General features: G+C 52.1%; 56 protein-coding genes and 4 pseudogenes (1 of these 60 cut by a window edge). 31 read left to right on the forward strand and 29 right to left on the reverse strand.

Translation table 11 applies throughout. From position 1 onward, the window contains the following. The first annotated feature begins 159 nt into the window (after positions 1–159). A complete protein-coding gene (pnp, locus tag HT085_RS02090; RefSeq protein ID WP_003690787.1) occupies positions 160–2,283 on the forward strand; it encodes a polyribonucleotide nucleotidyltransferase in 2,124 nt (707 codons plus the stop codon). Positions 2,284–2,355: 72 nt separating this feature from the next. Here the strand turns inward: pnp and HT085_RS02095 are convergent, their stop codons facing one another. Both HT085_RS02095 and HT085_RS02100 read right to left on the reverse strand, forming a co-directional pair. After that, positions 2,356–3,024, reverse strand: a complete 669-nt coding sequence (locus tag HT085_RS02095) for a sulfite exporter TauE/SafE family protein (protein ID WP_003687733.1) — start codon at positions 3,022–3,024, stop codon at positions 2,356–2,358. After that, a complete protein-coding gene (locus HT085_RS02100) occupies positions 3,021–3,335 on the reverse strand; it encodes a hypothetical protein (RefSeq protein WP_003687735.1) in 315 nt (104 codons plus the stop codon). Before HT085_RS02100 ends, HT085_RS02095 begins: the two co-directional genes overlap by 4 nt. Positions 3,336–3,471: 136 nt before the next feature. Between HT085_RS02100 and dapF the strand changes: the two genes are divergently transcribed. The 6 genes and pseudogenes from dapF to HT085_RS02130 form a co-directional block, all read left to right on the forward strand. Further along, positions 3,472–4,323: a diaminopimelate epimerase gene (dapF, locus tag HT085_RS02105; protein WP_003687738.1), complete on the forward strand. Its 852-nt coding sequence runs from the start codon at positions 3,472–3,474 to the stop codon at positions 4,321–4,323. After that, positions 4,320–4,925: a hypothetical protein gene (locus tag HT085_RS02110; protein ID WP_003687740.1), complete on the forward strand. Its 606-nt coding sequence runs from the start codon at positions 4,320–4,322 to the stop codon at positions 4,923–4,925. The genes dapF and HT085_RS02110 overlap by 4 nt, the downstream gene beginning before the upstream one ends. Before the next feature lie 195 nt (positions 4,926–5,120). After that, the gene (cysK, locus tag HT085_RS02115) at positions 5,121–6,053 is read left to right on the forward strand and encodes a cysteine synthase A (RefSeq protein ID WP_003687742.1); all 933 of its coding nucleotides are present in this window, start codon (positions 5,121–5,123) and stop codon (positions 6,051–6,053) included. Between the two features lie 308 nt (positions 6,054–6,361). Next, a pseudogene (locus tag HT085_RS02120) lies at positions 6,362–7,269 on the forward strand (DMT family transporter). Between the two features lie 45 nt (positions 7,270–7,314). Next, positions 7,315–7,464, forward strand: coding sequence for a hypothetical protein (locus tag HT085_RS02125; protein WP_003687747.1), 150 nt, complete (start codon positions 7,315–7,317; stop codon positions 7,462–7,464). A 223-nt stretch (positions 7,465–7,687) separates the two neighbouring features. Then, positions 7,688–7,795, forward strand: a pseudogene (locus HT085_RS02130) (IS5/IS1182 family transposase); the annotation flags it as partial. Between the two features lie 104 nt (positions 7,796–7,899). Here HT085_RS02130 and lepB read toward each other — a convergent pair. The 3 genes from lepB to HT085_RS02145 form a co-directional block, all read right to left on the reverse strand. After that, entirely contained in the window at positions 7,900–8,919 is a 1,020-nt protein-coding gene (gene lepB, locus HT085_RS02135; RefSeq protein ID WP_003687750.1) for a signal peptidase I, read from the reverse strand. A 145-nt stretch (positions 8,920–9,064) separates the two neighbouring features. Next, the gene (gene lepA / locus HT085_RS02140) at positions 9,065–10,858 is read right to left on the reverse strand and encodes a translation elongation factor 4 (RefSeq protein ID WP_003687751.1); all 1,794 of its coding nucleotides are present in this window, start codon (positions 10,856–10,858) and stop codon (positions 9,065–9,067) included. A gap of 141 nt (positions 10,859–10,999) precedes the next feature. After that, positions 11,000–11,701, reverse strand: coding sequence for a 5'-methylthioadenosine/adenosylhomocysteine nucleosidase (locus tag HT085_RS02145; protein WP_003687752.1), 702 nt, complete (start codon positions 11,699–11,701; stop codon positions 11,000–11,002). 167 nt (positions 11,702–11,868) lie between these two features. On the opposite strand from HT085_RS02145, the gene HT085_RS02150 reads away from it, so the two are divergent. From HT085_RS02150 to hemE, 16 genes and pseudogenes are all read left to right on the forward strand, one after another. Continuing rightward, a complete protein-coding gene (locus HT085_RS02150) occupies positions 11,869–12,999 on the forward strand; it encodes a PilT/PilU family type 4a pilus ATPase (RefSeq protein ID WP_003704392.1) in 1,131 nt (376 codons plus the stop codon). A gap of 33 nt (positions 13,000–13,032) precedes the next feature. Further along, on the forward strand, positions 13,033–14,010 hold the full coding sequence (locus HT085_RS02155) for a DNA polymerase III subunit delta' (protein WP_003690793.1): 978 nt from the start codon (positions 13,033–13,035) through the stop codon (positions 14,008–14,010). Positions 14,011–14,013: 3 nt separating this feature from the next. Further along, on the forward strand, positions 14,014–14,364 hold the full coding sequence (locus HT085_RS02160; protein WP_003687757.1) for a PilZ domain-containing protein: 351 nt from the start codon (positions 14,014–14,016) through the stop codon (positions 14,362–14,364). A 4-nt stretch (positions 14,365–14,368) separates the two neighbouring features. After that, entirely contained in the window at positions 14,369–15,148 is a 780-nt protein-coding gene (locus tag HT085_RS02165) for a TatD family hydrolase (RefSeq protein WP_003690796.1), read from the forward strand. 25 nt (positions 15,149–15,173) lie between these two features. Continuing rightward, positions 15,174–15,389 carry a putative hemolysin gene (locus HT085_RS02170; RefSeq protein WP_003690799.1) on the forward strand — a complete coding sequence of 72 codons (216 nt, stop codon included), beginning with the start codon at positions 15,174–15,176 and terminating at the stop codon, positions 15,387–15,389. A gap of 100 nt (positions 15,390–15,489) precedes the next feature. Further along, on the forward strand, positions 15,490–15,801 hold the full coding sequence (grxD, locus tag HT085_RS02175) for a Grx4 family monothiol glutaredoxin (RefSeq protein ID WP_003687762.1): 312 nt from the start codon (positions 15,490–15,492) through the stop codon (positions 15,799–15,801). 105 nt (positions 15,802–15,906) lie between these two features. After that, on the forward strand, positions 15,907–16,533 hold the full coding sequence (gene upp / locus HT085_RS02180; protein WP_003690802.1) for a uracil phosphoribosyltransferase: 627 nt from the start codon (positions 15,907–15,909) through the stop codon (positions 16,531–16,533). 22 nt (positions 16,534–16,555) lie between these two features. Beyond that, positions 16,556–16,876 carry a DUF2322 family protein gene (locus HT085_RS02185; protein ID WP_003690805.1) on the forward strand — a complete coding sequence of 107 codons (321 nt, stop codon included), beginning with the start codon at positions 16,556–16,558 and terminating at the stop codon, positions 16,874–16,876. A 168-nt stretch (positions 16,877–17,044) separates the two neighbouring features. Further along, positions 17,045–17,686: pseudogene (locus HT085_RS02190) on the forward strand (IS1595 family transposase); the annotation flags it as partial. 29 nt (positions 17,687–17,715) lie between these two features. Beyond that, positions 17,716–18,540 carry an N-6 DNA methylase gene (locus HT085_RS02195; protein WP_003690807.1) on the forward strand — a complete coding sequence of 275 codons (825 nt, stop codon included), beginning with the start codon at positions 17,716–17,718 and terminating at the stop codon, positions 18,538–18,540. After that, the gene (locus HT085_RS02200; protein WP_003690809.1) at positions 18,540–19,508 is read left to right on the forward strand and encodes a restriction endonuclease subunit S; all 969 of its coding nucleotides are present in this window, start codon (positions 18,540–18,542) and stop codon (positions 19,506–19,508) included. The genes HT085_RS02195 and HT085_RS02200 overlap by 1 nt, the downstream gene beginning before the upstream one ends. 281 nt (positions 19,509–19,789) lie before the next feature. Continuing rightward, on the forward strand, positions 19,790–20,212 hold the full coding sequence (locus HT085_RS02205; protein WP_003687769.1) for a protein Gly1ORF1: 423 nt from the start codon (positions 19,790–19,792) through the stop codon (positions 20,210–20,212). 17 nt (positions 20,213–20,229) lie between these two features. Beyond that, positions 20,230–20,994, forward strand: a complete 765-nt coding sequence (locus HT085_RS02210; RefSeq protein ID WP_003687770.1) for a uroporphyrinogen-III synthase — start codon at positions 20,230–20,232, stop codon at positions 20,992–20,994. Between the two features lie 11 nt (positions 20,995–21,005). Beyond that, positions 21,006–22,340: a uroporphyrinogen-III C-methyltransferase gene (locus tag HT085_RS02215; protein WP_003687772.1), complete on the forward strand. Its 1,335-nt coding sequence runs from the start codon at positions 21,006–21,008 to the stop codon at positions 22,338–22,340. Then, complete coding sequence (locus HT085_RS02220) at positions 22,337–23,554, forward strand: heme biosynthesis protein HemY (RefSeq protein WP_003690816.1); 1,218 nt, start codon at positions 22,337–22,339, stop codon at positions 23,552–23,554. Before HT085_RS02215 ends, HT085_RS02220 begins: the two co-directional genes overlap by 4 nt. Positions 23,555–23,628: 74 nt before the next feature. Continuing rightward, positions 23,629–24,693 (forward strand): uroporphyrinogen decarboxylase, encoded by a 1,065-nt coding sequence (hemE, locus tag HT085_RS02225; RefSeq protein WP_003687774.1) that lies wholly within the window; start codon positions 23,629–23,631, stop codon positions 24,691–24,693. Positions 24,694–24,755: 62 nt separating this feature from the next. Here the strand turns inward: hemE and HT085_RS02230 are convergent, their stop codons facing one another. Genes HT085_RS02230 through HT085_RS02240 form a run of 3 tightly spaced genes read right to left on the reverse strand, consistent with a single transcriptional unit; the run spans position 24,756 to position 28,804 of the window. Next, positions 24,756–26,645 (reverse strand): Z1 domain-containing protein, encoded by a 1,890-nt coding sequence (locus HT085_RS02230; RefSeq protein ID WP_003687775.1) that lies wholly within the window; start codon positions 26,643–26,645, stop codon positions 24,756–24,758. Then, the gene (locus HT085_RS02235) at positions 26,646–27,683 is read right to left on the reverse strand and encodes a restriction endonuclease PLD domain-containing protein (RefSeq protein WP_003687776.1); all 1,038 of its coding nucleotides are present in this window, start codon (positions 27,681–27,683) and stop codon (positions 26,646–26,648) included. Continuing rightward, positions 27,680–28,804 (reverse strand): DNA cytosine methyltransferase, encoded by a 1,125-nt coding sequence (locus HT085_RS02240; protein ID WP_003687777.1) that lies wholly within the window; start codon positions 28,802–28,804, stop codon positions 27,680–27,682. The genes HT085_RS02235 and HT085_RS02240 overlap by 4 nt, the downstream gene beginning before the upstream one ends. Positions 28,805–29,150: 346 nt before the next feature. Between HT085_RS02240 and radA the strand changes: the two genes are divergently transcribed. Then, positions 29,151–30,530 (forward strand): DNA repair protein RadA, encoded by a 1,380-nt coding sequence (radA, locus tag HT085_RS02245; RefSeq protein ID WP_003690821.1) that lies wholly within the window; start codon positions 29,151–29,153, stop codon positions 30,528–30,530. Positions 30,531–30,804: 274 nt separating this feature from the next. Here the strand turns inward: radA and HT085_RS02250 are convergent, their stop codons facing one another. From HT085_RS02250 to HT085_RS02265, 4 genes are all read right to left on the reverse strand, one after another. Further along, entirely contained in the window at positions 30,805–31,284 is a 480-nt protein-coding gene (locus tag HT085_RS02250) for a DUF302 domain-containing protein (protein ID WP_003687780.1), read from the reverse strand. A 124-nt stretch (positions 31,285–31,408) separates the two neighbouring features. Continuing rightward, on the reverse strand, positions 31,409–31,768 hold the full coding sequence (locus tag HT085_RS02255; RefSeq protein ID WP_003687781.1) for a rhodanese-like domain-containing protein: 360 nt from the start codon (positions 31,766–31,768) through the stop codon (positions 31,409–31,411). A gap of 38 nt (positions 31,769–31,806) precedes the next feature. Then, positions 31,807–35,409 (reverse strand): exodeoxyribonuclease V subunit beta, encoded by a 3,603-nt coding sequence (gene recB / locus HT085_RS02260; RefSeq protein ID WP_003690825.1) that lies wholly within the window; start codon positions 35,407–35,409, stop codon positions 31,807–31,809. A 76-nt stretch (positions 35,410–35,485) separates the two neighbouring features. After that, positions 35,486–36,394, reverse strand: coding sequence for a Dyp-type peroxidase (locus tag HT085_RS02265; protein WP_010357322.1), 909 nt, complete (start codon positions 36,392–36,394; stop codon positions 35,486–35,488). A gap of 284 nt (positions 36,395–36,678) precedes the next feature. On the opposite strand from HT085_RS02265, the gene HT085_RS02270 reads away from it, so the two are divergent. Genes HT085_RS02270 through HT085_RS02280 form a run of 3 tightly spaced genes read left to right on the forward strand, consistent with a single transcriptional unit; the run spans position 36,679 to position 38,977 of the window. Then, a complete protein-coding gene (locus HT085_RS02270; protein WP_003690826.1) occupies positions 36,679–37,506 on the forward strand; it encodes an amino acid ABC transporter substrate-binding protein in 828 nt (275 codons plus the stop codon). Further along, a complete protein-coding gene (locus tag HT085_RS02275; RefSeq protein ID WP_003687787.1) occupies positions 37,496–38,212 on the forward strand; it encodes an amino acid ABC transporter permease in 717 nt (238 codons plus the stop codon). Before HT085_RS02270 ends, HT085_RS02275 begins: the two co-directional genes overlap by 11 nt. A 9-nt stretch (positions 38,213–38,221) precedes the next feature. Beyond that, positions 38,222–38,977 carry an amino acid ABC transporter ATP-binding protein gene (locus tag HT085_RS02280; protein ID WP_003690827.1) on the forward strand — a complete coding sequence of 252 codons (756 nt, stop codon included), beginning with the start codon at positions 38,222–38,224 and terminating at the stop codon, positions 38,975–38,977. 55 nt (positions 38,978–39,032) lie between these two features. On the opposite strand, the gene HT085_RS02285 is transcribed toward HT085_RS02280, so the two are convergent. From HT085_RS02285 to HT085_RS02330, 10 genes are all read right to left on the reverse strand, one after another. Further along, complete coding sequence (locus tag HT085_RS02285; protein WP_003690828.1) at positions 39,033–40,415, reverse strand: phosphomannomutase/phosphoglucomutase; 1,383 nt, start codon at positions 40,413–40,415, stop codon at positions 39,033–39,035. 167 nt (positions 40,416–40,582) lie between these two features. Continuing rightward, entirely contained in the window at positions 40,583–41,092 is a 510-nt protein-coding gene (locus HT085_RS02290) for a peptidylprolyl isomerase (RefSeq protein ID WP_003687796.1), read from the reverse strand. 119 nt (positions 41,093–41,211) lie between these two features. Continuing rightward, positions 41,212–42,627: an SLC13 family permease gene (locus tag HT085_RS02295; RefSeq protein ID WP_014580126.1), complete on the reverse strand. Its 1,416-nt coding sequence runs from the start codon at positions 42,625–42,627 to the stop codon at positions 41,212–41,214. A gap of 228 nt (positions 42,628–42,855) precedes the next feature. Next, positions 42,856–43,218: a VanZ family protein gene (locus HT085_RS02300; protein ID WP_003690830.1), complete on the reverse strand. Its 363-nt coding sequence runs from the start codon at positions 43,216–43,218 to the stop codon at positions 42,856–42,858. Then, positions 43,215–43,421 carry a hypothetical protein gene (locus HT085_RS02305; protein ID WP_002213975.1) on the reverse strand — a complete coding sequence of 69 codons (207 nt, stop codon included), beginning with the start codon at positions 43,419–43,421 and terminating at the stop codon, positions 43,215–43,217. The genes HT085_RS02300 and HT085_RS02305 overlap by 4 nt, the downstream gene beginning before the upstream one ends. Positions 43,422–43,481: 60 nt before the next feature. After that, on the reverse strand, positions 43,482–44,060 hold the full coding sequence (gene pth / locus HT085_RS02310; RefSeq protein WP_003687802.1) for an aminoacyl-tRNA hydrolase: 579 nt from the start codon (positions 44,058–44,060) through the stop codon (positions 43,482–43,484). Positions 44,061–44,112: 52 nt separating this feature from the next. Next, positions 44,113–44,391 carry an RnfH family protein gene (locus tag HT085_RS02315; protein WP_003687804.1) on the reverse strand — a complete coding sequence of 93 codons (279 nt, stop codon included), beginning with the start codon at positions 44,389–44,391 and terminating at the stop codon, positions 44,113–44,115. Next, positions 44,384–44,815, reverse strand: coding sequence for a type II toxin-antitoxin system RatA family toxin (locus tag HT085_RS02320; protein WP_025455777.1), 432 nt, complete (start codon positions 44,813–44,815; stop codon positions 44,384–44,386). Before HT085_RS02320 ends, HT085_RS02315 begins: the two co-directional genes overlap by 8 nt. Before the next feature lie 221 nt (positions 44,816–45,036). Continuing rightward, the gene (ftsH, locus tag HT085_RS02325; RefSeq protein ID WP_003690832.1) at positions 45,037–47,004 is read right to left on the reverse strand and encodes an ATP-dependent zinc metalloprotease FtsH; all 1,968 of its coding nucleotides are present in this window, start codon (positions 47,002–47,004) and stop codon (positions 45,037–45,039) included. Between the two features lie 63 nt (positions 47,005–47,067). Beyond that, positions 47,068–47,688 carry an RlmE family RNA methyltransferase gene (locus tag HT085_RS02330; RefSeq protein WP_003687807.1) on the reverse strand — a complete coding sequence of 207 codons (621 nt, stop codon included), beginning with the start codon at positions 47,686–47,688 and terminating at the stop codon, positions 47,068–47,070. A gap of 109 nt (positions 47,689–47,797) precedes the next feature. Here HT085_RS02330 and yhbY point away from each other — a divergent pair, with 109 nt between their 5' ends. Both yhbY and hemB read left to right on the forward strand, forming a co-directional pair. Beyond that, the gene (gene yhbY, locus HT085_RS02335; protein ID WP_003690833.1) at positions 47,798–48,082 is read left to right on the forward strand and encodes a ribosome assembly RNA-binding protein YhbY; all 285 of its coding nucleotides are present in this window, start codon (positions 47,798–47,800) and stop codon (positions 48,080–48,082) included. Between the two features lie 183 nt (positions 48,083–48,265). Continuing rightward, positions 48,266–49,267: a porphobilinogen synthase gene (gene hemB, locus HT085_RS02340; RefSeq protein WP_003687809.1), complete on the forward strand. Its 1,002-nt coding sequence runs from the start codon at positions 48,266–48,268 to the stop codon at positions 49,265–49,267. Positions 49,268–49,330: 63 nt separating this feature from the next. On the opposite strand, the gene HT085_RS02345 is transcribed toward hemB, so the two are convergent. Further along, positions 49,331–50,488 carry a trans-sulfuration enzyme family protein gene (locus HT085_RS02345; protein WP_003690835.1) on the reverse strand — a complete coding sequence of 386 codons (1,158 nt, stop codon included), beginning with the start codon at positions 50,486–50,488 and terminating at the stop codon, positions 49,331–49,333. A gap of 202 nt (positions 50,489–50,690) precedes the next feature. Here HT085_RS02345 and folE2 point away from each other — a divergent pair, with 202 nt between their 5' ends. Together folE2 and HT085_RS02355 are read left to right on the forward strand one after the other, a co-directional pair. Continuing rightward, a complete protein-coding gene (folE2, locus tag HT085_RS02350) occupies positions 50,691–51,464 on the forward strand; it encodes a GTP cyclohydrolase FolE2 (protein WP_003687811.1) in 774 nt (257 codons plus the stop codon). Between the two features lie 196 nt (positions 51,465–51,660). Beyond that, positions 51,661–52,325, forward strand: a pseudogene (locus HT085_RS02355) (NAD(P)H-dependent oxidoreductase). 54 nt (positions 52,326–52,379) lie between these two features. On the opposite strand, the gene HT085_RS02360 reads toward HT085_RS02355, so the two are convergent. The 6 genes in view from HT085_RS02360 to murB are tightly spaced (at most 54 nt apart) and all read right to left on the reverse strand, a layout consistent with a single transcriptional unit that may run on beyond the window. Continuing rightward, positions 52,380–53,138 (reverse strand): pseudouridine synthase, encoded by a 759-nt coding sequence (locus HT085_RS02360; protein WP_003687817.1) that lies wholly within the window; start codon positions 53,136–53,138, stop codon positions 52,380–52,382. A gap of 24 nt (positions 53,139–53,162) precedes the next feature. Further along, positions 53,163–54,053, reverse strand: coding sequence for an NAD(+) kinase (locus tag HT085_RS02365; RefSeq protein WP_003687818.1), 891 nt, complete (start codon positions 54,051–54,053; stop codon positions 53,163–53,165). Between the two features lie 19 nt (positions 54,054–54,072). After that, positions 54,073–54,639: a ubiquinone biosynthesis accessory factor UbiJ gene (locus HT085_RS02370; protein WP_003690844.1), complete on the reverse strand. Its 567-nt coding sequence runs from the start codon at positions 54,637–54,639 to the stop codon at positions 54,073–54,075. 49 nt (positions 54,640–54,688) lie between these two features. Continuing rightward, positions 54,689–55,465: an SDR family oxidoreductase gene (locus tag HT085_RS02375; protein ID WP_003687820.1), complete on the reverse strand. Its 777-nt coding sequence runs from the start codon at positions 55,463–55,465 to the stop codon at positions 54,689–54,691. Between the two features lie 54 nt (positions 55,466–55,519). Further along, entirely contained in the window at positions 55,520–56,170 is a 651-nt protein-coding gene (locus HT085_RS02380; RefSeq protein WP_003690846.1) for a TetR/AcrR family transcriptional regulator, read from the reverse strand. A gap of 11 nt (positions 56,171–56,181) precedes the next feature. Continuing rightward, positions 56,182–56,441, reverse strand: the 3' end of a protein-coding gene (gene murB / locus HT085_RS02385) for a UDP-N-acetylmuramate dehydrogenase (RefSeq protein WP_003690849.1). The gene runs 781 nt beyond the window's last position; only the last 260 of its 1,041 coding nucleotides appear in the window; its start codon lies off the right edge, out of view; its stop codon occupies positions 56,182–56,184.

Below are 56,441 nucleotides of genomic sequence, written 5' to 3' on the forward strand. Positions count from 1 at the left end.
GGATGGTTGCCTTTATAATCCGCAATTGCTTTCAGCGTCCGAAATGCCGTCTGAAAGCTTGTTTACAACCTGCCGCACGGTCTGAAACCCTAACTATGCACATTCGGATTTTAGTGTGCATTATTAGTGTTTTAGCAGTGCGGTATTTTGAAAGGAACAATGATGTTCAATAAATACGTTAAGACCTTCCAATACGGTAATCAAACCGTTACTTTGGAAACCGGCGAAATTGCCCGCCAAGCTGCCGCTGCCGTTAAAGTATCGATGGGCGACACTGTTGTTTTTGTTGCCGTTACCACCAACAAAGAGGTCAAAGAAGGTCAGGACTTCTTCCCGTTGGCCGTCGATTATTTGGAACGCACTTATGCCGCAGGCAAAATCCCCGGCGGCTTCTTCAAACGCGAAGGCAAACAAAGCGAAAAAGAAATCCTGACCAGCCGTCTGATCGACCGCCCGATTCGTCCGCTGTTCCCCGAAGGTTTCTACCACGACATCCAAATCGTAGCGATGGTTGTGTCCGTCGATCCCGAAATCGATTCCGACATTCCTGCAATGTTGGGCGCGTCCGCCGCGCTGGTGTTGAGCGGCGTACCGTTCGCCGGCCCGATTGGCGCGGCGCGCGTGGGTTATATAAACGGCGTGTACGTTTTGAACCCGACTAAAGCCGAGTTGGCGAAATCACAATTGGACTTGGTGGTCGCCGGTACTTCCAAAGCCGTGTTGATGGTGGAATCCGAAGCCAAAATCCTGCCCGAAGACGTGATGTTGGGCGCGGTGGTTTACGGCCACGATCAAATGCAGGTTGCCATCAATGCAATCAATGAATTTGCCGACGAAGTGAATCCGGAAGTTTGGGATTGGAAAGCACCTGAAACCAATGAAGAACTGGTTGCCAAAGTACGCGGGATTGCCGGCGAAACCATTAAAGAAGCGTTCAAAATCCGTCAAAAACAAGCGCGTTCCGCCAAATTGGACGAGGCTTGGAATGCGGTAAAAGAAGCCTTGATTACCGAAGAAACCGACACGCTGGCAGCCAACGAAATCAAAGGTATTTTCAAACGCTTGGAAGCCGATGTCGTCCGCAGCCAAATTTTGGACGGACAACCGCGCATCGACGGCCGCGACACCCGCACCGTCCGTCCGCTGAACATCCAAACCGGCGTATTGCCGCGCACGCACGGTTCCGCACTGTTTACCCGTGGCGAAACCCAAGCCCTTGCCGTAGCGACTTTGGGTACTTCGCGCGACGAACAAATCATCGACGCGTTGTCCGGCGAATATACCGACCGCTTTATGCTGCACTACAACTTTCCGCCGTACTCTACCGGCGAAGTGGGCCGCATGGGCGCGCCGAAACGCCGTGAAATCGGTCACGGCCGTTTAGCTAAACGTGCGTTGTTGGCCGTATTGCCGAAACCTGAAGATTTCAGCTACACCATGCGCGTGGTCTCCGAAATTACCGAATCCAACGGCTCTTCCTCTATGGCTTCTGTCTGCGGCGGCTGTTTGAGCCTGCTGTCTGCCGGCGTGCCTTTGAAAGCACACGTTGCCGGTATCGCGATGGGTCTGATTTTGGAAGGCAATAAGTTTGCCGTCCTGACCGACATTTTGGGCGACGAAGACCACTTGGGCGATATGGACTTTAAAGTGGCCGGTACGACCGAAGGCGTTACCGCGCTGCAAATGGACATCAAAATCCAAGGCATTACCAAAGAGATTATGCAAATTGCTTTGGCACAGGCCAAAGAAGCGCGTTTGCACATCTTGGATCAGATGAAAGCTGCCGTTGCGGGTCCGCAAGAGCTGTCCGCACACGCGCCGCGTTTGTTCACCATGAAAATCAGCCAAGACAAAATCCGTGATGTGATTGGTAAAGGCGGCGAAACCATTCGTTCGATTACCGCTGAAACCGGTACTGAAATCAATATCGCTGAAGACGGTACCATCACTATCGCTGCGACTACTCAAGAAGCGGGCGATGCAGCGAAAAAACGCATCGAAGAAATCACTGCCGAAGTGGAAGTGGGCAAAGTGTACGAAGGTACTGTGGTTAAAATCCTCGACAACAACGTCGGCGCGATTGTCAGCGTGATGCCGGGCAAAGACGGTTTGGTACACATCAGCCAAATCGCACACGAGCGCGTACGCAATGTCGGCGATTACCTGCAAGTCGGTCAGGTGGTGAACGTGAAAGCATTGGAAGTGGATGACAGAGGTCGTGTCCGTCTGTCCATCAAAGCCCTGCTGGATGCGCCTGTCCGTGAAGAAAATGCCGCCGAGTAACGCTTAGGGTGAAAATACCGTCTGAACAGGTTTCAGACGGTATTTTTTACGGGTATCGGGAATGAATGGGGCTTACAGCCACAGGACGGCAAGCTTCCATAATGCCCATAATGATACGGATAATCCTGTACACAGGCGGATATATCGGTTTTGCATGATTTTTTTCAGTTGCAGGGAAAAAATGCCGATTGCCAAAAGATTGGGCAGCGTACCCAGTGCAAAGGCAAGCATATACAGTCCGCCGGTTGTCGCACTACCGCTTCCCAGCGCGTAAAGTGATGCGCTGTAAACCAGTCCGCACGGCAGCCAGCCCCATAATATTCCGACAGCAAGGCAGGCGGGTATGGATTTTATGGGCAGCAGCCGGTTGAGTATCGGGTTCAGGTTGCGCCATATCGGTTTGCCGATTTTCTCGATTTTTGCCGCCAAGGAAGAAATACCGCTCAAGTATAAGCCTAAAAAGAGCAGCAGGAGGTTGGAGGCTGTGTATAAAATATTTTGCAGGACGCGGGTTTGGTCGAGTGAAATGCCGAGTTGTCCGATTAATCCGAGCATCAGGCCGATTGCCGTATAGCTGCTTATCCGTCCTGTGTTAAGCAGCAGAATCAGCCAAAAGCGGTTGATATGCGGGGGGAGTTGGAGCGCAAACGCGCTGCTTAATCCGCCGCACATACCGATGCAGTGAGTTCCGCCGAAGAAACCGAGCAGGAACAGGGTGAGGAAAGTGATGTCGTGGTTCATGGATGGCTCATGGTCAGATGTTTGTCGGGGAAAACGGACAATTTCCGGCAGTCCGACCAATAGGGTTTGACGAGGGCATTCCCCGTGCTGTTAAAGTCTTGAATAAGGATGCGGTTTGTGTCATGAATTTCGACGGTCCTGTAAAATCCGCCCTTTGCTGTGCTGTCGGCGGGTTTGCCGTGTGCGTCAAAATACAGGACGGTGCGGTTGTGAAGATGCGCGCAATTTGAAACGGCGGGGCTTGCCGGTATGTTTCGGGTGCAGGCGGCAAGGGTTGCCCAAGGGAAAAGCAGCAGGAACAGGCGGGACATTGTGTTTCTTGTAAGGGGTAACAAACAGTATAATGGCTCATTTTAATCCTCAGGCGGCGGGAGATGGAAGCATTTCCCTTCGGGCTCGGGGATTTCGGATTCGGAAGCAACAGACAATACGGGATTTCGGAACAATATGAAAACTTTGAAATTTACCAAAATGCACGGTTTGGGCAACGATTTTATGGTGATTGACGCGGTCAGTCAGGATTTTACCCCCGAGGACGTGCCGATTGCGGCATGGGCGGACCGCTTCCGGGGCGTGGGCTTCGACCAGCTTTTGGTGGTCGGGTGTTCGGAAACCGAAGGCGTGGATTTCCGTTACCGTATTTTCAATGCCGACGGTAGCGAGGTCGGGCAATGCGGCAACGGAGCGCGTTGTTTTGCCCGTTTTGTTGCAGACAAGGGTTTGACCGATAAGAAAGAAATTTGTGTTGAAACGGCCAAGGGCATTATTTTTCCGAAATTGTCCGATAACGGTATGGTTACGGTCAATATGGGCAAACCGAAGTTTATGCCGTCTGAAATACCGTTTGTCCCCGAATCGGGCGAGGGGGATGATGCCTGTATTTACGGGGTGCATCTCGAATCCGGCATTCAGCCTGTCAGCTGCGTCAATATGGGCAATCCTCATGCTGTGATTGTAGTCGATGACGTGGAATGCGCGCCGGTGCGCGAAACCGGTTCGCGTATCGAACCGCACAGGCAGTTTCCCGAACGCGTCAACGTCGGCTTTATGCAGGTTGTCGGACGGACGGCAATCCGTTTGCGCGTGTTCGAGCGCGGCGTGGGCGAAACCCAAGCGTGCGGTACGGGCGCGTGTGCGGCTGTGGTGGCGGGTATCCGTCTGGGGCTGTTGGATGAAGGGAAAACGGTAGAGGTGGTTTTGCCGGGCGGGACTTTATATATCGAATGGGCCTGCGGCGGCGATGTGATGATGACCGGCCCTGCGGAAACCGTGTTTGAAGGCGAGTTGGCGTATTCATGATTTTGCTGCATTTGGATTTTTTGTCTGCCTTACTGTATGCGGCGGTTTTTCTGTTTCTGATATTCCGCGCAGGAATGTTGCAATGGTTTTGGGCGAGTATTGCGTTGTGGCTCGGCATCTCGGTTTTAGGGGTAAAGCTGATGCCGGGGATGTGGGGAATGACCCGCGCCGCGCCTTTGTTCATCCCCCATTTTTACCTGACTTTGGGCAGCATATTTTTTTTCATCGGGTATTGGAACCGGAAAACAGATGGAAACGGATGGCAGGCAGACCCCGAACATCCGCTGCTCGGGCTTTTTGCCGTCAGTAATGTATCGATGACGCTTGCTTTTGTCGGAATATGTGCGTTGGTGCATTATTGCTTTTCGGGAACGGTTCAAGTGTTTGTGTTTGCGGCATTGCTCAAACTTTATGCGCTGAAGCCGGTTTATTGGTTCGTGTTGCAGTTTGTATTGATGGCGGTTGCCTATGTCCACCGCTGCGGTATAGACCGGCAGCCGCCGTCAACGTTCGGCGGTTCGCAGCTGCGACTCGGCGTGTTGGCGGCGATGTTGATGCAGGTTGCGGTAACGGCGATGCTGCTTGCCGAAATCGGCAGATGATTGTGATGCCGTCTGTATCGGAACAAAAAGTTATAAAGAAATAAATTTTGGGTATTGGTTTTTTAGGCGGCATAGGTTTAGGATAAAGCCATATCCGAAATTTGTTTATGGTTCGGCGCAAATCCCCTGCAATCGGATAGGATACCGATGGGGATTGCGCCTTACTGTCGAAACCTTATTATTCAGGAGCAGAAGATGAAAATTGCAAACAGCATCACCGAATTGATCGGCAACACGCCTTTGGTCAAACTGAACCGTTTGACCAAAGGTTTGAAGGCAGAGGTTGCCGTGAAACTGGAATTTTTTAATCCGGGCAGCAGCGTCAAAGACCGCATTGCCGAAGCAATGATCGAGGCCGCCGAAAAAGCGGGAAAAATCAACAAAAACACCGTCATTGTCGAAGCAACCAGCGGCAATACGGGTATCGGTTTGGCAATGGTATGTGCCGCACGCGGCTACAAACTGGCGATTACCATGCCGGAAAGCATGAGCAAAGAGCGCAAAATGCTGTTGCGCACGTTTGGCGCGGAACTGATTCTAACCCCCGCCGCCGAAGGTATGGCGGGCGCGATTGCCAAAGCGCAATCCTTGGTGGACGCTCATCCAGACACTTATTTTATGCCGCGCCAGTTCGACAATGAGGCAAATCCCGAAGTCCACCGCAAAACAACCGCCGAGGAAATTTGGAACGATACCGACGGTAAAGTCGATGTCTTCGTTGCCGGCGTCGGCACGGGCGGTACGATTACCGGCGTGGGCGAAGTATTGAAAAAATACAAACCCGAAGTTAAAGTGGTTGCCGTCGAGCCTGAGGCTTCCCCCGTATTGAGCGGCGGCGAAAAAGGTCCGCACCCGATTCAAGGTATCGGCGCAGGTTTTATTCCGACCGTTTTGAATACCAAAATCTACGACAGCATTGCCAAAGTGCCGAACGAAGCGGCTTTTGAAACCGCCCGTGCAATGGCGGAAAAAGAAGGCATTTTGGCGGGCATTTCTTCCGGTGCGGCGGTTTGGAGCGCGTTGCAGCTTGCCAAACAGCCTGAAAACGAAGGCAAGCTGATAGTCGTGCTGCTGCCTTCTTATGGCGAACGCTATCTCTCTACGCCACTTTTTGCAGATTTGGCATAATGCTTTAATCGGATTGTCGAAACATTCAGACGCATTTTTCGGTATCGGTGTAACGCCGTGCCGGAAAATGCGTTTTTGCATATATACCGAAAACGCCGGTTGTGTTTTAATCAGGTGTTGGCGCCGCCGCATTGCTTGAGGGAAATATTTTTTATTCGGGTTTTATCCGGCAGGACGGATTTTGCCCCAACGGAAAATAGCCGGCCTGCCCGTAAAGTCAGCCGTTTGTCCGGGCGCAGCCGGGGCTTTGGGCTTCAGACGGCATATTTTCGGAATGGCGGCACTTTTGCCGGCGGCGCGGCAGCCATATGGGGAAGGGAGGGGATATTGTGGTCGGTAACGGAAAAAAATATGCCGCACCATTGCTGGTGCTGGGTTGCGCGGTGTTCGGATTGGGCAGCCTGATTGTCAGATCCGTCCCCGTCGGCCCGTATGCAATCGCATTTTGGCGGTTGCTGATTTCGGTATTCGTATTTTGGTTTTTGGCACGGTTTTTCGGACAAAAATTCCCAAAAAACAGAAAAACCGTCCGATATGCCCTGACGGCGGGCGTGTTTCTCGCTTTCGATTTGGCACTTTGGCACGAAAGCATACACGCGGTCGGGCCGGGTATTTCCACCCTGCTCAACAGCCTGCAAATCTTTTTCTTGTCGGCAATCGGTGTTTTCTTTTTCGGCGAGCGTTTGGGCAGGCTGCAGGCGGCAAGCTTGATGTCGGCGGTTGTGGGCGTGGCGATGATTGCCGGTGCGGAATTCGGCTACAACGGTAATGCGGTTTGGGGATTCGCCAGCGGTTTGGTGTCCGGGCTGATGCTTGCCCTATCTATGGTGTTCGTCCGCAAGACTCATGAAGTCGAACAGGTGGCGCTTTTCCCTTCAATGATGATTTTGAGTTTGGGCGGCGCGGCATCGCCGATTGTTCCGGCATTGCTGATGGACGGCGGCGCACTTTATCCGACCACTTGGAAAGATTCGGGTTTGGTGCTTGTGTACGGGGCGTGGTGATGCAGTGTTTTGCGTGGGCGATGGTTGCCTATGCGATTCCGCTGCTTTCCCTGTCGCTGACGGGGCTGTTGCTTTTGTCCGAACCGGTCGCCGCCCTGTTCATCGATTATTTCGGATTGGGCAAAACGATTGAAGGCGTGCAGTGGGCAGGGGTGGTGCTGACGCTTTCGGCGATTTACCTCGGTTCGCTGAAACAGCCGTCCGAGCTTTGACTCCGGTCGGCATCAGATTTTCTGCCGTGGCAAACCTGCGTACGATTGGACTGGCAGGCAGTCAAAACCGGCAAGACCAAACATGCCGACAACGGCGCGGAGCGGAAAATGCCGTCTGAAGCCCTTTCAGACGGCATCGGGGCGGGCAGAATCAAAAAAGCCGCCTCCGCAGGAATGGCAATGCAACTAAAATAATGTCCGTATTTCCATATGCCGCCCACACCGTCAGTCGGACGAAATGCCCTTTATTCAATGGGATGGGTTTCCACACAAACGGAAATAACCGGCTTTTCACTTGCCGACGGATAAAATCAACCGATGATTTAAACACAGGCAAATCATACGCCGCCCGAACGCATCATTTTTCCAGGCAATCCATATGTGCCGCCCATATCGATAATGCCGGCAAGGCGGTGCATATAGTGGATTAAATTCAAATCAGGCCAAGGCGACGAAGCCGCGGACAGTACAAATAGTACGGCAAGGCGAGGCCAGGCTGTACTGGTTTAGATTTAATCCACTATATTATCCCCGAGGCTGCCGGTAGGGAAACAAGGAGTTTGATGATAAAAATGCCGTCTGAAACAGGGTTCGGACGGCATTTTTGATGTTCCGGCGTAATTTTCCGGCTTAACGGATTGCCGTGCCGGCCCTGCCGAAATCGCCGAAGTTCATCAAAATGAACATTGCCTTGCCGACAACCAGCTTGTCATCCACAAAGCCCCAGTAGCGCGAATCGGCACTGTTGTCGCGGTTGTCGCCCATAGCGAAATAGCGTCCTTCGGGAACTTTGCACACGAAACCGCTGCCGTCGTCGGCATATTGGCAATGGTTCAGACCGCTTTGATCTATGGAATATCCGTTTTCAGACATAATATCGGAGGTATATTTGCCCAATACGGGCAGGGAAACGGCAGGCTGTCCTTCTTTTTTCAGAATATTGAAGGATTTGCCGTCCAGACCGCTGCGGAACATATCCGTGTTGTGGATTTCGGATGGGTCGGTATCGTCAGGATAACGGTATGTGCCGTCAGGAATGTCGGAAGCCGGTTTTCCGTTTACCGTCAAAACTTTATCTCGATATTCGACAATGTCGCCCGGGATGCCGACAATACGCTTGATGTAGGTCATCTCCGGCTGCAAAGGATAGTTAAAAACAACGACATCGCCCCGTTCGATTTTGCCCGTGGGGATGAATACATTGTTTAAAACGGGTGCGCGCAGGCCGTAGGAAAATTTGCCGACCAAAATGAAATCGCCCTTGATTAATCCCGGGCGCATCGAGCTGGACGGGATTTGGAACGGTTCGGCAATAAACGACCGGATGAGGAACAATACCAAAACGGTAGGGAAGAAACTGCCGAAATAATCGCCGAAGTGGCTGCTTTCCGAGATTTCGGGATGAGTCTTCAGGCGGTATTTATATACCCCCCAAGCCGTACCGCACAATACAACGAAAATCAGGAAAACGGCGGTAAAGCTCATAAACAGGGACAAAGCGGCAAACACACCGACCGCCGTCAGGATATAGGCGTATTCGAGGCCGGAACTCCATTCACCGTTTTCCTGCCGTTTCTTGTCGCTTTTGAAATAAAGGATGATGCCGGCAAGCAGCGCGGCAGCCGCGCCCGACATTAGCATTGTGTTCATTGTTGTTCCTTAACGGTTAAAAACCCGCCCGGCCGTGCAACCGTTTTAAGGCGGCAAATTGCAAAATTTGTTTGCGGGCGCGTGCCGCTGAAATCAGGGCGGTTTGAGAGGTGTTCCCGACGCGCCCGCCCTATGTGCCGAAATATTATTTGTCGCTCACCTGCAAAATCGCCAAGAACGCGCTTTGCGGAATTTCCACGTTGCCCACTTGTTTCATACGGCGTTTGCCTGCTTTTTGTTTTTCAAGCAGTTTTTTCTTACGCGTAATATCGCCGCCGTAACATTTCGCCAAAACGTTTTTACGCAGGGCTTTAACGTTTTCTCGGGCGATAATCCGGCTGCCGATGGCGGCTTGGACGGCGATGTCGAACATTTGGCGCGGAATCAGTTCGCGCATTTTCGATGCCAGCTCGCGGCCTTTGTGAACCGCGCTTTGACGGTGTACAATCAGGCTTAAGGCATCGACTTTTTCGCCGTTAACCATAATGTCGAGCTTAATCAAATCAGACGGTTGGAATTCTTTGAAATGGTAGTCCAACGAAGCATAACCGCGCGAAGTGGATTTGAGTTTGTCGAAAAAGTCCATTACGACTTCGTTCATCGGCAAGTCGTAAGTCAGCATCACTTGGCGGCCCATATACTGCATATTGACCTGCACGCCGCGCTTTTGGTTACACAAAGTCATGACGTTGCCGACGTATTCCTGCGGCACAAGGATGGTCGCGGTAATAATCGGCTCGAGAATGGTTTCGATGCTGCCGATGTCGGGCAGTTTGGACGGGTTTTCAACTTCGATTTTTTCGCCGCTTTTCAACACGACTTCGTAAACCACCGTCGGCGCGGTGGTAATCAAATCCATGTCGAACTCGCGTTCCAAGCGTTCCTGCACGATTTCTAAATGCAGCAGGCCTAAGAAGCCGCAGCGGAAGCCGAAGCCCAATGCTTGAGAAACTTCAGGCTCGAATTTCAACGAAGCATCGTTCAGCTGCAATTTTTCCAAAGCGTCGCGCAAGGCTTCGTAATCGTGGCTTTCCACAGGATAGAGACCCGCAAATACTTGGCTTTGTACTTCTTGGAAACCGGGCAGCGGCTCAGTGGCAGGGTTGGCAACCAAAGTAACCGTATCGCCGACTTTCGCCTGTCCCAATTCTTTCACGCCGGTAATCAAAAAACCCACTTCGCCGGCTTTTAGTTCTTGTTTTTGAACCGATTTCGGTGTGAATACGCCCAGCTGCTCGACCTGCGTTTCCGCCTTGGTGCTCATAAAGCGCACTTTGTCTTTCAGTTTGATGGTGCCGTTTTTCACTCGAATCAGCATGACCACGCCGACGTAATTGTCAAACCACGAATCGACGATAACGGCTTGCAGCGGCGCGTTTTCGTCGCCGGTCGGCGCAGGAATTTTGGCAACGATTTCTTCCAAAACGTCTTCCACGCCGATGCCGCTTTTGGCTGAACACTGCACCGCGCCGACGGCATCGATGCCGATGATGTCTTCGATTTCCTGTTCCACACGCTCGGGGTCGGCGGCGGGCAGGTCGATTTTGTTCAAAACGGGCACGACTTCCACGCCCAAATCAATCGCGGTATAGCAGTTCGCCACGGTTTGCGCTTCCACGCCCTGCGACGCGTCAACGACCAAAAGCGCGCCTTCGCAAGCCGACAGCGAACGGGAAACTTCGTAAGAGAAGTCGACGTGTCCCGGCGTGTCAATCAAATTAAGCTGATACACCTGCCCGTCGCGTGCTTTGTAGTTGAGTGCGGCGGTTTGCGCTTTGATGGTGATGCCGCGCTCTTTTTCGATGTCCATGGAATCGAGCACCTGCGTACTCATTTCGCGCAAATCCAAACCGCCGCAATATTGGATGAAGCGGTCGGCAAGCGTCGATTTGCCGTGGTCGATGTGGGCGATGATGGAGAAATTTCGGATATTTTTCATTGAGTTGTTTTTAATGCTGAACGGTAGGTTTTAGAAATGCCGTCTGAACAAACAGCGGTACGTCCGAATATCGGGCGCAACGTGGAAATAGCCCGATATTCTAACGGAAAACCGCTGTTTTGGCATGATTTGATAAAGGTTTTATAAAGATTTGACGATTTCTGCCACCATTTTTGCAGAACTTGCCGCCGCCGTTTTCAAAAACTCTTCAAAGCTGATGTCTGCCTTTTCGTCCGCCGAATCGGAAACAGCGCGGATGATGACGAACGGCGTTTCCAACTGATGACAGGTTTGGGCAATCGCCGCCGCTTCCATTTCCACTGCTTTGACTTCGGGGAAGTGCTTGCGGATTTCCGCCACGCCTTCGCTGCTGTGGACGAAGCGGTCGCCGCTGACAATCAGGCCTTGTTCTACCTCCGCGCCTTCAAACGTCCGCGCCGCCCGTTTTGCCGTTTCAATCAATATGCCGTCTGAAGCGAACCTTGCCGGCAGTTGCGGCACTTGCCCCCGGGCATAGCCGAATGCGGTTACATCGACATCGTGGTGCTCGGTTTCCGTGCCGATCACCACGTCGCCGACTTTCAAACCCTTGCCCAAACCGCCTGCGCTGCCGGTGTTGATGACGCAGTCCGGTGCGAATTGACGGATAAGCCAAGCCGTTGCAACCGCCGCGTTGACCTTGCCGATGCCGCTCAATGCAAGCACTATGCGTTTTCCCGCCAATTCGCCTTCATAGGCGGAAAATCTGCCGAAAGAGACGGCTTTGACATTTTCCATCATCTCGCGCAAAAGCTCGATTTCCTGTTCCATCGCGCCGATAACGGCTACTGTTTTCAAAGACATATTGCTAACCTGCTGTGAATTTCGGATAGAACGCCGAATTATACACGCTAACACGGCAGGATTGAGTGGAGGCGGTTTGTCCGTGCCGTCTGAAACGGTTTCAGACAGCACGGCGGATTTTTGGTAGAATGGGAAGGTACAGATTGTTTGAAGATTGGGGGACGAGGATGTTTACCGATGAAAATATGACTGCAAAGGAAGAACTGTTCGCATGGCTGCGCCATATGAACAAAAACAAAGGTTCCGACCTGTTTGTGACGACCCATTTCCCGCCCGCTATGAAGCTGGACGGCAAAATCACCCGCATCACGGACGAACCGCTGACGGCGGAAAAATGTATGGAAATCGCCTTTTCGATTATGAGTGCGAAGCAGGCGGAAGAATTTTCATCGACCAACGAGTGCAACTTCGCCATCAGCCTGCCGGACACCAGCCGCTTCCGCGTCAATGCGATGATACAGCGCGGTGCGACGGCGTTGGTATTCCGCGCGATTACCAGCAAGATTCCCAAGTTTGAAAGCCTGAACCTGCCGCCGGCCTTGAAGGATGTTGCGCTGAAAAAACGCGGGCTGGTTATTTTTGTCGGCGGCACCGGCTCGGGCAAATCGACTTCGCTCGCCTCGCTTATCGACTACCGCAATGAAAATTCGTTCGGACACATCATCACCATCGAAGATCCGATCGAGTTTGTCCACGAACACAAAAACTGCATCATTACCCAGCGCGAGGTCGGCGTGGACACGGAAAACTGGATGGCGGCGTTGAAAAATACGCTGCGTCAGGCGCCGGATGTGATCCTTATCGGCGAAATCCGCGACCGTGAAACAATGGACTACGCCATCGCCTTTGCCGAAACGGGGCATTTGTGTATGGCGACGCTGCACGCCAACAGCACCAATCAGGCGCTCGACCGCATCATCAACTTCTTCCCCGAGGAGCGGCGCGAACAATTGCTGACGGATTTGTCGCTCAACCTTCAGGCGTTTATTTCGCAACGCCTCGTTCCGCGAGACGGCGGCAAGGGCAGGGTGGCGGCAGTCGAGGTACTGCTCAATTCGCCCCTGATTTCGGAGTTGATTCACAACGGCAACATCCATGAAATCAAAGAAGTGATGAAAAAATCCACTACCCTGGGTATGCAGACCTTCGACCAACACCTTTACCAATTGTATGAAAAAGGCGAGATTTCCTTGCAGGATGCCTTGAAAAATGCCGATTCCGCACATGATTTGCGTTTGGCGGTACAGTTGCGCAGCCGCAGGGCACAAAGTTCCGACCCCGATTTGGAACTGCTCTGATGGCGGTATGGATTTCCGGACGGGCAGTTTGACATGATTTATCCGTGGCATCAGGAACAATGGCGGCAGATTGCCGAGCATTGGACGAGCCGTCCTAATGCGTGGCTGTTTGTTGGCAAAAAGGGGACGGGGAAGACTGCGTTTGCCCGCTTTGCGGCGAAGGCGCTGTTGTGCGAAACCCCTGCACCGGGCTGCAAACCCTGTGGCGAATGTATGTCCTGCCATCTGTTTGGACGGGGAAGCCATCCCGATTTTTACGAAATCACGCCTCTGGCGGACGAACCCGAAAACGGACGCAAACTGTTGCGGATCAAAATCGATGCCGTCAGGGAAATCATCGATAATGTGTACCTGACTTCGGTACGGGGCGGTTTGCGCGTGATCCTGATTCATCCTGCGGAAAGTATGAATGTCCAAGCCGCCAACAGTTTGTTGAAAGTGTTGGAAGAGCCGCCGCCACAAGTGGTCTTTTTGCTGGTAAGCCACGTGGCGGACAAGGTTTTACCGACCATTAAAAGCCGCTGCCGGAAGATGGTTTTGCCCGCTCCTTCGCATGGGGAAGCATTGGCGTATCTGCGCGACAGGGGTGTGGCGGAGCCTGAGGAACGTCTGGCTTTCCATTCGGGCGCGCCGCTGTTTCAGGAGGAAGGCGAGCTTCGGGAATTGAGGGCAAAGCTGCTGGAGATATTGGCAGAGCCGAGATTGTTGAAGATTTTGGATTACGCCGCGCTTTTCGATAAGGAAAAACTTCCGCTCGCCGTATTTGTCGGGTGGATGCAGAAATGGCTGGTCGATTTAGGCTTGTGCCTGCAACACATGAAACCCGTCTATTATCCCGCTTATGAAGACAGGCTGCTTCAGACGGCATCGGGTTTCCGTCCGCGCAATGTATTTGCGGCGGAGGATATGCTCAAACAGCTTGCCCCTTACGGGTTTCATACTTTAAATGTCAAAATGCAGATCGAGCATCTGCTCATCAACTATTTGGAATTGAAGAAAGAGAACAGGTGAATTATGTCAGACGGACAAAATATTCCGGCAAAAATGATGTCGTTGCAGCTGAAAGACATGAATCTGCTGTACAGCTCCTATATGCCGTTTTTGGAACACGGCGGTCTGTTTGTGCAGACCGACGACGTATTTTCCATCGGGGACGATATTCTGCTTGCCGTAGAAATCCTCAACTTCCCCAAACTGTTCCTGCCGACCAAGGTCGCCTGGATTAATCCTGCGAGTACTTCCTCCAAACCCAAAGGGGTGGGGCTGGCATTCACAAAACACGAAAACTGCCTGAAAGTCAAAGACCAGATCGAAGTCGAACTGGGCAGCACAATCAGCGGCAGCAGACCTACGTTTACCATGTAACGCTATGCATATCATCGATTCGCACTGCCACCTCAATTTTGAAGGTTTGAAAGAACGCCTGCCCGAAGTTTTGTCCAACATGGAAGCAAACGGCGTGGGGCAGGCACTCGCCATCAGCGTCAGTAGGGAAAGCTTCTCCGAAGTCTTTGCCGTCGCCGAAGCGCACGAACACATCTATTGCACCATAGGCGTACATCCCGACAGCAAGGAAGCCGAAGAATTTTCCATTGCGGAAATGGCCGAAGCCGCCGCCCATCCGAAAGTGGTCGGCATCGGCGAGACGGGTTTGGATTATTACTGGTGCAAAGGCGATTTGTCTTGGCAGCACAAACGCTTTGCAGACCACATCGAAGCAGCCAATCAAACCGGACTGCCCGTTATCGTCCATACGCGCGATGCGGCGGCGGACACCTTGGCGATTTTAAAAGAATGTAAAACCAATTCGGGTGTGATTCACTGTTTTTCCGAGGATGTCGGTTTTGCCCGGGCTGCCATGGATTTGGGGCTTTATATTTCTTTCTCGGGAATCGTTACCTTTAAAAACGCCCCCTTGGTTCAGGAGGCGGCGAAATACGTTCCGGACGACCGCATTTTAGTGGAAACCGATGCGCCGTTCCTTGCCCCCGTTCCCAAACGAGGCAGGCAGAACGAACCGGCTTTTGTGCGTCATACTGCCGAACATATTGCCAAATTGCGGAATCAAACATTGGAACAGGTTGCGGCATATACGACGGAAAACTTTTACCGGCTGTTTAAAAAAGTACCCGATATGCGGGTCGTCTGACCCTGTGCCGACGATAAGGAAAACCATGAAGGCAATTCATCCGTATGCATGTCCGCGCTGCTGCCGGCTGCCTGCCAACACGTTTCGGACAGGCATGGCAAATTCCGCTTCCAAATTCTGCATTGCCAAAGGCGGCAGACGGGAAGTAAAAAAAGACGAAAGCGGCGGCGGATATGCCCTGTGCCATTTGCCGGACAGCAGGATTGTCGAGGAGTGGGAATATTGCCGTTCGCAACATTGATACTGCGCGATATACGGCAAATATTGTGGGAAGTTTCCGCTTTTGCGTATAATGCGCCCTACCTGACAAATTTTGTCAACTTTATCAAAAGGAATAAGCGATGGCTTCCATCCACGACCAAATTAAAGAAGTAGTAACGACACACCGCGTCGTATTGTTTATGAAAGGTACGAAGCAGTTTCCGCAATGCGGTTTCTCTTCCCGCGCCGTGCAAATCCTGAACGCGGCAGGCTGCACCGATTACGTTGCTGTCAACGTATTGGAAAATCCCGAAGTACGCCAAGGCATTAAGGAATACAGCGACTGGCCGACCATCCCCCAACTTTATGTGAACGGCGAGTTTGTCGGCGGTTCGGACATCCTGATGGAAATGTATGAGGCAGGCGAGCTGCAAGAGCTGCTGAAAGCCTGATGGATTCGGCAATGCCGTCTGAACGTGTTTCAGACGGCATTTTCTTTTCCGGCAAATTAAAAAAAAGTATAATGACGCGTCTCAAAATCACACTGGAACACCGCGATGAACGTTAACGTTATCAACCATCCGCTCGTCCGCCACAAACTGACCCTGATGAGGGAGGCGGATTGCAGCACCTACAAATTCCGTACGCTGACCACCGAGTTGGCGCGCCTGATGGCATACGAGGCAAGCCGTGATTTTGAAATTGAAAAATACCTTATCGACGGATGGTGCGGACAGATTGAAGGCGACCGCATCAAAGGCAAAACCCTGACCGTCGTCCCCATCCTGCGCGCCGGTTTGGGTATGCTCGACGGCGTGCTCGACCTGATTCCGACTGCCAAAATCAGCGTGGTCGGTTTGCAGCGCGACGAGGAAACGCTGAAGCCTATTTCCTATTTTGAGAAATTTGTGGACAGTATGGACGAGCGTCCGGCTTTGATTATCGATCCTATGCTGGCGACAGGCGGTTCGATGGTGGCCACCATCGACCTGTTGAAAGAAAAAGGTTGCCGCAACATCAAAGCCTTAGTCTTGGTTGCCGCCCCTGAGGGCGTGAAGGCTGTTAATGATGCGCATCCCGATGTTACGATTTATACCGCCGCGCTGGATAGCCGTTTGAACGAAAACGGCTATATTATTCCCGGTCTGGGCGATGCGGGCGACAAGATTTTCGGCACGCGCTAACTGACTGATTTTCGGATTTGATATGAATTTCCAAGACTATCTCGCCACATTTCCTTCAATCGACCATCTGGGCGGTTTGGATGTTCAGGATGCCGAAGGCAAAACGGTTCACCACATTCCCGCCGTTCAGGGCAAGCTCGGTTCGCTCAAGCTGTACAATGCCTTGGCGGAACGTTTTGATGGAAAATTGGGTAAAGAAGCGGCAGAACAGGGTTTGATATGGTTTGCCGAACATGTTGCCGACGCGCGCGCCCATCCGGGGAAGCATCCGAACATCGATTTGCTGGAAAATGTCGTGCAAAGCGGCGAAACCCTCCTGCTCAAACCGCTTGCCGCGCAATAATTTTCGACCATGCCGTCTGAAATTCGTTTCAGACGGCATTTTGTCGGAAAGAAGACCGTAAAACGGGCATTTTCTTTTCTATTTGGCTGTGTTTTAACAATCCGTTGATTTTTGCACTAATTTTTGATAAAATCCCTTATAACAAATTGAACTATAAGGGATTTTATAATGTCGGGCGTAACAAAAGAATTAGACATTTTAAAACAACTTTTTGAAAATTTGTCCGATACGGATAAACAGGCTTTTTTGACTTCTGTCAGCTCAAAAGAACAGGTTAAAAAAGTCATTGAACCAAGAAAAGTTACGAAGTGCCCACATTGCCAATCTACACATTTCGTCAAAAATGGCAAAGATTGTGGCAACCAACGTTTTTTGTGTCGTGATTGTAAAAAGTCTTTTGTTGAGCAGACAGGCACTATTCTCTACAACACGCAAAAAGACATTGAAGTTTGGGAAAAATACATTCATTGTATGATTGAAAAATACCCACTTCGCAAATGTGCTGAAATTTGCAAAATCAATCTTGCTACTGCGTTTACTTGGCGGCACAAAATTTTGGACGCACTTCAAAACATGATGAATGAAGTTGAGTTAGACGGCATTGTGCAAGCTGATGAAACTTATTCGACGATTTCTTACAAAGGGCACCACAAAAATTTTAATCTGCCACGTCCTGCTCACAAACGAGGAACGAGAGCAACGAAACGTGGCATTTCCAAAGAACAAGTTTGTGTTCCTTGTGGTATCAATTTAGACGGTAAATCTGTTGCTAGAATTAGCAATTTGGGTAAGCCATCTCTAAAAAATATCAACTGATTGGCATTGAAAACAACCCAAAAATGTTTGCTCTTGCCGCCAGTAATATGATTTTACGCGGAGACGGTAAAGCCAATTTACACCAAAGCAGTTGTTTCATGACTGATTTTCAGGATTTAATCAAAAATCCCAAACCTGAAACAGGCTTAAAACGCCCAAATGTTGGCTTTCTCAATCCACCTTACGCCCAATCCAAAAGCGATGCCGAATTGCATGAACTTTATTTTGTCAAAGAAATGTTGGATATGTTGGCAGAAGGTGGCACAGGCATTGCCATTATTCCAGTCAGTTGCGTGATTGCACCAAGCAAAGCCAAAAGCGAAATTGTGAAATATCATCGCTTAAAAGCCGTGATGTCTATGCCGAGCGAACTGTTTTACCCAGTTGGCACGGTAACGTGCATTGTCGTATTTGAAGCCCATAAACCGCATTTTCAGACAGTCGTGATTGACCCGGACACACAAGAAGAAATCAGCACGAAAAAAGCCTGTCGCAAAACGTGGTTTGGCTACTGGCGTGATGACGGTTTTGAAAAAACCAAACACTTGGGACGCATTGATTTATACGACCGCTGGCAGGGCATTAAAGCGCGCTGGTTGGAACATTATTTAAACAACGAAGTTCACACAGGAGAATCGGTAACAGCATTTGTAACTGATAACGATGAATGGGTTGCCGAAGCCTATTTGGAAACTGATTATTCCAAAATTACCCGAGCAGATTTTGAGCAAGTCGTGCGTGAATTTGCTTTATTTCAACTACTGGGAGCGGAAGTAGGGCCGACTGAAAATTTGGATAATGAAAGCTATGAAGACGATGACAATAACGACTTCGGAGACGATGAATAATGGTTGAATTGCAAGAGATTTTTGATGTGAGTTACGGTTCAAAATTAGATTTGAATAAAATGAGCAGCTTCAATCCAACAATCAACTTTGTAGGCAGGTCAGGCAAAAATAATGGTGTAACAGCATCTGTGGATTTATTGAAAAATACAAAACCTTATCCAGCAGGATTATTAACTGTTGCATTAGGTGGTTCTGTTTTATCTACTTTTTTACAAAACAAACCATTTTATACAGCTCAAAATGTTGCTGTTTTAAATCCCAAAACAGAAATGACAGAACAACAAAAACTCTTTTATTGTGCTGCTATTTTTGCCAATGCCTACCGTTTTTCTGCTTGCGGTAGGGAAGCTAACCGCACGTTACGACAACTGTTTGTGCCATCTTTGGATGAGATCCCAAGCTGGGTTGAAAGCGTGAATTTAAATCCATCTGCGGGTGTAACCGAACCGAAATTAAAAGAACCGCTTGATTTGCCTGTGGTTCGACAATCAAAACGACTTGATGAAATTTTTACTATTCAAAACGGCATTGCCGCAACCAAATTAAAAGAATTTGAACAACGGCAAAAAGACACGGTTGTCTATATCCGTCCTGCCAGTACGCAAGCAAGAACGCTACGAAGTTATATCGCTCGTGATAGCGTTGATGAAAAACATATTTTTCCATGCCATACGCTTTTCACTTCTACCAATGGCGAAGGTAGCCATACTTATAGCTATGTTTCAACTTGTGAATTTGTAGCAAATAGTGATGTCGCCGTATTAACACCCATACAGTCCGATATGCCAATAGAAGTAAAACTGTATTACGCTAAATGTATTACAGCAAACCGCTATCTGTTTTCTTATGGACGTAAACCCAAAGGCGAAAAATTAAAAAGCATTATGTTACCGTATTTTGACCAACAAGAAGATTTTGATTATATCTGCCGTTTCATTCACACCTTGCTATTTAGTAACAATTTGTAGATTACCACCCTTATAAACAAAACAACCCGCCGTAATAGATGAAATAGAGAACTGTTTTTTAGTGTGAATTCATCTTAAGCAATCAACGGATTGTTAAAACACAGCCTTCTATTTCAGGATACGGGCAATGATGTTTCAACACACAGGACGACACATAAAGCGCCGCCCTATGTGTTGCCCTAATTTGAAAGGGGTTACACCCCTTTCAAATAAAATCTGATGCTGCTGCCACGAAGGACGGATGTCCGAATGGCGGGGTTTCAACCATTAAGGAAATTATGATGAAAAAAATGTTCCTTTCTGCCGCATTGCTTCTGTCGGCTGCCGCCCAAACCGTGTGGGCGGATACGGTATTTTCCTGTAAAACGGACAACAACAAATACATAGAAGTTCAAAAAATCAACCGCAATCTTTACGAATATTCGTTCGGCAGTGCGGCAAAAAAAGAAATTGCCATACGCAACAGCAAAGCTGACCTGTTGGGGCGTTCCGACAGGTGGCAAGGCATGGGCAGCGGACGCCGGGCAACGATGAAATTCCAAAACGGCGAATTTATGTACACCGTATGGACAGGCTTCGATTCCGTGACTCATACGGAAAGCAGCGGTGTCGTTGTGGAGCGTAGGGGCAAGGAAGTCGCACGGGTAGGCTGTACGCCGAAAACCGCGCAGGCGAATTTCAACGATGACGATTTTTCCCGGTAATCGGGGCGGATAAGGCGATGGAAACAGCGAAGCCCGTCATGCTGATTGTCCGCCCGTCGGGCAGGGCGAAGGACGATGTGGAAGTCTGCCGTCGTGCCGGATGGCAGGCGGAAGTGTTGAGTCCGATTGAAATCGAAACCGACGAAGCAAGCCTGAAACGGCTGCCGGAAATGTATGCCCGTGCGGATGCCGTGTTTTGGGTCAGTCCGGCCGCCGTTGAAACCGCCGTCCCGTACCTTAACCTTTCAGACGGCATAAAGGCGCACATTGCCGTAGGGCAAGGCAGCCGCCGTGCCTTGGCGCGTTATGCGGGCGCGGGCGTGTTTGCACCTGAAGACGGCAACGACAGCGAGGCGGTTTTGCGCCTGCCGGTTTGGAACAGTCTGCCCGAAGGTGCGCGCGTATTGTCTGTGCGCGGACACGGCGGGCGGGATTTTCTGATGAATGCCTTGCAGGAGAAAGGTTTTCGGACGGAGGTGGCAGAAGTCTATTTCAGACGGCATAAACCTTTGAACTTTCAAAATTTCCAAACCGAAAATATTGCCGCCGCCTATATTACGTCCACAGAACTTGTGCAGTCGCTGTTTGCACAGCTTCCGCCGCAATTTTCCCGATTCTTCAAATCCTTGCTATACTTTACCCATCATCCGCGCATTGCGGAGGCATTGAAGCGCGAAGGCGTGTGTTCGGTCGAAACCGTCCCTACGCTGGAAGCCGCGCTTTCCTATTCTTCCATTTCCGTTTCAGACGGCATGGTCTTTCCCGGAACCTCAAACCAATAAGGAGCAAAACGGTGGGCGAACCTGAAAACAAATCATCCGAACCCGTACGCGAGATACAGGCATCAAAAGAAATGCCGTCTGAAACCTCTTCCCCACGCAAAGAAAACGAAACAGAAGTACACATTCCCGCCGCTCCTTTTATCGTCAAACAGTCCGGCAGCAACGCTTTGGCGGCCTGCGCCTTGGTATTGGCGGCATTGGGTTTGGGTGCAAGTGGTTTTTTGTTTGTCCAAGGACAGAATGTCTTGAAAAACCAAGAGCTGGCATTCAACCAGAAAATCGACAAAGCCGCCTTGGGCGAGTCGGAAAACGCCGCCCTGCTCAAAGACAACCTCAACCGCCAAAGTGCCATACAGTCCGAACTCGACCGTTTGGACAGCGGTGTCAAAGCCAACGGCGAACAAATCCTGATGACGCAAAAAGCCTATCGCGAGCTGACCAAAGGGCGTGCCGATTGGCTGGTGGACGAAACCGAGACCATACTCAATCTGGCGGCGCAACAGCTGGTGTTGACCGGCAATATCCAAACGGCAGTCGGCGTGTTGGAGCATATCGACAGCCGCCTGTCCCGTTTCGATCAGGCAGAGCTTCTGCCGATCAAACAGGCGGTCAGCAGCGATTTGGCGGAACTGAAAAACCGTCCCTATGTCGATATTTCCGGCACGGCATTGCGCCTCGACCGGTTGGAAACCGCCGTATCCGGACTGCCGCTGATTTTGGACGGCGTATTGAAACCGGGCGTACAGGCCCGCAACGAAGCCGTTTCCGCTTCATGGTGGCAGAACGTATGGGAAAAATCCCTCGGCACATTGAAGGGGCTGGTCGAAATCCGCCGTTTGGAAAACAACGATGCCATGCTGATTTCTCCCGAACAGGCATATTTTGTGCGTGAAAACCTGCGTCTGCGCCTGTTGGATGCGCGCACCGCATTGATGCAGCGCAACGGCGAAGTCTATCAGGGCGATTTGAACAATGCCGAAGCCGCCGTCAGACAGTATTTCGATGCCAAGTCGCCCGCCACGCAGTCGTGGCTGAAAGAACTGGCGGAATTGAAAACACTGGATGTACGCATGACGGCGGATGACGGCTTGAAGACCAGTTTAAATGCCGTCCGCGCCTATCGCGACGGTACGCGCATGACGGCGGCGGAAAATCAAGAAGCGGAACAGGCGGCTTCCGAACCGGCAAACGAAAACACAGCTTCCGAACCGGCTGCCGCATCGGATGTGAAGGCCATAGAAGCACCGTCCCTGCCTTCGGAACGCAAACCGGAACAGCCTGCAAAAAAACAGCCCGCACCGGAAAAGGCAGGGCGTTCGCCGTCCGCTAAAGGAGAACGCGCATGAAAACGGTAGTCTGGATTGTCGTCCTGTTTGCCGCCGCCGTCGGACTGGCGCTGGCTTCGGGCATTTACACCGGCGACGTGTATATCGTACTCGGACAGACCATGCTCAGAATCAACCTGCACGCTTTTGTGTTAGGTTCGCTGATTGCCGTCGTGGTGTGGTATTTCCTGTTTAAATTCATCATCGGCGTACTTAATATCCCCGAAAAGATGCAGCGTTCCGGTTCGGCGCGGAAAGGCCGCAAGGCCGCGCTTGCCTTGAATAAGGCAGGTTTGGCGTATTTCGAAGGGCGTTTTGAAAAGGCGGAACTCGAAGCCTCTCGAGTGTTGGGCAACAAAGAGGCCGGAGACAATCGGACTTTGGCATTGATGCTGGGCGCGCACGCGGCAGGACAGATGGAAAATATCGAGCTGCGCGACCGTTATCTTGCGGAAATCGCCAAACTGCCGGAAAAACAGCAGCTTTCCCGCTACCTGCTGCTGGCGGAATCGGCACTGAACCGGCGCGATTACGAAGCGGCGGAAGCCAATCTTCATGCGGCGGCGAAGATGAATGCCAACCTTACGCGCCTCGTGCGTCTGCAACTTCGTTACGCCTTCGATCGGGGCGATGCGTTGCAGGTTCTGGCAAAAACCGAAAAACTTTCCAAGGCGGGCGCGTTGGGCAAATCGGAAATGGAACGGTATCAAAATTGGGCATACCGCCGCCAGATGGCGGATGCTGCCGATGCCGCCGCTTTGAAAACCTGCCTGAAGCGGATTCCCGACAGCCTCAAAAACGGGGAATTGAGCGTATCGGTTGCGGAAAAGTACGAACGTTTGGGACTGTATGCCGATGCGGTCAAATGGGTCAAACAGCATTATCCGCACAACCGCCGCCCCGAGCTTTTGGAAGCCTTTGTCGAAAGCGTGCGCTTTTTGGGCGAGCGCGAACAGCAGAAAGCCATCGATTTTGCCGATTCTTGGCTGAAAGAACAGCCCGATAACGCGCTTCTGCTGATGTATCTCGGCCGGCTCGCCTACGGCCGCAAACTTTGGGGTAAGGCAAAAGGCTACCTTGAAGCGAGTATTGCACTGAAGCCGAGTATTCCGGCGCGTTTGGTGTTGGCAAAGGTTTTTGACGAAACCGCACAGTCGCAAAAAGCCGAAGCACAGCGCAACTTGGTTTTGGCAAGCGTTGCCGGGGAAAACCGCCCTTCCGCCGAAACCCGTTGAAACCTTCAGACGGCATCGTTGAAATGCCGTCTGAAAACCATTTCACTTGACAAACAGACTGACAGAAAACCCGTATGACTCTTTTAAAAAACGATACCTTCCTCCGCGCCCTGCTCAAACAGCCCGTCGAATACACACCGATTTGGATGATGCGCCAGGCGGGGCGTTATCTGCCCGAATACAAAGCCACACGCGCGAAAGCGGGCAGCTTCCTCGATTTGTGCAAAAACACCGGATTGGCGACCGAAGTCACCATCCAGCCTTTGGAACGCTTCGATTTGGACGCGGCGATTTTGTTTTCCGACATCTTGACCGTTCCCGATGCAATGGGCTTGGGGCTGTATTTTGCCGAAGGCGAAGGCCCGAAATTCAAACGCGCCTTGCAACACGAATCCGACATCGCCAAGCTGCACGTTCCCGACATGGAAAAACTGCAATACGTTTTCGACGCGGTAACTTCCATCCGTAAAGCATTGGACGGCCGCGTACCGCTTATCGGCTTCTCCGGCAGCCCGTTCACGCTCGCCTGTTATATGGTCGAAGGCGGCGGCAGCAAAGAATTCCGCACCATCAAAACCATGATGTACTCGCGCCCCGATTTGCTGTACAAAATCCTCGATACCAACGCCCAAGCCGTTACCGCCTACCTCAACGCCCAAATCGACGCGGGCGCGCAGGCGGTGCAGATTTTCGACACTTGGGGCGGCGTGTTGAGCGACGCGGCGTTTAAAGAGTTCAGCCTCAAATACATCCGCCAAATCGTTGCCGGACTCAAACGTGAAAGCGAAGGTCGCCGCGTGCCTGTTATCGTGTTTGCCAAAGGCGGCGGGCTGTGGCTGGAAAGCATGGCCCAAATCGGCGCAGACGCATTGGGCTTGGACTGGACGTGCAACATCGGCGAAGCACGCCGCCGCGTCGGCAACCAAGTCGCCCTGCAAGGCAACTTCGACCCGTCCGCCCTCTTCGGTACGCCCGAATCCATCCGCACCGAGGTCGCACGTATCCTGACCGGCTACGGACACGGCAGCGGCCATGTCTTCAACCTCGGACACGGCATCAACCAACACGCCGACCCCGAACACGCCAAAATCTTAGTCGACACCGTACACGAGCTGTCGCGGCAGTATCACGGCGGGTAAGCCGGCAGGAAACCGCCCGATATGCCGTCTGAAGAATCGGAAGTTTTCAGACGGCATATGCTTCATTTTGCACTTTGGTACACCAAGCCATTGTGTGGTAGCTTGATATTGGGTAACCAAAAATCTTTTCCCTGCCAACCTTTGTCTTTATTTCCTACTACTTGATAAAGCGTAAGGAATAAATCATTGGGATATTTTTCTCCTAATTTACGGTCGTCTTCCGAAAGCATTGTGCCGGTTGCTCGAGAAAGTTTACGTCCGGTTTTGATCAAAACATAGGTTTTAAAACTTGGACGTTGTGCTTTTAATGCTTCTACACCAGCAATAAATTTTTCCTTATTCCAGTCATCTGGAACATAACGACCCAATTTATCTAGAACCAAGAATAAATCTTCTATATCTATTTGATATAAATCAGATTGAATTTCATCTTTCAAAATAGAAGGCAAAATTTTGTTAATCTCCGATAAATTATCTTCGTTTGGGTGGAGTGGAAAATAATTCACACCACCCACAATTTGATTGATACTATCGAATTTCAATACATTTTTTCGAGTTGGATTGATATTTTTCGGATAAATAACCTGAATATTGCCGCCTGAATTTTTTGCCTGCCCAATAATCAGATTATTTGCTTGATTGAGTTGTACAAAGAAGTAATAGACATCGAACGGAATATAAAGCCGTAATAATGATTTATCGCGGTCATATCCAAAAATACGCGAATGTTGCCAGAAAGTATCTGCATTCGGTTTTTTGGCAGTGCGACTATAATAAACCGTTTGTAGTTTCGGAATAGTCAAGCCACGACCAATCACATTACCACCAATAATGATGTTGAAACCTTTTTCTAAGTCAAAATCTGTTTCTGTCTGCGAGTTAACGACAAGAGTAGAGATTTGTTTATTCTCTAAAAGTGCTGTCAATTTTTCGTATATTTCATCAAAGTGATGAATATCGGGCTTGGTCTTTTGCAAATCCAAATAACTTTCTTTAAAGCTACCTGCAAGGTCTTCCCCATTATTGACTGCTTGCACTAAGTCATTTAAAAAGGCTTGGATCTTCTTTGAAAAGGCTTGATGATCTTGAATTTTATAGCTTGGATGTAGTGCAAAATTACAGTTAGCCTTATCACATAGCGCGAATTCTGCACAGGTTATTAGAAAACTAAGCAATGCCTGTTTTGCTCCTTCGGCAATTTCACCACTTTCGTCTTTCATATCATCCAATTCGCTATCAATAAAACGAACTATATAGCTTGGTGGATCAGAAAAGACAAAGTTGCCGCCGATGTATTTTTCGCCTGCTTCAAAGAAGTGGATAAATTCAGGTTGCCAATCAGATTCTTCATGTTGTAATAAAAGCGATTGAGGCGTGGCAGTCAACTGGATAAACAGGCTTTGACAACAGGAATTTTTGATGTCGTTTAGCAGTTTATTGATAGTACTGGCATCTTTAGCCGGCTTATCAGAATTAGTATTTAGGCTGGCAGCATCGGCTTCATCGTCCACAATAACCAAAGGATAGCCTTTCAGGCTACTTTGACTGGCAAACAAATTACGCCAACGTTTCAATACACGGGCATTCTTTTTAATCACGACCAAGATGGGGTTCTCTGCCTTCATTACTTCCATAAAACTTCGGTCGTCAGCTTCAGACAATACGATAAAGTTTTTCAGATTGGCTTTGGCTCGTTTGACTGTTTGATCCTGTAAATCTACGCTGTCAGTAGTAAGATACAAAAAAACTTTGTGGTCGCCATCATCAGCCAGCGCACTTAATACACCCAAAACCTGTGCCGTTTTGCCACTTTGAACATTGCCCAGCAATAAAACATTTTGGGCGATTTTCGGCTCGGTTTGTGACAATTTTTCCATAAAACCATCAACGGTATTTTTAACAGAATCAGCTAATTCGGGAGGGGTCAATTGGTTCAAGTAGGTTCGCAACATTTAGTTTTTCCCCTTAAATGAGAGCAGCCAAACATCAGGATTATCGGTTGAACGTAACTCAAAATGATCGTTACCGTATTCGCGTAGGGTTTCATGCGTAATCTTCTCGTTATTTTGCAGGCAGCCATGACTTTCCAAACGACCTTTAATCCATTTACCAAGTGTCTTTAAATCATTTTCTGAGCGGAAGTTTTTGGAGTAATCCCCCGATGTCTTGCATTGAAATTGCCAACCATCATCGGTAATAACTGTAAAAGACTTCAGAACCGGATACCCTTCTTGTGAAGTGATGTCTTTGGATACAATCAACTCTACTTCATACCAAGGTCGTGGTTTGACAAACCCTCGTTTATCTCGTCGACCTTCTCCAAAAAATACATTCAAATTACTTTTTTCTTCGGTTTTAGCTGGAATTGAGAAATGATATTCTGACGTTTGGGCAAATAATTGCCGAATCTGTTCTGGTGCAATTTTCTGAACACCCAAACAATTTTCTAAATGGCTATTATGTTCAATAAATTTACTTGGTCTTTCAACTTCTTGGATATTTTTGCCTAGCTTATGAATAGTACTTTGAATATCTGCCTGCAAAATCTGTGCAGGCTTACCGTTCAAATGCAACATAGTTTCATAAGTACGTTCCGTGCTATCCCAAAAACACGTTAAGTTAGCAGAACCAATTAATCCATTGATTTTTTGATAATTTTTAAAGGAATACATTTTGCCGTGAAATTTCACAAAGGGGGAAACATAGACGGCTCCTCTTTTCTCATGTCGCAAAAAATCATTTAGTTTACATAAGCTGTCATATTGTAAATGGCTAAAACCTTCCAAATAATGCATTCCGACCAATAAATCTATTTTTTGAATATGATCGTTTAGCTCCAAAATTTTATGTAACTCAACCACTGCGTCATTAGATACATAACCTGTCGCCATCAACACTTCATCCGCTGATTTAAATAAATCCATCCAAACCGCATTAAGAGATTTTTCAGTGATTTTGGCATTGGCGATATTGGAAAAAACTGTATTCATTGTTTTCCCCCTCGAATTTTGCTTAGTCGGTCATGGAATAAAATTTCTTTTTCTTCGACTAATTTCTCATGCAAATCTACTTTCTCATAGTTGTCTGAAAAAATCGGTAAAATGCTTTTTGCCAGTTCAACCACGCCCTGAGGAGGAACAGCATTACCAATCTGGCGACGTACTTCAGTTGTTGATCCGACAAACTCAAAATCATCAGGAAAACTTTGAAGCCTTGCTCGTTCTCTATTAGTAAAAGCACGCGGTTCAGGGAAGTGATAGCCCCAAGTACCACCGCCACCTGCTGCAATAATTGTTTTTGATGGCTCGTTCCGATGCATACGACGATAAACGTGGCTAATCATACCTTTCACATATAAAGGATGATCTTTAGGAATATCGGTAAAATTTCCACCTTCAGGAATTAATTCCAACATACGGCGTGTTTTATCGCTGATTTTCAGTAATTCATTATTACTGGCATTTTGTGGAATATTGGATATGGCCTGACCTGCTGTTACATATGGTTTTAAGCCGTTTTCGCCAGTTTCATTGTGCGTCGGTTCCGGATGGCGAAAATCAAATCCTGTATCCAAACGTACTCCGACAATCAGCACACGTTCACGAAATTGAGGTACGCCAAATTCTGCAAAGTTATACAGCTTCGCCTGAACGTAATAACCGCAATTTTCAAAGTCGGTAATAATTTGCTGGATGGCTTTTTTCTTGTTGGCAGTCAATAAACCTTTCACATTCTCAGCAACAAAAACTTTCGGTTTTTTTGCATTTACAAAACGTAAAAAGCTTTTATAAAGATTGCCGCGCTCACCCTCTAAGCCCGGCTGTTTCCAAATCATGGAAAAATCTTGACAAGGGAATCCGCCTAAAATGATGTCGCAATCGGGAATAGTTGGATCATTCGGATTAATTTGTTCAATATCACCTTCTACGATGACATCGCCGATATTTTTACGGAAACTTTCGCAAGCCCAATGGGAGAAATCGTTCGCCCAAACAGTTTCACAACCAGCTTGATGAAAGCCCAAATCCAAACCGCCACATCCTGAAAATAGAGATAGGATTTTTGGTTTGTTACTAGAAGAATTAAGATTTGAGATTTGTTTAGATAGCATAGGATTTCACTCCTATGCATAAATTTGATAAAAATCCTTGTATGGATTTTAAAGGTGAACTATGCTCTGAACGCAACGCAACGCAACGCAACGCAACGCAACGCAACGCAACGCAACGCAACGCAACGCAACGCAATTCTACCATTATATTTAATGGGAAAGTCATTGTTTGGGATTCCTGTTTTGTATTTTCCGTCATTATGCCGCAAAATAACAGAAAGCCACCCTTGTTTGTATCGTGATATGGTCTTGTAATCAAAATTAACAAACTAATAATAAAAAATTTTTTAGAAAAGAAGTTTCAGACGATTTTTTTACACTTCAAAAATCCCATAGGGAAAACATCATGGCAAAAACGCTTAAAACCCTTTACCAATGCACCGAATGCGGCGGCACTTCCCCGAAATGGCAGGGCAAATGTCCGCATTGCGGCGAGTGGAACACGCTTCAGGAAAGCTTTGCCGCGCCCGAGCCGAAAAACGCCCGATTCCAATCTTGGGCGGCGGACGCTTCGACCGTCCAATCCCTCTCCGCCGTTACCGCTGCCGAAGTGCCGCGCAATCCGACCGGTATGGGCGAACTCGACCGCGTATTGGGCGGCGGTTTGGTCGATGGCGCGGTCATCCTGCTCGGCGGCGATCCCGGCATCGGCAAATCCACGCTGTTGTTGCAAACCATCGCCAAAATGGCGCAAAGCCGCAAAGTGCTGTACGTTTCCGGCGAAGAATCCGCCCAACAGGTCGCCCTGCGCTCGCAACGTTTGGAACTGCACGCCGAAGGCGTAAACCTGCTTGCCGAAATCCGCATGGAAGCGATTCAGGCGGCCTTGAAACAGCATCAGCCCGAAGTCGTCGTTATCGATTCCATCCAAACCATGTATTCCGACCAAATCACGTCCGCCCCCGGTTCCGTGTCGCAGGTGCGCGAATGTGCCGCCCAACTGACGCGTATGGCGAAACAAATGGGTATCGCCATGATACTGGTCGGACACGTTACCAAAGACGGAGCGATTGCCGGCCCGCGCGTGCTGGAACATATGGTCGATACCGTGCTGTATTTCGAGGGCGACCAACATTCCAACTACCGCATGATACGCGCCATCAAAAACCGTTTCGGCGCGGCAAACGAATTGGGCGTGTTCGCGATGACCGAAAACGGTTTGAAAGGCGTATCCAACCCGTCCGCCATCTTCCTCGCCAGCTACCGCGACGACACGCCCGGTTCGTGCGTTTTGGTTACACAGGAAGGCAGCCGCCCGCTTTTGGTCGAAATTCAGGCATTGGTCGATGACGCGCACGGCTTCACACCCAAACGCCTCAGCGTCGGATTGGAACAAAACCGCCTTGCGATGCTGCTTGCCGTGTTAAACCGGCACGGCGGCATCGCCTGTTTCGATCAGGATGTTTTTTTAAACGCCGTCGGCGGCGTGAAAATCGGCGAACCGGCGGCGGATTTGGCGGTCATCCTCGCGATGCTTTCCAGCTTCCGCAACCGCCCTATGCCTGAAAAAACCGTGGTCTTCGGTGAAATCGGCCTAAGCGGCGAAGTCCGCCCCGTCGCACGCGGACAAGAGCGGCTCAAAGAAGCGGAAAAGCTCGGCTTCAAACGCGCCATCGTCCCCAAAGCCAATATGCCGCGCAATGCCAAAGAGTTTCCGAACCTGAAAATCCACGGCGTTTCAAGTTTGCAGGAAGCCATCGATATTTGCCGCGACAGCAGGGAATAAACGGAAATGCCGTCTGAAATCAGGTTTCAGACGGCATTTGGTTTGTGGCGGATTGAAACAAGAAGGCATACCGGCGACAGATAAGATTTGCGGCAAAGTTGCCTGTGATATGGCAAAACGCATACGCCCGTCATCCCTGCGAAGGCGGGAATCCGGAATCGTCCGTTTCGGCAATGATTGGAAATCACGGTAACCCAACCGCTTGGATTCCCGACTTCGGGGGAATGAGGGGCGTGTGCATTTGATTTCCATCCGCCATATGTCGGCGACGGGCTTATTCGCCTACGGTTTTTTGTATCAGTTTTTCGGCGTTTGCCAAAGTGTTTGCCACTTCGTCGAAACTGATGCGGCTGCCGACGATGAGGGCGCGCGTATCGGTATAGGCGGTGCGTACTTTGCCGTCCGTTTCGGTAACGAGGACGCGCAGGGGCAGTTGCAGGGCGAAGGCGGGGTCTTTGACCATCAGCGGCGTACCGGCCTTGGGCGTGCCGAAGACGATGACTTTTGCCGGCTGCATGGTCAGGCCGTTTCGGCGTGCCGCTTCCTGATGGTCGATGACGGCAAAAATGTCCATCCCTTTGCTTTTTATGGCGGTTTCAAGGCGGCTGACGGTTTCGTCAAAACTGTATTTCGAGGTGAGGGTGTGCGTGGTCATAGCGGTTTCGTTTTGGGTGGGCGGTTTGTCGGCAGGGTGTGCCGAAGCGGTTGAAATGCAGAGTGCGGATGCGGCGATCAGGGGGAGTATGTGTTTCATCGTATTTCCTTATCGGTTTGTTTATCGGGCTTCGGACGGGGCGGCACGCGCCGCGCCTGATGCCGTGCCGCGTGCCGGAACGCCGTATGCCGTCTGAAAGCCTGTCCTTTCAGACGGCATTGCGTCATTTCATCCCTTTTTTGAGCAGGTCTTCATAACCGCCGTGATTGGCAACATTTGTATAACCTGCTTTTTTCAGCTCTTGAAGGGCGGCTTCGGCACGCCGTCCGCTGCGGCAGTAGAGGTTGACCGGCGTGTCTTTGTCGGGCGCGGCTTCGTATATGCGGCGGACGATTTGGTCGACGGGGATGTTGACCGCGTTGTGCAAATGACCTTCGCTAAATTCCTGTTCGGAACGGACATCGATCCAAACGGCTGAATGTTGCGCGGTTTGGGCGGCGGATACGGGTTTTTGCGGGGCTGCCTGCGTGGCAAAGGCGGCTGAGGCAATGAGTGCGGCGGTAATCAATTGTTTGATATTCATAGGGTTCTCCTGCGGTTGTCGTCTTAAGGGACGGGAAGTTATTTTATCTGTTCCAAAGCGGCGGCATCTATGTCCCAACGCCAAACGCCGCCGCCTTTGCCATCCAATCCGCGCAAAAACAGGTAGCGGACGGAAACGGCGGCGGGCGGTTGTCCGCGCAGTTTGAAGTAGCGCGCGGCGGCAACGGCGTAAATCAGTGCCTGAAGGTAATAGTGCTGGTGCGCGACGGCTTCGTCCATCGCCTGCCGCGTGTAGGCGGATAGGTGGTTGGATTTGTAGTCGATGATGCAGATATTGCCGTCGGGGTCTTGGCAGACCATATCGATAAAGCCGTTTAAAAAGCCGTTGACGGTGTGGAAGTCGAGCGTCTCGGCGGCGGCACGGCAGACTTCGGGCAGCCTGATGTCGTCGCGGGCAAGCCAGTCGCGCAGCCGTTTGAGGCCGAAGTCTTCGGTGTGGAGGGTAAAGCCCATTTCGGGACGGCGGCACCCGGGCGGGATGTCGGACAGGCCGTATGCCCCAGTCAGCGGCGTTTTGCGGCAGGCTTCCGCCATTTCGGCAACGGCGGGCAGCCATATTTCTTCAAAACCGTATTTTTTCAGCTTGTCGGCAATGAGGGTTTCCTGTTCGGCGGCTGCTTGTCCGAATTTGAAATCTTCAAGAATTTCGTGCAGGCACAGCCCCGCCTGCGTGCCTTTCGGAAAGTCGTGTATCGATATGCCGTCTGAAGCCGTCGGCGTTTCAGACGGCATCGCCGGCACCGAGGTTTCGGCGGCATCCAAGGACGGGCAGGCATCTTCTTCGCCGCCGTCGGGCGTTTGGGTTTGGCGGCTTAAGGCGGTGAAGCTGGTGTGGCGGACAAATCGGAATCCGCGTTCGGGAATGCTGTTTGCGGCAAATTCGGCGGCTTGATCGGCGTTGCCGCGATAGGCGGCAGGGGGCGGCGCATCTTCTGTGAAGGCGAAATCCGTGCCGGCCGGGGCATTGTCCGCCACGCGCCGCCAGTTGCGTTTGAGCATCGTTATGCCGTCTTTTTCACACGCATAGGTACGGCGGACGGTTTCGCGGCTGTCTTGCGGCAAGCCTTCGATCAGGTAGGCAAGGGGGTTGTCGGCGGTATCGGAAGAATAGGCGGCGTAGATGTTGAGCTGTTCCTCGGCACGCGTCAGCGCGACATAAAGCAGGCGCAGGCGTTCCGCCATTTCTTCGTCGGCGTATTGCTTCTGTTCGCTTTCCGACAGTTGCGCCTTTGCCAAAAGTTCGGCCCGGTTTGCGCCTTGGTGGAGGATTTGCCAGTCGGACGGTCCGGTATCTTGCGCGTCCCACGCAAACGGGCAGTACACCAGCGGATACTGCAAACCTTTCGAGGCGTGCATGGTAACGATTTTGACCAAATCTTCGTCGCTTTCCAAACGGATGGCGCGGTTGTCGCCGCCGTTGTTGCCGGCCAGGCTGATTTGATCGCGCAGCCATTTGTGCAGTGCGGCGGGGTTGCGGTTTTGCGCGTCTTCGGCGGCAAGCAGTTCGAGCAGTTGGAAATAATTGGTCAGGCTGCGCCCGTTGTTCCGGCTTAAGAGGCGCGTTTCGATGCCGTGTGTTTGGGAAAACTGCTGCATAGCGGCGAAAATGCCGTATTTTTGCCATATGTCGAGCGCGGTTCGGGCAGATTCCGCCCAATGCAAAATCTCGCTTTCGTTTTGGTTGAAGTCGTGCAATTGCTGCGCGTCATAACCGAATATGCCGCTTGTCAGGACAAAGCGCAGCGTTCCGGCGCGGCGCGGTTCGAGCCAGAAGCCGATGAGCGCGGACAGGGCGGCGGCTTCGGGCGAGGCGAACACGGATTCGCGCGAAAGCAGGACGCTTTGCACCTGCCGTTTTTTCAGTGCGGCGGAAATCATCACCGCCTCGTTGTGCGTGCGTACCAGAACGGCAATATCGCCCGACTGCAACGGGCGGCCTTTGAAATTCAGACGGCCTCCGGAGGCTTCGTTGAGCGCGCGGGCGATTTCGTCGGCGCAATAGTCGGCGGCACGGCGGCGCAAAACGTCTTTGTTGGCTTTTTCATTGTCGTTCTCGTGCAGCCAACGGAGCTGTACGGCAGGACGTTTGGGCGACAACCTGCTTTCGGCACGCGCCGCACCGACTTCCGAATAGCCGATGTTTTCCAAAACGAACGGGCGTTCTTTGAGGCGGAACAGCGCGCCGATGCTGCCGATAAGCGCGGCGTGGCTGCGGTAGTTGGTGGCGAGCGTGTAGCGGTGCCGCGCGTCTTCCGCCGCCTGAAGGTAGGCGTAAATGTCCGCACCGCGAAAGCTGTAAATCGCCTGTTTGGGGTCGCCGACGAGGAACAGCGGGCGGTTTCGGGCGATGAAAATCTTTTGGAAGATTTCGTATTGCAGCGGGTCGGTGTCTTGGAACTCGTCGATCAGCGCGATTTCCCAGTTTTCGGCAACGGCGCGGGCGGGGGTTTCGGCGTGCGGATTGTCGGTCAGCGCGGTGTGGACATCGAGCAGCAGGTCGTCGAAACCGCGTTCGCGGCGCGATTTTTTCATTTCGGCAAGGCTGCTGTTGAGATATTCGATTAAATCCAGTTGCAGCCGGATCATTGTTGCTTCTTCCGCTTCTTCGAGTGCGTTCAAATCGCGCCCGAAGTCTGCCAGTTTCTGCAATTCGGCAAATACTGCCGCATCGGGCGTTTTGCCTTTTTTCAGTCCGGCTTCGAGTTTGTCGGATGAGAGTTTCAAGAGCCGTTCGTGCGTGTCTTTGTCCAGAAAGGGCAGTTGTCCGGCGGCGGATTTTTGTGCCAGTTCTTTAAAAAGGTTGCCGAAGCTGTTTTTGCGGTAACTGTTGCCGTTGAGGTCGGGATGGATGCGCCAAAAGCCGGCTTCCAGCTCGGGCAGCAGGCGGCAGACGGTTTGCCATGAGGTTTCGGCGTCGCGCTGCGCCTGTTTCAAATCCGCCTGCGGACGGCGGAAATTCAGGTACGGGCGGGACAGGTAGGCGCGGATTTGGGCAAGGACGGTTTGCGGCACAGCTTTGCGTTTAAACGCCAATGCGGCAAGCACCGGGTCGCCGCTGACGCGTTCCCGCCAAAAATCTTGAGCCGGGACAAGCAGGCGGTCGCCGTCTTCTTCGGTCAGTTCGACATCGAACGGTGCTTGGCACAGGAAGGCGTAGTCGCGCAGGATGCGCTGGCAGAAGCCGTGGATGGTGTAGATGGCGGCGTTGTCGAATTGCCCGATGGCGGCCTTGAGGCGGACAATCAGACGCGTCCGGCTTTCTTTTTGCAAAGCCTGTTCCAAGAGTGCGGGCAGGAAGGTGTCGCCTTCGTGGTGTTCGGCGCAGTAGGCGGCAATGCCGTCTGAAAGCGTGTCGTCTCCAAGTTCGGCAATTTCTTTGCTTTCCAAAACCTGCAACACATCGTCCAAACGCGCGCGCAGGCGTGTTTTCAGCTCGGCAGTGGCGGCTTTGGTGAAGGTAACGACCAATACGCGCTCGACGCTTTTTTGTTCCAATACGATCAGGCGCGTAAACAGGGCGGCAATGCCGTAGGTTTTGCCGGTGCCGGCAGAGGCCTCAATCAGGTTGGTGCCGGAAATGGGGGCGGTCAGCGGGTCGAATGCTCGGATGGGTGCGGACATAGCGTGTATGAAAACGGTTGGACGGTAAAACGGGAAAATGCCGTCTGAAAAAGGGTTTCAGACGGCATCGTCCGGCTTAGAGGTTTTGCAGGCGTTCGACAGACGGCGCGTAGTAGTATCCGCCCGAAACGGCGGCGGAGAGGTGTCGGAGCAGCAGGTCGGTTTTGCCGTCCGTGTCGCCGAACATACTCAATAATTGCGCTTCGATATTATGCAGCGTGCGGCAGTATGCGGTAAACATCAAACCGTGTTCGCCGCTGATTTTGCCGAAGGGCAGGCTGCGGCGGACGATTTTCAGGCCGACTCCGTTTTCTTTCAGGTTGACGCGGCCGAGGTGCGAATCGGGCAGGCGGACATCGCGGCTGAATTCGTCGTCGGTTTCCTTGCTGCGTCCGACCGAGGCCTCCTGTTCGGCGACGGGGACGGCATCCCATTTTTTCAAATCGTGCAGGTATTTTTGCAGCAGGACATAGCTGCCGCCTGCATCGGGCAGCCCTTCGGGGATGATGGCGACTTCGCGGATTGTTTCATCGCCTTGCGGGTTTTCCGTGCCGTCGACGAAACCGTCCAGCCCGCGATCCTGATACAGGCGCAAACCGTGTTCTTCGGACGCGACGCATATGCTGTCGCCGAACGCGCCCAAAACGGATTGGGCAAGCGCGTAGGCTGCGTTTTGGCGGAAGGATTGGATGTGGATGGACATATCGTGCTGCGTGGACGGCGCAAGCCCGTTGCCCATTTCGGGGAAGGGTTTGATTTCACTGCCTTCGTCCGTGTGTCCGAATGTTGCCCAAGCTTTGCTGCCGAAGGCGATGGTCAGACCCAAAATATCGTCCGGAAAGCGGGCTTTCAAGGCGGATAACGCGTCGAGCGAAGCGCGGCAGGCGGCTTTAATATCGTTGAGGCGGTTGGCGGCGAAGTCGGCTTCGATAAAGATGCCGGCTTGGGCGTGGTCGGGAATGATGGCGGATTGGGGCGTGTTCATGAGATGTTCCTTTTTGGTGTCATCTGTTTCGGGTGGATTATAGCACCGAATCGGCAGGCGGATTTTTGCCGGAACGGCGTGCGTGAATCCGCCGTTTGCATACCTGATGCCGCTTTTCGGTTTCGTGCCGCCCGCCGCCTTTCCCGCCCCCTTTATTTCCGCTTCCGGCGGCTTCGGCATATCTTTCCCATTCCGATTTGGAATAACCATATAAAAAAAGTATTCTTTGTGTTTGCCGCAATTTCACTTAGAATGCCGCACTTGCACACTTTTTACAGGAGGGAATGATGTTGAAAAAATTCGTACTCGGCGGCATTGCCGCATTGGTTTTGGCGGCCTGCGGCGGTTCGGAAGGCGGCAGCGGAGCATCTTCCGCGCCTGCACAATCGGCAATTTCCGGTTCTTTAATCGAGCGCATCAACAATAAAGGCACGGTTACCGTCGGCACGGAAGGCACTTACGCACCGTTTACCTACCACGACAAAGACGGCAAACTGACCGGTTACGACGTGGAAGTAACCCGCGCCGTGGCGGAAAAACTGGGCGTAAAAGTCGAGTTTAAAGAAACGCAATGGGATTCGATGATGGCGGGTTTGAAAGCCGGACGTTTCGACGTGGTGGCAAACCAAGTCGGCCTGACCAGCCCCGAACGCCAGGCGACATTTGACAAATCCGAACCTTACAGCTGGAGCGGTGCGGTTTTGGTTGCGCGTAACGACAGCAACATTAAATCCATAGCCGACATCAAAGGCGTGAAAACCGCGCAATCCCTGACCAGCAACTACGGCGAAAAAGCCAAAGCCGCAGGTGCGCAACTCGTGCCGGTGGACGGTTTGGCGCAATCGCTGACCCTGATTGAACAAAAACGCGCCGATGCGACGTTGAACGATGAATTGGCGGTTTTGGACTATCTGAAGAAAAACCCGAATGCGGGGGTGAAAATCGTGTGGTCCGCGCCTGCCGATGAAAAAGTCGGTTCCGGTCTGATTGTCAACAAGGGCAATGACGAGGCCGTGGCGAAATTCAGCACGGCAATCAACGAGCTGAAAGCCGACGGCACGTTGAAAAAACTGGGCGAACAATTCTTCGGAAAAGACATCAGTGTTCAATAATTTCCTTGCCTCTCTGCCGTTTATGACGGAAACACGCGCTGATATGCTCATCAGCGCGTTTTGGCCCATGGTTAAAGCCGGCTTTACAGTGTCTTTGCCTTTGGCGATCGCTTCTTTCGTTATCGGCATGATTATTGCCGTAGCCGTTGCTTTGGTAAGAATCATGCCTTCCGGCGGTATTTTCCAAAAATGCTTGTTGAAGCTGGTGGAATTTTATATTTCCGTCGTTCGCGGTACGCCGCTGTTGGTTCAGCTTGTGATTGTGTTTTACGGGCTGCCGTCCGTCGGCATCTATATCAATCCGATTCCCGCCGCCATCATCGGCTTTTCGCTCAATGTCGGCGCATACGCTTCCGAAACCATACGCGCGGCGATTTTGTCCGTGCCGAAAGGGCAGTGGGAAGCAGGTTTCTCCATCGGTATGACCTATATGCAGACGTTCCGCCGCATCGTCGCACCGCAGGCATTCCGCGTCGCCGTTCCGCCGTTGAGCAACGAGTTTATCGGCTTGTTCAAAAACACCTCGCTTGCCGCCGTGGTAACGGTAACGGAGCTTTTCCGTGTCGCACAGGAAACGGCAAACCGCACTTATGACTTTTTGCCTGTCTATATCGAAGCTGCATTGGTTTATTGGTGTTTCTGTAAAGTGCTGTTTTTGATTCAGGCGCGTTTGGAAAAACGTTTCGACCGTTATGTCGCCAAATAAGGAGTTGTCATGATTAAAATCCGCAATATCCATAAGACCTTTGGCGAAAACACCATTTTGCGCGGCATCGATTTGGATGTGGGCAAAGGGCAGGTGGTCGTCATCCTCGGGCCTTCCGGCTCGGGTAAAACAACATTTCTGCGCTGCCTAAACGCGTTGGAAATGCCCGAAGACGGACAAATCGAGTTCGACAACGCGCGGCCGTTACGCATTGATTTTTCCAAAAAAACAAGCAAACACGATATTTTGGCACTGCGCCGCAAGTCCGGAATGGTATTCCAACAATACAACCTCTTCCCGCATAAAACCGTGTTGGAAAACGTGATGGAAGGGCCGGTTGCCGTACAGGGCAAGCCTGCCGCCCAAGCGCGCGAAGAGGCTTTGAAACTGCTGGAAAAAGTCGGCTTGGGCGATAAAGTGGATTTGTATCCCTACCAGCTTTCCGGCGGTCAGCAGCAGCGTGTCGGTATCGCCCGCGCACTGGCGATTCAGCCTGAATTGATGCTGTTTGACGAACCCACTTCCGCGCTGGACCCCGAGTTGGTGCAAGACGTGTTGGACGCCATGAAGGAATTGGCGCGGGAAGGTTGGACGATGCTCGTCGTTACCCACGAAATCAAGTTCACGCTGGAAGTTGCCACGAACGTCGTCGTGATGGACGGCGGCGTTATCGTAGAGCAGGGCAGCCCGAAAGAGTTGTTCGACCACCTCAAACACGAACGGACGCGGAGATTTTTAAGCCAAATCCAATCTGCCAAGATTTGATTGGCTACTTGTGAAAAATGCCGTCTGAAAGTTTCAGACGGCATTTTTTCTATTTTTACAGAGGCCAGATTAAATGCGGATTGCTTTCGATGACGGCTTTGAATCGGTTTTGAATGCGCTCGATGGCTGCTTGCGTATCCGCTTCAAAACGCAACACCAAAATCGGCGTGGTATTGGAAGCACGCATCAGACCGAAGCCGTCGGGAAATTCAACGCGCAGGCCGTCGATGGTGATGATTTCGGTTGCGCCTTCAAATTCGGCTTTGGCGGCGAGTTCTTCGATAACTTGATGCCCGTTGCTGCCTTCGGGCAGGGAGATGTTGAGTTCGGGCGTGGAAATGCTTTGCGGCAGGTTGTCCAACACTTCGGACGGATTGTCGGAGGCGGACAGGATTTCCAAGAGGCGTGCGCCGGCATACAGGCCGTCGTCGAAGCCGAACCAGCGTTCTTTAAAGAAAACGTGTCCGCTCATTTCGCCGGCAACCAGTGCACCGGTTTTTTTCATAGCGGATTTGATGAAGCTGTGGCCGGTTTTTTCCATTATGGCTTCTCCGCCGTGTTCTTTAATCCACGGGGCAAGCAGGCGTGTGGATTTGACATCGAAAATGACTTTCGCGCCGGGATTGCGGTTCAAAACGTCTTGGGCGAACAGCATCAGTTGGCGGTCGGGATAAATAATGTTGCCGTCTTTGGTAACCACGCCCAAGCGGTCGGCATCGCCGTCAAACGCCAAGCCGATTTCGGCATCGCCGTTTTTCAGCGCGGCAATCAAATCTTGCAGGTTTTCCGGTTTGGAAGGATCAGGGTGGTGATTAGGGAAATTGCCGTCCACTTCGCAGAAAAGTTCGGTCACTTCGTTGCCCAAACCTTTGTAGAGTTTGCCGGCAAACGCGCCGCCCACGCCGTTGCCCGCGTCGATGGCGATGTTTATCGGGCGTTTGAGTTTGACGTGTCCGACGATGTGGTCGTGGTATGCGCCGGAGATGTCTTTTTCGGTTACGCTGCCTTGTTTGTCGGCGGCAACAAAACCGTCTTTCTCAACAATAGCTAAAAGTTCTTGAATGGCTTCGCCTGCGAGCGTGTCGCCGCCGAGCATCATTTTGAAACCGTTGTAATCGGGCGGATTGTGGCTGCCGGTAATCATCACTCCGCTGCCGCCGCATTCGTTGACGGCTGCGAAGTAGAGCATAGGAGTGGTAACCATGCCGACATTGAGTACGCCGATACCGCTGTCGGTCAGGCCGCGTTGGATGTGCTCCATCAGTTCGGGGCCGCTCAAGCGTCCGTCGCGTCCGATCGCGATGCGGGCGATACCTTTTTCGGCGGCTTTGGCGGCGATGGCCCTGCCGATGAAATAAGCGGCATCGTCGGTCAGGGTTTTGCCGACGATGCCACGGATGTCGTAGGCTTTGAAGATGTCGCGGGTGATGCTTGCCATAAGGTTTCCTTTGTGTCCGTTTAGGAAAAACGGGCGTATTTTAACATAGCGGTATGCCGTCTGAAGGCTTGCGTCCGGTTTTCAGACGGCATAGCCCGGTTACATCAAATAACATGCCGTCTGAAATAAAAGCAGCCTTTTATGCAGGCTGCTTTCGGATTGCCGGTTTATACTGCTTCGGCTTTAATGATGATGACAGGTTCGGTCGGCACATCGTCGTGGTAGCCGTGGCGTTTGGTGGATACGCTTTCGATGGCATCGACAACGTCAAAACCGTCAACGACTTTACCGAATACGGCATAGCCCCAGTCTTGGACGACGGTTTTGCCGTACAGCTCTTTAGAACGGAAGTTTAGGAAAGCGTTGTCGGCAGTGTTGATGAAGAATTGCGCGCCGGCGGAATGGGGGTCGGAAGTGCGCGCCATGGCGATGGTGTATTTATCGTTGGGCAGGCCGTTGGACGCTTCGTTTTGAATCGGATCGCGGGTTTCTTTTTCGTTCATGTTTTCATCCATGCCGCCGCCTTGAATCATGAAGCCTTTGATGACGCGGTGGAAGATTACGCCGTCGTAGAAGCCGTCTTTGACGTATTGCTCGAAGTTTTTGGCGGTAACAGGGGCTTTGTCGAAATCGAGTTCGATTTTGATGTCGCCTTTGTTGGTGTGCAGGATAATCATGGGTTTTCCTTTCGTTAGAATCCGGTTTTGAATTATTCGACAAATTGTGTCTGAACGACAAACTTCAAGGTCGTCTGAAAAATATTCTTTCAGACGGTCTTGTTGTTTAGGTCGATGGTTTACATCAGTACAGCATAAGCCCACAGAGCAACCAATACTACGCATAGGATGTTCAGCAGTATGCCGACATTCATCATTTCTCGTTGTTTGATTAAGCCCGTGCCGAACACAATCGCGTTAGGCGGCGTGGCAACCGGCAGCATGAAGGCGCAAGATGCGGCGATGCCGATGACGAATACCAAGACTTGTTCGGGCAGCCCCATCTGCATAGCGATGCCGGAGAAAATCGGTACAAGCAGGGCGGCGGAGGCGGTGTTGCTGGTGAACTCGGTCAGAAAAATAATGAAGGCGGCGACGATGAGTATCACCAAAAATGCGGGCGCGCCGGAAAAGGTGGCGGCAACCTGCTGTCCCAAGGCTTCGGACGCGCCGGATGTTTTCAACAGCGTGCTCAGGCTGATGCCGCCGCCGAAGAGCATCAACACGCCCCAGTCGGTATTGCGGGCGACTTCCTTCCATTGCGCCACGCCGAAGACGACGACGGCGACGGCGGCACTCAGGGCGATAACGGTGTCGGGATTGGAAATGCCGAAGGCGGTTTTGATTTTGAAGCCGAATATCCACGCGGCGGCTGTGGCAAGGAAAATCAACAGCGCGATGACGCGGTGCAGCGTCCAAGGGATGGATTCGGCTTTGATTTCCACGCGTTCGTTCAAATTAGGTTTGAGGATGACGTACAGGGAGAGCAGCATCAAGGGCAGAATCAACAGCATCATCGGCAGGCCGAGCTTCATCCAGCCGACGAAGTCCAGATTTAGGGCTTTGGCGGCAATCAGGTTGGGCGGCGAGCCGACGAGCGTGCCCAAGCCGCCGATGCTGGCGCAATAGGCGATGCCGAGCAGGAGGAAGACGTAGGTTTTGTGTTCTTTTTCCCGGTCCAGGTGGCTCAGCATACCCATTGCTAGAGGCAGCATCATCGCGGCGGTGGCGGTGTTGCTGATCCACATGGACAGAAAGGCAGTAACGAGGAACAACATCAAAACCGCCACTTTCATATTGCCGCGCGACAGGCGCAACAGGCTGACGGCGATTTTACGGTCCAGCCGCTGCATATGCAGGGCGGTGGCAAGCGCGAAGCCGCCGAAAAAAATGTAGATAATCGGGTTGGAAAAATCAGCCATCGCCTTTTTGATGTCCATGTCGGGGAAACCGAGTACGACGGCGAGAATCGGCACCATCAGTGCGGTTATGGTAATGTGGACGGCTTCGGTAAACCAAAGTGCGGCAACGAAAATCAGCAGCGCGATACCTTTATTGGCATCGGGGCTGTAAGGCAGGATGTGGTAAATGCCGAAACAGACGACGGCGGAAATAATGGTGGTCAGCAAACCCTTAAAGTCGGTAATCGGCTTCTGCGCACTGAGCAGCTCGACGTTTTCGGGATGCTGGGTTTTGTCCTTTGCATGCAGGTTCATGAATGCTCCTTTAAGGCAACAAAATCGGTTTTTCTTTTGTGTCGTGCAATCCGAAACGGTTTGCGAAACCGTCGGTTCTGCAACCGCTTCGAGTATATTTGTAATTCGGTGTAGTGTAAATATATTGTAAACGATTTGTCGGTTTTGTTTATGAGATGGGATTGATATGTAAGGGGAAAAACAGGATGCATCAGGGGGATTCATCCTGTTTGGGAGAAATAAACCGATTTAGTCCGGGCGGCAGGCAGAACGCGCGGCAAAGAGGGCAAGGGCTGCGCCCGTCAGGTCGGCAAGGACATCGCCCAAACTGCCGGTTCGCGTTGCAGTAAACCATGCCTGCGCGCATTCGCTGCCGACGGCAAAACAGAAGGCGAACGCAATCAGGCTGCGGTAGGGGATGGGAAGTTTTCCGGTTTTGAATGCTTTGGCCAGAAGCAAGATTTGTGCGAAAAACAGGGCAAGGTGTGCTGCTTTGTCGAAATGTGGAAACGGCGGCGGCGCGGTGTCGGCAGCTTTGAAGAGCAGCGAATAGATGCCGCCGGCAAACCACAATGCGGAAAGCAGGCTGAAGCGGTTGCGCGGCAGCTTCATGCCGCCTCCTCGTCCAGCCACGTTTGGCAGATTTTGGACAGGCGCAGGAATTTGCCGCCGCGTGCGGCAAGTATGTCGCGCCATTGTGCCACTTCTTCGGCGGACGGTGCGTCGTCGATGCTGCATTCGTACAGCAGGAAATCGAGGGTTTCTTCGATGACGGGGATGGATTCGGTTTGGATAAGCTGCTTGAGTTCGGTCATGACTGTTCGGATACGGAAATCGGGAAAATGCCGTCTGAAAGGGCTTAAGACGGCATTGGATTATTTGCTGTGCAGGAAGCGCGTTGCCTCTTCCCATTTGCCGGAAATGATGTCGGGTACGGCCTGCAGGGATTTGGCGACGGCATCGTCGATTTGCCGGCGGTGTTCCGCGCTCGGTTTGTTCAAGACGTAGCCGACGACGAGGTTGCGGTCGCCGGGGTGGCCGATGCCGAGGCGCAGGCGGTAATAGTCTGCCGTGCCGAGTTTTGCCTGAATGTCTTTCAAGCCGTTGTGTCCGCCGTTGCCGCCGCCGAGTTTGAATTTGATCCGTCCGCAAGGGATGTCGAGTTCGTCGTGGACGACGAGGATTTCTTCGGGTTTGATTTTGTAGAACTGTGCAAGCGCGGCAACCGCCTGTCCGGAACGGTTCATGAACGTGGCCGGTTTGAGCAGCCAAACATCGCCGTCGGGCAGGGCGGCGCGGGCAACTTCGCCGAAGAATTTTTTTTCTTCTTTAAACGAAGCCTTCCATTTCCACGCCAGTTCGTCGAGGAACCAAAAGCCCGCATTGTGGCGGGTCTGTTCGTATTCTTTGCCCGGGTTGCCCAAGCCGACAACCATTTTGATTGTGTTTGACATGATATTTTCCGTGTTTCTGTCGAATGCCGTCTGAAGGCTTCAGACGGCATGGTTATTCTTCTTGATTTTGAACGCGTTTGCGGCGCGCTTCTTTGGGGTCGATCAACAGCGGGCGGTACACTTCGATGCGGTCGCCGTCGCGCAGCGGCGTGTCGTCTTTGACGGCTTTGCCGAAAATGCCCAAAGGCGCGGAATGCAGGTTTAAATTTTCAAATATGCCGTCCAAACCGCTTTGCAGTGCGGCGGTGCGGACGGTTGTTCCCTCGGCAAGCTGCATGGTTTTCAAAACCTGTCGGTCGGGCAGACCGTACACAATCTCAATTTCAAGCATAACGGCGGTCTGCCTCTTTGACGAACGCTTCGACCAGCGTGGCGGAAAGGTGGTTGAAGACGGGGGAAATTAAGGCGGACAAAACGGCATTGGAAAAATCGTATTCCAAATTGAATTCGATTTTGCACATATCGTCGCCCAAATCGATAAATTTCCACGTTCCACGTAAGGTTTTGAACGGGCCTTCGAGCAGTTCCATACGGATTTCCCTGCCGGGGATGTTGCGGTTGTGCGTGGCAAACGATTGGCGAACGCGCATATAATCCATAAACAGCCGCGCCTTCAGTTCGTTGCCGCTACGCCCGATGACCTCGGTCTTGCTGTACCACGGCAGAAAGTGCGGGTAATCCTCAACCTTGTCGACCAGCTCGAACATTTTGTCCGCGCCGTGCAGCACCAAGATGTTTTTTTCAACTTTTTTCACGGGCATCACCAATGCGGGCGTGTATTCGAAGGGCGGTATTATAGCGGTTTAATTTTAAACCGGTACAGCCTTGCCCCGTTCTGATTTCAATTTAAACCGCCATATCGCAGATTCGCAAAAACCGATACGGCTTTGGCGTTTCAGACGGCATTGAGCGGAAAATGCCGTCTGAAAACGGGATGGGAAAACGGCAGCTTGCGGGCTGCCGTTTGTTCGGGAAGTTAAGCCTTGTTTTCAGGCTGCTGCCCGGACTCTGTCGAGGCGGTGTCTGCCGGGGCAGGTGCTTCGGTTTTTTCCCGAGTCGGAGCGTGCGGCGCGTTATCTTCCGCCGCGTCCGCATTCTCGCGCAGGTTGTGGCTGTAATCCTTGGGCGGGCTGGGTTGTTTGCCCGCCATAATTTCCAGTACCTGATCGCGGTCGATGGTTTCCCATTCCATCAGGGCTTTGCACATCGTTTCCATCTTGTCGCGGTTTTCATCGAGGATTTTGTAGGCAACCTGATACTGCTCGTCCAAAATCCGGCGGATTTCCGCGTCGATGTCCTGCTGGGTTTTCTCGGAAATGTTTTGCGAACGGGTTACGCTGCGCCCCAAGAAGACTTCGCCTTCGTTTTCCGCATAAACCATCACGCCCATTTTGTCGCTCATGCCGTAGCGCGTTACCATTTCGCGTGCCATTTGGGTTGCGCGTTCAAAGTCGTTTGATGCACCGGTGGAGATGCGTCCGACGAAGATGTCTTCGGCAATCCGTCCGCCGAACAGGATGGAGAGCTGGCTCAACATCTGATCTTTATACATACTGATGCGGTCGCGCTCCGGAAGCTGCCAAGTCAGACCCAGCGCACGTCCGCGCGGCATAATGGTTACTTTGTGGACGGGGTCGGTAAAGGGCAGGCTTTCGGCAACAATCGCGTGTCCGGACTCATGATACGCCGTCGCACGTTTTTCGTCTTCGTGCATCACCATACTGCGGCGTTCCGGACCCATATAGATTTTGTCTTTGGCGTCTTCAAAATCGCTTTGATCGACTTTGACTTTGTTGCGGCGGCCGGCAAACAGGGCGGCTTCGTTGACCAGGTTCGCCAAATCCGCGCCGGAAAAACCGGGCGTGCCGCGCGCGAGGGACAATAAATCCACAGATTCGTCCAAAGGCACTTTTTTAGAATGGACGTTCAAAATCTGTTCGCGCCCCCGGATGTCCGGCAGGGGGACGACGACTTGGCGGTCGAAGCGGCCGGGGCGTTGCAGCGCAGGATCGAGTACGTCGGGGCGGTTGGTTGCCGCAATCACAATTACAGTCTGATTGCTCTCAAAACCGTCCATTTCAACCAATAATTGGTTTAATGTTTGCTCGCGCTCATCATTGCCGCCGCCCAAACCTGCGCCGCGTTGGCGGCCGACTGCGTCGATTTCATCAATAAAGATGATGCAGGGGGCGTTTTTCTTCGCCTGCTCGAACATATCGCGGACGCGGCTCGCACCAACACCGACGAACATTTCGACAAAGTCGGAACCGGAAATGCTGAAGAACGGCACGCCGGCTTCGCCTGCAATGGCTTTTGCCAAAAGCGTCTTACCCGTACCCGGGCTGCCCGCCAGCAGGATGCCGCGCGGCACGCGCCCGCCCAAGCTTTGATAGCGGTTCGGTGCTTTGAGGTAATCGACGATTTCCTGCACTTCTTCTTTGGCTTCGTCGCAGCCGGCGACATCGGCAAAGGTCACTTTGTTGGCATCTTTGTCCAGCAGGCGTGCGCGGCTTTTGCCGAATGAGAATGCGCCGCCTTTTCCGCCGCCGCCCGTCTGCATACGCATAAAGTAGAACCACGCGCCAATCAGCAGCAGGACGGGCAGCAGGCTGTAAAACAGGGCAGCCAGCGCGCTCGGTTTTTCTTCCGGCGTTACTTTTACGCGGACGTTTTTGTCGAGCAGTGTTTTAATCAGGTTGTCGTCCAAAGGCGCGTTGGTAAAGAAGGTGCTTTTGTCGGTGCGCTCGCCCTTAATCAGGTAGCCGCTGACGACGGATCCTTCGATGTTGACGCCGGATACTTCGCCGTTGTTGACCTGTCGGATGAACTGAGAATATTCGATTTGCCCGTTGTCTTCTTTTTTGCCGTCCAAAGCGTTGAACGCAGCCATCAGGCCGATACCCAAGGCGACCCAGACAAGGATTGATTTAAAGGTGTTCCCCACTTAGCAAGGCTCCATAATTGAGGTGTAAAACGGAAATGATTGTAAAGCACGCCGTCTGTATTGTCAGCGTTTATTTTTGCCCAATAAATAAATCTCACTGGAGCGATTGCGCGAGGCTTCGGGTTTGCGCGTCTGCACAGTGCCGAAAATTTCGCGCATGGCTGCCATGTATTCCTGATAGCCTGCACCCTGAAAGACTTTGACCAAAAAGCTGCCGCCGGTTTTCAGGTGTTGCGAGGCGAAGTCCAAAGCCAGTTCGCACAGATAAAAGCTGCGTGCCTGATCGCTTACGGCGTTTCCCGACATATTGGGCGCCATATCGCAGATTACAAGGTCGAGCGGGCGGTTGTCCAACAAGGTTTCGAATTGCGCCAAAACGTCGTTCTCGCGGAAGTCGCCCTGAATGAAGGACACGCCCCCTATGGCTTCCATAGGCAGGATGTCCAAGGCGAAAACCGTTCCGGAAGTACCCGTCAGCTTGGCGGCAACCTGCGACCAGCTTCCCGGCGCGCTGCCCAAGTCGGCAAGTACCGTGCCGGGTTTGATTATCTTGTCTTTTTCGTTGATTTCCAAAAGTTTGTATGCGGCACGGGCGCGGTAGCCGTCTTTTTGCGCCATATGGACGTAGTGGTCGTTGATGTGTTCGTGCAGCCACGCTTTTGAGGATTTGGAACGTACAGCCATAGTGGTTCGCGGGTCGGAATGTAAACGGTGTATTGTACGTTAATTTTGCCGTTGCCGTGCCAAATCGCGTACAATGCTGCATTATCCTTTTTATTCAAACAGTAGGAAAATGGCGGATACCAAATTGAACACCAAAGAAATTTTGGAACTGAAAGCGCGCGCGCACCATCTCCATCCTGTTGTGATGGTCGGTCAGCAGGGTCTGACGGACGCAGTCATCAAGGAAACCGATGCGGCACTGACGGCGCATGAGCTGATTAAAGTGCGCGTATTCGGCGACGACCGTGCCGAGCGTATCGAAATCTGCAATACCTTGTGTGAGGCGGTTGACGCGCAACCTGTTCGGCATATCGGGAAACTTTTGGTATTGTGGCGTAAGAATATCGAGGCCTGACAGCCTGAAGTGGTTGTTTTGCTATTGTTCTTTCAATGGGCGGCACGCTGTCCTTCGGCGCGGCATTTCGGCGTGCCGAAACCCTTTCCGGTGAAAACGGATTTTGATTACCGCTCGATGCCGTCTGCAAGTTGCGGCGGCTTCCGTATGATTTGAATTGTTGACAGGATGATTGGAGGGCTTATGCAATTTCCTTACCGCAATGTTCCGGCTTCGCGTATGCGCCGTATGCGCAGGGATGATTTTTCACGCCGCCTGATGCGCGAGCATATGCTGACCGCCGATGATTTGATTTATCCGGTGTTCGTATTGGAGGGGGCGGCGCGCGAGGAGGATGTGCCTTCTATGCCGGGCGTGAAGCGTCAGAGTTTGGACAGGCTGCTGTTTACGGCGGAAGAGGCGGTGAAGCTCGGTATTCCGATGTTGGCACTCTTTCCCGTGGTTACGGCAAACAAAACCGGGCGTGCGCAGGAGGCGTACAATCCCGAAGGACTCGTGCCGTCAACTGTCCGAGCCTTGCGCGAGAGGTTTCCCGAACTGGGCATTATGACGGATGTCGCGCTCGATCCTTATACGGTGCACGGTCAGGACGGACTGACGGACGAAAACGGTTACGTGATGAATGATGAAACCGTAGAAGTCTTGGTGAAACAGGCTTTATGTCATGCAGAGGCGGGCACGCAGGTCGTTGCTCCTTCCGATATGATGGACGGGCGTATCGGCGCCATCCGCGAGGCTTTGGAGGATGCCGGACATATCCATACGCGGATTATGGCATATTCCGCCAAATATGCTTCTGCATTCTACGGCCCTTTCCGTGATGCGGTAGGCAGTTCGGGCAATTTGGGAAAGGCAGATAAAAAGACCTATCAGATGGATCCTGCAAATACCGATGAGGCGCTGCATGAAGTGGCGCTCGATATTCAGGAAGGTGCGGATATGGTGATGGTGAAGCCCGGTTTGCCGTATTTGGACGTTGTCCGCCGCGTGAAGGACGAGTTCGGCGTACCGACTTATGCCTATCAGGTTTCGGGCGAATATGCGATGTTGCAGGCGGCGGTTGCCAACGGCTGGCTGGACGGCGGCAAAGTGGTTTTGGAAAGCCTGCTGGCATTCAAACGTGCGGGTGCGGACGGGATTTTGACCTATTACGCCATTGAGGCGGCAAAGATGCTGAAGCGTTGATATTTGATTCGCAATATTGAAATGCCGTCTGAAACTATGGTTTCAGACGGCATTTTTTACGGTTTACAAAGTTGTATCGAGTGCGGCGGAAATATCGTTCCAAATATCATCTACGTCTTCAATACCGATGGAGAAGCGCAGGAGTCCGACCCTGATGCCCATTTCCATTTTCACATTATGCGGCACGCCGCTGTGAGATTGGGAATAGCAATGGTTGACCAGACTTTCCACGCCGCCGAGGCTGGAGGTCATTTTGACCAGTTTCATGTTTTTAATCACGCTGTTTGCCGCTTCGCGCGTGTCGTTTTTGAGATAAACCGTAACCACGCCGCCGATGCCTTTGGGCATTTGCGCTTGGGCGAGTGCGTAATGTTCGTGAGACGGCAGGCCGGGATGGAACACTTTTTCAATGGCAGGATGGGCTTCCAAACGGCGCGCAATTTCGAGTGCGTTTTTGCAGTGTGCCTCCATACGCAGGGCAAGCGTTTTGATGCCGCGCAACACCAGCCAGCAGTCCGTCGGGCCTGCAATCGCGCCGGTATGCACCATCATATCGTGCAAAGGCTGAGCCAGCTCTTTGGTTTTGGCAACGACGATGCCCATCAATACGTCGGAATGGCCGCACAAATATTTGGTAGCGGAATGGAATGCAAAATCGCAACCCATATCCAAGGGCTGTTGCAGATACGGCGTGGCAAAGGTGTTGTCGATGCCGACCAGCGCGTCGGCTGCTTTGGCTTTCGCTGCAAGGGCTTTGATGTCTACCAAGCGTAAAAGCGGATTGGACGGCATTTCCAGCCAAACCAGTTTGACATTGTGCGCTTTGAGCAATTCGTCCAAATTATCGGGATTGCCCAAATCGGCAAAAACAACGTTCACCCCCCATTTTTGATAAACATCGACCAATAAGTCATACGCGCCGCCGTAAATATCGGCGACCGCGACGATGGTATCGCCCCGGGCGCAGAAGGTACGCCACACGGCATCAATCCCCGCCATACCGCTGGAAAACGCAAAACCTGCCGCACCGTGTTCCAAATCGGCAACGGTGTCTTCCAAAATCTGACGGGTCGGGTTGCTCAGGCGCGAATAACGGTAAGGCACATTTTCGCCGATTTCGTGCAGCGCAAACATACTGTTTTGATAAATCGGCGGCATCAGCGCGCGGTTGTGTTCGTCGCAATCGTAGCCGGAATGGATGGCACGGGTCGGGAATTTCATCTGTTTCTGCCTTGTAAGATATGGATAAGTCGGGATTTTATCACTATCCCGAAAATAGAAACAATCAATGCAGCCGCCAAAAGCAAGTGATATAATCTCGCATTTGCAGGCAGGCGGCCGACAGCGTTTTTTCAGACGGCATCTGCCTGCCATACAATACACACATCTCAATAATTATCTGAATATTAAGGACAAACAACGCATGAACGCCATTGCAGACGTGCAATCCAGCAGAGATTTGCGCAACCTGCCGATCAATCAGGTCGGCATTAAAGACCTGCGCTTCCCGATTACCCTGAAAACCGCCGAAGGAACACAATCCACGGTTGCTCGCCTGACGATGACGGTTTATCTGCCCGCCGAGCAGAAAGGGACGCATATGTCGCGCTTTGTCGCATTGATGGAGCAACATACCGAAGTCTTGGATTTCGCACAATTGCATAGGCTGACTGCCGAAATGGTCGCGCTTTTGGATTCCCGCGCCGGCAAAATCAGCGTTTCTTTTCCGTTTTTCCGCAAGAAAACCGCGCCGGTATCCGGTATCCGGTCCTTACTGGATTATGATGTCAGCCTCACGGGTGAAATGAAAGACGGGGCATACGGCCACAGTATGAAGGTCATGATTCCCGTAACCTCGCTTTGCCCGTGTTCCAAAGAAATTTCCCAATATGGCGCGCATAATCAGCGTTCGCACGTTACCGTCAGCCTGACTTCCGATGCCGAAGTCGGTATCGAGGAAGTTATCGATTATGTGGAAACGCAGGCGAGCTGCCAACTCTACGGCCTGCTCAAACGCCCAGATGAAAAATACGTTACCGAAAAGGCCTACGAAAACCCGAAATTCGTGGAAGATATGGTGCGCGATGTCGCTACTTCGCTGATTGCCGACAAACGCATCAAGAGTTTCGTCGTCGAGAGCGAGAATTTCGAGTCTATCCACAACCATTCGGCTTATGCCTATATCGCCTACCCGTAGGCGCGTTTGCGATGTCCAAATGCCGTCTGAAAGGCATTGGGGAGTTATTCCCGAATCTGCCGCCGCTTTGTTTTCCCAGCCGTAGAGAGATGGGTAAAATCCGGGTGAAGCTTGATGGCGGGGACGGCTTATAGGGTGCGGCAGTGCCGTATCGGTTTGAAATCAATTTGCAATCAAAGTAATAAAAGGATGCACGATGACAGTATTAAGCAAAGAGCAGGTTCTATCCGCATTTAAAAACCGCAAATCGTGCCGGCATTACGATGCGCACGTAAAATCAGTGCCGAGGATTTTCAGTTTATTTTAGAACTCGGGCGTTTGTCGCCCAGTTCGGTCGGTTCGGAGCCTTGGCGGTTTGTTGTGGTTCAAAACCCCGAAATCCGACAGGCAATCAAGCTGTTTTCTTGGGGTATGGCGGATGCTTTGGATACCGCCAGTCATTTGGTGGTGTTTTTGGCGAAGAAAAATGCCCGCTTCGACAGCCCGTTTATGTTGGAAAGTCTCAAACGGCGCGGCGTTACCGAACCGGATGCCGTAGAAAAATCTTTGGCGAGGTATCAGGCGTTTCAAGCTGACGACATCAAGATTTTGGACGATTCGCGCGCCTTGTTTGACTGGTGCTGCCGCCAGACCTATATCGCGTTAGCCAACATGATGACGGGTGCGGCGATGGCGGGTATCGATTCCTGCCCGGTGGAAGGTTTCAACTATGCCGATATGGAACGCGTATTGTCCGGGCAGTTCGGTTTGTTCGATGCGGCAGAATGGGGCGTGTCCGTTGCCGCGACATTCGGCTACCGGGTTCAGGAAATCGTCACGAAAGCGCGCAGGCCCTTGGAAGAAACCGTTATTTGGGCATAAGGCAGTGCCGTCTGAAAACGCAAGGATTTTCAGACGGCATTTTTTAATGCTTATTTAAAACGATTCGCCGGGAGCGAGATAACGCCATTTGCCGGGCGGCAGCCTGCCGAGTTTGACCTTGCCCATGCGGATGCGTTTCAGCCCGACGACGCGCAGTCCGACCAGTTCGCACATACGGCGGATTTGCCGCTTTTTACCCTGTTTCAACACGAAGCGCAGTTGGTCTTCATTTTGCCATTCTACTTTGGCGGGACGCAGTTTATCACCGTCCAAACTCAATCCGTGATTCAGTAAGGCAAGTCCTTTTTCGTCCAATTTGCCGCGCACGCGCACCAAATATTCTTTTTCACTGCCGCTGTTTTCGCCGATAAGCTGCTTGGCGATACGGCCGTCTTGCGTCAACACCAGCAATCCGACTGAATCGATATCGAGCCTGCCGGCGGGGGCAAGACCGATTTTGTGTTTCGGATCGAAACTGATGCGGCTGGTGTCGCCTTCCCAGCAATTTTCAGGGGTAATCAGTTCGGCGGCGGATTTATAGCCTTTTTCCGCTTGTGCGCTGACATAGCCGACGGGTTTGTTCAGCAGGATGGTAATGCGTGCCGCCTGCTGTTCGTGGGCTTTCTTGTTCAGTTCGATACGGTCTGCCGGTGAAACTTTCTGACCGAGTACGGCGGTTTTGCCGTTGACCGTTACCCAGCCCTGTTCGATATGGCCGTCGGCTTCGCGGCGCGAACAAAGCCCCAGTTGTGCCATACGTTTGGAGAGGCGTATGGTATCTTCTGTATGGTCGGAGGAAATTTTGGAATTCATGGGTACTTTCGGGTGAAGGCCGGCTTAGACTAATTGCTCGCCCCAGTGCAGTTTTTGGCGCAGGGTTTTGAAATATTGGTAGTCGGTCGGGTGTAGGATGCGTAAGGGATTGTGGTAGCGGCGGATGATGATGCGGTCGAGGTTTTGCACGTCGATGAAGGATTGTCCGTCGAAATGAACGCGCGCGTCGCCGCCTTGGGTAACGAGGATTTCGATTTCGGACGTGTCTGGAATGGCGATGGGGCGGTTAGTCATAGATTGCGGGCAGATGGGGACGAGCGTGAAGGCGTGTAATCCTGCCTGCATGATTGGGCCGCCGGCGGCAAGCGAATAGGCGGTCGATCCGGTGGGGGTGGAGACAATCAGCCCGTCCGAACGTTGTGTATAGACGAATTCCTGATTGACGAAGACTTCAAATTCAATCATCTGTCCGGCACCGCCGCGGGAGAGGACGGCATCGTTGAGGGCGAGGGCGCGTTCGGCGGTTTTGCCTTCGCGGATCAGTGCGGCTTCAATCAGGATGCGCTCTTCGGCAAGGTATTTTCCTTCTAAAACGGGCAATAGCTTGTCCGTCATATATTCGCGGGGAATTTGGGTAAGAAAGCCCAAATGACCTTGGTTGATGCCGATAATCGGAACGGCGCGGGGGGTAATTTCGCGGGCGGCAGAGAGAAAGGTGCCGTCTCCGCCTAAGACGGCGACCAGGTCGCAGTATTGCCCCAGTTCGGTCTTGTTGACGATATGGCAGCCGTCGGTGTCTTGGGTATAGATGCAGCATTCCCTTACGCCGACTTCGTCGAGATAGACGGTAAAGCCGTGCTGCTTCAAAAAGGTAATCAGCGTGTGTGCGGTATCTTGGATGTCGGGCGTGTTGGGGCGGGTTACGATACCGATGTTGTGAAAAGGGCTGTTCATGTCGGATGCCGTCTGAAGGTTAGTCTATCCAAATGTCGCGTTCGAGCCTGTCGAGGCGTTCGTTGAGGCGTTCCACGCCGTCGCGCAGTCTGCTTATTTCGTCGAGGCAGTCGGCAAGGGCTTCGTTGCCGGTGTTTGCGGACTCGGGTTCGCGGGAAAATCCGCCGATTTGTTCGGCGATGTTCCTGCCGATTTGTTTGATGCCGTGTCCGATGTCGGTGGCACGGCTGCCGATGCCTGCCTGCGTGCCGAAAATCCGTGCCAATTCGTCCGATGCGCGGGAACGCAGGCTGCCGAGCAGGGACAGTACCGCGATGCCGAGGATGAGGTCGCCTTCGAGCCTGATGTCGCCAGCCCCGGGTTCGCCGCCTTGGAGGATTTTCCGTATCGCGCTGTTGCGGAAGGTAATTTCGGTGTCTGCAAAGCCGTTTCCCGCCGAGAGCAAACCGTCTTCTGTGATGCGTCCCGCCAGTTTCAGCCCGGCAATGTTCAGGGTCAGTGTTTTGCCTGCAAAGGAGGTAAGTTCCGAGCGGCTGTCCGGGCTTTGCAGAATCAGGCGGTTGATGATGGGGAGGAGGGCGGACATATTTTCTGATTGGGGCGGAGAATGCCTGTTGTTGCTGTTGCCGCTTATTTTACAGGCTTAAGCCGTTATCGCAAACGGTACGGATGATTTTGCCCACGCTGTCGTCGGGTGAGAAATCCGGCGCGGGCAGGCCGAGTTTGGCGGCTTCTTCCGTATAAAATTCGCGGCGTGTCGGGTGGCGCGGTTCGATAATGTTTTTCAGCCGCCTGCCGCCGGGGTTGGATGCCGTCTGAAACAGGTTTTCGACGGCGATGTCGCGGTGGACGATATTGACAGGCCGGTTGCCGCCTTGGATGTTTTGCTTTTGCACGAGGCGGCTGACGGGATGGCGTTCGGCGCAATAAAGCCCGCCCAGCCGCAGGATGTCGATGTTCGGAACGCCGTTGTCGAGCAGGTGTTGTTCGGCGGCAAGGATTTGTCGGGCGGACTCGGTTTGCGGATCGGGTGCGGCGGTTTCGTTGCATTCTCGCGCTTTATCGCCGTAAACGCTTGTGCTGCTTGTGAAAATCAGGTGTTGCACGTTGCACGCCCGGGCAAGCTCTGCCCATTGTTTGACGGTGTCGGCGTAATGCGCCAAAAAGGAGGGCGGCAGCAGGAAGAACCAGACGGGTTTGTCGGCGTGATGCCGCCACAATGCCGTCTGAAAGGTATCGGTACGGTTGAGGTCGAAGGTGTCGAGGTGTATGGGCAGGTTGATGTCGTCCGAAGTCAGGCTGCGTTTTATGGCGGCGACGCGGCTGCCGTGTCGGTAAAACTTTTGTGCCAGCGGCAGGCCGAGGTAACCTAGGCCTGTGATGGAGATATGGGGCGGGGGGACTGCGCGCATTCGCTGATACCGTCGGGTAAGTGCCGTCTGAAGGCTGATTCGGACGTTATGGGTTTACGGGTTGCCGTTGCTGATTTTGCGGTCGTATTCCGCGCGGTGTTCGGGCAAAAGATAGGGGCGAAGGAGGCTTAAGGTACGACGGACGCCGCGTGCTTTGGAGTCTTCGGTCAGCTTGGTACGGCCGCGCAGGGAACTGTCGAAGTCGAACCAGTATTTCGTAACCATCCACATATTGACGGCGAGGTCGTTCATAGCGGTTTGGTCGGCGTTGATGACGTTCAGCCCGTTGAGCTGGGTCAGCAGTTTGACTAGAAGCGGCGAGACTTTGGCTTGGGTAAAGGTATTGTGTTCGCCCAACAATTCGGCACTGCGCGCAAGTAGGGTGTTTACGTCGCTAAAGAGGAAGCGGTATTCCCACATGACATCGTAAATGCCTGCCATATAGTTGATAGAGTCTTCCACATCAGAGGGCAACACGGCTTCGTTGAGGTATTCCAGCAGGGCTTCGCTGTAACGTTTGAACAGTTGGACGATGATTTCGTCTTTGTTGCGGAAGTGGTAATAGAGATTGCCCGGACTGATGCCCAAGTGGGCGGCAATATGGTTGGTGCTGATGTTGCGCTCGCCTTCCTCGTTGAAAAGCGCAAGGCTGGCGTCGATGATGCGGGTGTAAGTATTGGTTTTTGCAATGCGGGTCACGGGCATACTCCTTGGATTTACAGGCTGAACGAAGCGGGCAGCCAATTGGGTTCGGCGTGTAATTCTACCTGAAATCGAGTAAATACTGTATTGCAGACGTGTTGCGCCAGTTTCCAGATGTCGTCTGAAGAGGCATTGTTTTTGTTCGCCAAAACCAGAGCCTGCCGGTCATGTACCGCCGCACCGCCGATTTGGAAGCCCTTCAGACGGCATTGGTCGATCAGCCAGCCGGCGGCGAGTTTGACCGAACCGTCGGGCTGCGGATAGCGCGGCATAT

The sequence above is a fragment of the Neisseria gonorrhoeae genome, assembly GCF_013030075.1.
GTDB classification, from domain to species: Bacteria; Pseudomonadota; Gammaproteobacteria; order Burkholderiales; family Neisseriaceae; genus Neisseria; species Neisseria gonorrhoeae.

Excerpts from the sequence above, each read along its gene's own strand:
- pnp (WP_003690787.1), top strand. The coding sequence starts at position 160 with ATGATGTTCAATAAATACGTTAAGACCTTCCAATACGGTAATCAAACC.
- HT085_RS02095 (WP_003687733.1), bottom strand. The coding sequence starts at position 3,024 with ATGAACCACGACATCACTTTCCTCACCCTGTTCCTGCTCGGTTTCTTC.
- HT085_RS02100 (WP_003687735.1), bottom strand. The coding sequence starts at position 3,335 with ATGTCCCGCCTGTTCCTGCTGCTTTTCCCTTGGGCAACCCTTGCCGCC.
- dapF (WP_003687738.1), top strand. The coding sequence starts at position 3,472 with ATGAAAACTTTGAAATTTACCAAAATGCACGGTTTGGGCAACGATTTT.
- HT085_RS02110 (WP_003687740.1), top strand. The coding sequence starts at position 4,320 with ATGATTTTGCTGCATTTGGATTTTTTGTCTGCCTTACTGTATGCGGCG.
- cysK (WP_003687742.1), top strand. The coding sequence starts at position 5,121 with ATGAAAATTGCAAACAGCATCACCGAATTGATCGGCAACACGCCTTTG.
- lepB (WP_003687750.1), bottom strand. The coding sequence starts at position 8,919 with ATGAACACAATGCTAATGTCGGGCGCGGCTGCCGCGCTGCTTGCCGGC.
- lepA (WP_003687751.1), bottom strand. The coding sequence starts at position 10,858 with ATGAAAAATATCCGAAATTTCTCCATCATCGCCCACATCGACCACGGC.
- HT085_RS02145 (WP_003687752.1), bottom strand. The coding sequence starts at position 11,701 with ATGTCTTTGAAAACAGTAGCCGTTATCGGCGCGATGGAACAGGAAATC.
- HT085_RS02150 (WP_003704392.1), top strand. The coding sequence starts at position 11,869 with ATGTTTACCGATGAAAATATGACTGCAAAGGAAGAACTGTTCGCATGG.
- HT085_RS02155 (WP_003690793.1), top strand. The coding sequence starts at position 13,033 with ATGATTTATCCGTGGCATCAGGAACAATGGCGGCAGATTGCCGAGCAT.
- HT085_RS02160 (WP_003687757.1), top strand. The coding sequence starts at position 14,014 with ATGTCAGACGGACAAAATATTCCGGCAAAAATGATGTCGTTGCAGCTG.
- HT085_RS02165 (WP_003690796.1), top strand. The coding sequence starts at position 14,369 with ATGCATATCATCGATTCGCACTGCCACCTCAATTTTGAAGGTTTGAAA.
- HT085_RS02170 (WP_003690799.1), top strand. The coding sequence starts at position 15,174 with ATGAAGGCAATTCATCCGTATGCATGTCCGCGCTGCTGCCGGCTGCCT.
- grxD (WP_003687762.1), top strand. The coding sequence starts at position 15,490 with ATGGCTTCCATCCACGACCAAATTAAAGAAGTAGTAACGACACACCGC.
- upp (WP_003690802.1), top strand. The coding sequence starts at position 15,907 with ATGAACGTTAACGTTATCAACCATCCGCTCGTCCGCCACAAACTGACC.
- HT085_RS02185 (WP_003690805.1), top strand. The coding sequence starts at position 16,556 with ATGAATTTCCAAGACTATCTCGCCACATTTCCTTCAATCGACCATCTG.
- HT085_RS02195 (WP_003690807.1), top strand. The coding sequence starts at position 17,716 with ATGTTTGCTCTTGCCGCCAGTAATATGATTTTACGCGGAGACGGTAAA.
- HT085_RS02200 (WP_003690809.1), top strand. The coding sequence starts at position 18,540 with ATGGTTGAATTGCAAGAGATTTTTGATGTGAGTTACGGTTCAAAATTA.
- HT085_RS02205 (WP_003687769.1), top strand. The coding sequence starts at position 19,790 with ATGAAAAAAATGTTCCTTTCTGCCGCATTGCTTCTGTCGGCTGCCGCC.
- HT085_RS02210 (WP_003687770.1), top strand. The coding sequence starts at position 20,230 with ATGGAAACAGCGAAGCCCGTCATGCTGATTGTCCGCCCGTCGGGCAGG.
- HT085_RS02220 (WP_003690816.1), top strand. The coding sequence starts at position 22,337 with ATGAAAACGGTAGTCTGGATTGTCGTCCTGTTTGCCGCCGCCGTCGGA.
- hemE (WP_003687774.1), top strand. The coding sequence starts at position 23,629 with ATGACTCTTTTAAAAAACGATACCTTCCTCCGCGCCCTGCTCAAACAG.
- HT085_RS02230 (WP_003687775.1), bottom strand. The coding sequence starts at position 26,645 with ATGTTGCGAACCTACTTGAACCAATTGACCCCTCCCGAATTAGCTGAT.
- HT085_RS02235 (WP_003687776.1), bottom strand. The coding sequence starts at position 27,683 with ATGAATACAGTTTTTTCCAATATCGCCAATGCCAAAATCACTGAAAAA.
- HT085_RS02240 (WP_003687777.1), bottom strand. The coding sequence starts at position 28,804 with ATGCTATCTAAACAAATCTCAAATCTTAATTCTTCTAGTAACAAACCA.
- radA (WP_003690821.1), top strand. The coding sequence starts at position 29,151 with ATGGCAAAAACGCTTAAAACCCTTTACCAATGCACCGAATGCGGCGGC.
- HT085_RS02250 (WP_003687780.1), bottom strand. The coding sequence starts at position 31,284 with ATGAAACACATACTCCCCCTGATCGCCGCATCCGCACTCTGCATTTCA.
- HT085_RS02255 (WP_003687781.1), bottom strand. The coding sequence starts at position 31,768 with ATGAATATCAAACAATTGATTACCGCCGCACTCATTGCCTCAGCCGCC.
- recB (WP_003690825.1), bottom strand. The coding sequence starts at position 35,409 with ATGTCCGCACCCATCCGAGCATTCGACCCGCTGACCGCCCCCATTTCC.
- HT085_RS02265 (WP_010357322.1), bottom strand. The coding sequence starts at position 36,394 with ATGAACACGCCCCAATCCGCCATCATTCCCGACCACGCCCAAGCCGGC.
- HT085_RS02270 (WP_003690826.1), top strand. The coding sequence starts at position 36,679 with ATGATGTTGAAAAAATTCGTACTCGGCGGCATTGCCGCATTGGTTTTG.
- HT085_RS02280 (WP_003690827.1), top strand. The coding sequence starts at position 38,222 with ATGATTAAAATCCGCAATATCCATAAGACCTTTGGCGAAAACACCATT.
- HT085_RS02285 (WP_003690828.1), bottom strand. The coding sequence starts at position 40,415 with ATGGCAAGCATCACCCGCGACATCTTCAAAGCCTACGACATCCGTGGC.
- HT085_RS02290 (WP_003687796.1), bottom strand. The coding sequence starts at position 41,092 with ATGATTATCCTGCACACCAACAAAGGCGACATCAAAATCGAACTCGAT.
- HT085_RS02295 (WP_014580126.1), bottom strand. The coding sequence starts at position 42,627 with ATGAACCTGCATGCAAAGGACAAAACCCAGCATCCCGAAAACGTCGAG.
- HT085_RS02300 (WP_003690830.1), bottom strand. The coding sequence starts at position 43,218 with ATGAAGCTGCCGCGCAACCGCTTCAGCCTGCTTTCCGCATTGTGGTTT.
- HT085_RS02305 (WP_002213975.1), bottom strand. The coding sequence starts at position 43,421 with ATGACCGAACTCAAGCAGCTTATCCAAACCGAATCCATCCCCGTCATC.
- pth (WP_003687802.1), bottom strand. The coding sequence starts at position 44,060 with ATGTCAAACACAATCAAAATGGTTGTCGGCTTGGGCAACCCGGGCAAA.
- HT085_RS02315 (WP_003687804.1), bottom strand. The coding sequence starts at position 44,391 with ATGCTTGAAATTGAGATTGTGTACGGTCTGCCCGACCGACAGGTTTTG.
- HT085_RS02330 (WP_003687807.1), bottom strand. The coding sequence starts at position 47,688 with ATGGCTGTACGTTCCAAATCCTCAAAAGCGTGGCTGCACGAACACATC.
- yhbY (WP_003690833.1), top strand. The coding sequence starts at position 47,798 with ATGGCGGATACCAAATTGAACACCAAAGAAATTTTGGAACTGAAAGCG.
- hemB (WP_003687809.1), top strand. The coding sequence starts at position 48,266 with ATGCAATTTCCTTACCGCAATGTTCCGGCTTCGCGTATGCGCCGTATG.
- HT085_RS02345 (WP_003690835.1), bottom strand. The coding sequence starts at position 50,488 with ATGAAATTCCCGACCCGTGCCATCCATTCCGGCTACGATTGCGACGAA.
- folE2 (WP_003687811.1), top strand. The coding sequence starts at position 50,691 with ATGAACGCCATTGCAGACGTGCAATCCAGCAGAGATTTGCGCAACCTG.
- HT085_RS02360 (WP_003687817.1), bottom strand. The coding sequence starts at position 53,138 with ATGAATTCCAAAATTTCCTCCGACCATACAGAAGATACCATACGCCTC.
- HT085_RS02365 (WP_003687818.1), bottom strand. The coding sequence starts at position 54,053 with ATGAACAGCCCTTTTCACAACATCGGTATCGTAACCCGCCCCAACACG.
- HT085_RS02370 (WP_003690844.1), bottom strand. The coding sequence starts at position 54,639 with ATGTCCGCCCTCCTCCCCATCATCAACCGCCTGATTCTGCAAAGCCCG.
- HT085_RS02375 (WP_003687820.1), bottom strand. The coding sequence starts at position 55,465 with ATGCGCGCAGTCCCCCCGCCCCATATCTCCATCACAGGCCTAGGTTAC.
- HT085_RS02380 (WP_003690846.1), bottom strand. The coding sequence starts at position 56,170 with ATGCCCGTGACCCGCATTGCAAAAACCAATACTTACACCCGCATCATC.